The following is a 44,195-nucleotide window of genomic DNA, read 5'->3' on the forward strand; positions in this document are numbered from 1 at the left end:
GGTGTAGTCCACCACCCGGGCCGCGCCGAGCTCCCCGACCCAGCCGACGTTGCGGGTCGAGCACACCGCCGTGACGGTCGCGCCCTGCGCGGCGGCGAGCTGGACCGCGAGGTGGCCGATGCCGCCCGAGGCCCCGTTGACGAGCAGCGTCTGGCCCGGCTCGAGGCGCGCGGCCCGCAGGCCGTGCATGGCGGCGAGGCCCGTCATCACCGCGGCCGCGGCGGTCGCGGCGGGCACCGCCTCCGGCAGCACCGCGACCTTGGCGGCGGGCGCGACGGCGTACTCGGCGAGCGAGCCGCGGGCCTCCCCGAAGATGCGGTCGCCGACGCGGAGGTCCGTCACGCGCTCCCCGACCGCGACGACCGTGCCCGCGACGTCGCTGCCCCGCACGGGGCGGCGCGGCCGGCGCAGGCCGTACGCGAGGCGCAGCACGCGCGGCTCGCCCCGCATGAGGAAGACGTCGGCCGGGTTGAGCGCGGCCGCCTCGACGCGGACGAGCACGTCGGCGGCGCCGGGGCGCGGCACGGGGACGTCCGCGAGGGCGAGCCGCTCGACGCCGCCGTACGCCTCCTGGGCTACGGCGCGCATCGTGGCCGGGACCGCGGCGGTCATGATCGGACCGCCGGTCGGCGCGCCCGGGGCGGCGCGGTCACGTGGGCGTGGACGATGCGCGGCCCGGGTGCCGCGGGCCCGAGGACGGTGACGCCCGCGAGGCGGGCGGGGCTGGTGGTGGATGTCATGGTGACTCCCCGTACGAGAGCGCTCTCTCCGGCATCCGCGAGGCGCCGACGGCGCCCGCGGGAGGGGTCTCCAGCGACGGGGGCTAGGCCGCCTCGTCGGGATACTGGAAGACCGCGTCGAGCGGGACCTCGAGGGCCCGCGCGATCTGGAAGGCCATCTCGAGCGAGGGCGAGTAGCGGCCCTGCTCGATGGCGATGACCGTCTGGCGGGTGACGCCGATGCGCTCCGCCAGCTCGGCCTGGGTCATCTCCCCGTGCGCGAACCGCAGCGCGCGGATCGCGTTGGTGACCTTGGTGGACCGGCCCATCACAGACCCGTCCGGTACGCGTAGGCGCGGCTGCCCGCCGCGATGATGCCGGCGATCAGGCCCGCGAGGAAGAGCGTGTTCGCGGCCCAGAAGCGGTCGAGGTCGAGCATCAGCAGGACGGTCGCGGCGAGGCCGCCGAAGGACGACATGCCGTACGCCCGGGCGTTGCCGAGGCGCTCGATCTGCTTGTCGCGCTCGTCGCCGTCCTCGAACTCCGCCTTCTCCCCGGAGACCTCCGCCTGGATGGCGGTCGCGATCGCCGAGGCGATGGTGCCGAGGATGATGAACACGATGAGCGAGCCCCACGCCCACAGCATGGGCGTGACCCACGAGATCTCCTCGAGGGGACGGTCCGCGGCCTGCGTGAGGATGACGGTGAAGTAGACGATCCCGACGAGCGGGAACACGACGAGCGTGGCCCACACGGTGCGTTCGGTCATGGTCATGGCATCCCCCGATGTCAAAGGTTCTTGACATCTCGAAGGTAAACCCGGCTTGACACGGTGTCAAGAGTTCTTGACATGGCCCGCGGCCCCACTTCTGGTGCCCCCCGGCATGGGGGCACCGCGGGAGTCAGGCGTGCGCGCCCTGGAGCCACGCGCCGCGGCGGGTGATGCGGGCGTACGCGATCCCGAGGAACACCCCTCGCGCGACGTTGAAGAGCAGGAAGGCGCGCCACAGGTCGTGGTTGCGCGCATCGTCGATCCACCACAGCCCGGCGAGCAGCGCAGGCACGAAGACGAGCAGCGCGGACTCGGCCATCGTCACCGCCATCGCGCGGGTGCGCCCCGAGCCGAGGAACACGCCGTCGCACAGGTACGCGAGCGACGAGGCGAGGGGCAGCCACACGACCCAGCCGATGTACTCGTCAGCAGCCGCCGTCACCTCCGGCAGGGACGTGAGCACCGCGATGAACGGCCCCGACGCCACCAGGTAGAGCAGGCTGAAGACGGCGCCGATCGCGACGGCGGGCAGCGCCGAGGCCGCGACCGCGCGATGGAAGGCGGGCACGTCGCGCCTGCCGATCTCGCGCGACACCATCGCCTCGGCGGCGTGCGCGTAGCCGTCCTGGCCGTAGCTCGCGAGCAGCATGAGCTGCATGAGGATCGCGTTGGCCGCGAGGATGTCGGGGCCCAGGCGTGCGCCGTACGCGGTGACGAACGTGAGCACCGCGTAGAGGATCGCCGTACGCACGAAGAGGTCCGTGTTCATGGCCGCCAGGCGTCGCCAGCCGGACCGCAGACCGCGGCCCCGCCAGCGCCGCACCGCGGCACGCACGGGCGACGATGCGGCGCGCCACCACAGCACGACGGCGAGCGCGAGGCCCAGCCACTCGGCGATCGCGGTGGCGGAGGCCGCTCCCGCGGCGCCCCAGCCGAGCCCGCCGACGAATGCGACGTCGAGGCCGAGGTTGACGACGTTGACCGTCGCGACGATCGCGAGCGGTCGTCGGGTGTCCCCCGCGCCCACGAACCAGCCGGAGATGACGAGCGTGAGCAGCGCCGCAGGCACCGACGCCATGCGGATCCACGCGTACTGGATCGCGAGGTCGCGCACCTCGCCCGCCGGCGCGAGGACCGACATGATCCCGGGGATCGCGACCCACTGGAGGATCACGGCGCCCGCGCCGATCGCGACCGCGAGCATCGCCGCGCGCTGCGCGTGGGCGACCGCCGCATCGTCCCTCCCGGCGCCGAGCGCCCGTCCGACGAGCGACGTGGTCCCGGTGCGCAGGAAGCCGGTGAGCCACATGATCGCGCTCAGCACCGTGGCGCCGAGCGCGACGGCGCCGATGTTGGTGGCGTCGGAGTAGTGGCCCAGCATCGCGGTGTCCACCAGCCCGACGAGCGGGACGGTGACGTTGCCCACGATCGCGGGCCAGGCCAGGGAGAACGCGCGCCGATGCGGGAGCTGGGCGAGCGCGGTCACCGGGCAACGCTACACCGCGGCCCGGACACCGCCGCGGGCCGGGTGGCGGGCGCGCGGCGGGCGGTCGGGCGGCACCGCCGGCGCCCGTAGGCTGGGCGCATGCCCCGCCCGCTGCCGCTGCTCGCGCTCGCCGTGCTCGCGGCGCCGCTGGCCGGCTGCGCGAGCCAGTACCCCGTCGATGCGGCACCGTACGCCGCCGACCCCGACTGCGCGCGCGTGATGCTCGCGGTGCCGGACGTGCTGGGCGGGCTCGACTACCGCGAGACCACGTCGCAGGCCACGGCCGCGTGGGGCGACGAGTACCCGATCGTCATGCGCTGCGGCGTCGAGCCGCCCGGCCCCACCACGGACGAGTGCCTGGCCGTCGAGTCCGGCGGCACCACCGTCGACTGGCTCATCCTCGACGAGGACGACGCGTGGCGGACGGTGTCGTTCGGCCGCTCCCCCGCGGTCGAGCTGATCGTCCCGAAGGTGCGCGCCCAGGACGCGGTGGGCGACCTCCTCGCGGAGGTGTCGCGCGCGGTCGCAAAGGCGCCGTCCAACGGCCTCGCCTGCCGCTGAGTCCCTCCCACCCGGGCGCTCCTCCACGCACGCTCGGCTCGACACGGGCCGGTCCGACCGTGTGCCCGTTCACATCGCGGGTCTCGCGTGGAGGAGTGCCTGAGCCGCGTGGAGGAGCTTCCGGGGGAAGGTCAGCGCAGGCCCACGGGGCGCTCGAGCGCGACCGTGAGCAGCGTCTCGACGAGCTCGCCGTACGAGATGCCGGCGGCGGCGGCCATGCGCGGGTACATCGACGTGGGCGTGAAGCCCGGCATCGTGTTGATCTCGTTGACCACCACGTCGCCGGAGTCCGTGACGAAGACGTCGACCCGCGCGAGCGACTCGGCGCCGACCGCGAGGAAGGCGCGCTTGGCGTAGTCCGCGACGGTCGCGGCCACGGCACCCTCGAGCGAGGTCGGGCACAGCAACGTCACCGCGGCCTCGTCGAGGTACTTCGCGTCGAAGTCGTAGAAGTCGTGGTCGCCACCGGTGATGATCTCCCCGGCCGGCGACGTGAGCAGCCCGCCCGCGGTCGCGAGGACCGCGGTCTCGACCTCGCGGCCGACGACGGCGGCCTCGATCAGCACCTTGGGGTCGTGCTTCTGGGCGTCGGCGACGGCCGCGTCGAGCGCGGCCCAGTCGGACACCTTCGAGATGCCCATCGACGAGCCGGCGCGCGCGGGCTTGACGAAGACGGGCAGGCCCAGCGCCTCGATCTCGAGCCGCTGCTCCTCGAGACCGCGATGCGCGGTGATCGTCACGTCGCGCGCGACCGGCAGGCCGGCGTTGCGGAACGCGGTCTTCATGAACTGCTTGTCCATGCCGGCGGCGGACGCGAGCACGCCGGACCCGACGTAGCGCACGTCCACGAGCTCGAGGGCGCCCTGGATGGTGCCGTCCTCGCCGAACGGGCCGTGAAGCAGGGGGAACACGACATCGATCTCGCCGAGCTCCCGGAGCCCGTCGGGCCCCGCGACGCGCCACGCGCGCGAGCCCGCCTCGAACGGCGGCAGCACGACCTCGTCGGAAGGAGGCACGGTGGGCATCGCGCCGGACGCGATCGCCCAGTCGGCGGGATCGGACGAGGCGAGGGTCCAACGACCCTCGCGGGTGATGCCGATCGCGACGACGTCCCAGCGATCGCGGTCGATCGCCCCGAGCACACCGCCCGCGGTCACGCACGAGACGCCGTGCTCGGTCGAGCGGCCGCCGAACACGATCGCGACCGTGGGCCTCGCCATCAGTCGACCTCCGACTTGCGCGGCCGGGACAGCAGCGCGCCGATGACGGACTCGACCGGGGCCTCGCCCGCGAGCATCGTCACCACGCCGTCGCAGATGGGCACGTCGACGCCCGCGCCGCGCGCGAGCTCCTGCACCGCGGACGCGGTCTTCACGCCCTCGGCGGTGCCGCGCGTGAGCGAGATCGCCTCGTCGAGCGTCCGCCCCTGGCCCAGGTGCGAGCCGAGCGTGTGGTTGCGCGACAGCGGCGACGCGCACGTCGCGATGAGGTCGCCCATGCCGGCGAGACCGGAGAACGTCTCGGGACGCGAGCCGAGCGCGAGACCCAGCCGCGTGATCTCCGCGAGGCCGCGCGTGATGACGGTCGCGGTGGTGTTGTTGCCGAAGCCCAGCCCGTCGGTGATGCCCACCCCCACGGCGATGACGTTCTTGTACGCGCCGCACAGCTCGACGCCCACGAGGTCGTCGTTCGTGTACGGACGGAAGTAGGACGATGCGGTCGCGGCAGCGACCAGCTCGGCCGCCTCGGCGTCCACGGACGCGACGACGGTCGCGGTCGGCTGCCGCTGCGCGATCTCCTTCGCGAGGTTCGGCCCGGAGACCGCCGCGACGCGCTCGGCGGGCAGGTCCCAGACCTCCGCGAGCACCTCGGACATGCGGGCATGCGTGCCGAGCTCGATGCCCTTCATGAGCGACACGGCGACCGCGCCGGAGGGCACGAGGCCGGCGAACGGCGCGATGATCTGGCGCGCATGCTGCGCGGGCACGGCGACGGCGACCACGTCGGCGCCCGCGAGCGCCTCCTCGATGTCGGTGGTCGCGCGGATGCCCGCGGGCAGCTCGACACCCGGGATCGCGCCCTCGTGGCGGCGGTCGTCGCGGATGGACCGGACCACCGCATCGTCCCTGCCCCACAGGGTGACGTCGGTGCCGGCATCCGCCATCACGGCGGCGTACGTGGTGCCCCACGCACCCGCGCCGAGGACAGCGGCGCGGGTCATCGGACGGGCCTCCCGCCGTCGCCCTTCTTGCGCACGTCGTACGGCGTCTCGGGCGGCGTCTCCCCACGGATGTCGGCGACCATGCTCGTCAGCGTAGCCATGATGCGGTCCGTGGCGGCGCGCAGGGTGGCGGTGTCGAGGTCGCCGCCGCGCAGGTCGTCGAGGTCGATCGCGGGCCCCGCGACCACGGTGATGGTCTTGCGCGGGATCGGGTGGACCATCTTGCCGTAGCGCGGCAGGAGACGATGCGCGCCCCACTGGGCGACCGGGATGACCGGCACGCCCGTGGACAGCGCCATGCGGGCGACGCCGGTACGGCCGACCATGGGCCACAGGTCGGGGTCGCGCGTGAGCGTGCCCTCGGGGAACATCGCGATCATGTCGCCGCGCTCGAGCACGTCGACCGCCGCGTCGACGGCCTCCGCCGCGCGCGACGTGCCGCGGTGCACCGGGATCTGGTCGAAGCCGCGCAGCAGCCACCCGATGAAGGGCGCGCGGAACAGGCTCTCCTTCGCGAGGATGCGCGGCGGGTGGCCGTTGTTGTAGAGGAAGTGCGCGAGCGTGATGGGGTCCGCGTACGAGACGTGGTTGGACACCGCGATGAAGCCCTGGTCGGCCGGCAGGTGCTCGGCGCCGTGCCAGTCCTTCTTCGTCACGGACGTCATGAGCGCCTGGAGGGGGCGCGCGGCGTTGCGGTAGAAGCGCGAGGCGGGGGTGGGCACGGCCTACTCGACCTCGGCCCCGAGCGCGGCGAGCTTCGCGCGGAAGTTCTCGTACCCGCGGTCGATGATGCCGATGCCGTGCACCGTCGAGGTGCCGTCGGCGGTCAGCGCCGCGATGAGGTGGGAGAAGCCGCCGCGCAGGTCCGGGACCTCGATCTCGGCCGCCTGCAGCGGCGTCGGCCCCGAGATCACCGCGGAGTGCTTGAAGTTGCGCGCGCCGAAGCGGCACGCCACGTCGCCGAGGCACTCGCGGAAGAGCTGCACCTGCGCGCCCATCTGGTTGAGCGCATCGGTGAAGCCGAAGCGGTTCTCGTAGACGGTCTCGTGGACGATGCTGAGGCCCTTGGCCTGCGTGAGCGCGACCACGAGCGGCTGCTGCCAGTCCGTCATGAAGCCGGGGTGCACATCCGTCTGCAGCGCGATCGAGCGCAGGTCGCCGCCCGGGTGGTAGAAGCGGATGCCGTCGCGGACCACCTCGAACTCGCCGCCGACCTTGCGGAAGACGTTGAGGAACATGCCCATCGTGCGCTGCTGCGCGCCGTGGACGAAGATGTCTCCCTTGGTCGCGAGCGCCGCGGACGCCCACGAGCCGACCTCGATGCGGTCGGTCAGAGCGACGTGGTCGTAGCCGTGGAGGCGGTCGACGCCCTCGATGGTGATGGAGCGGTCGGTCGACACCGAGATGATCGCACCCATCTTCTGGAGCGTGTCGATGAGGTCCTTGATCTCCGGCTCGACCGCGGCGCCCTCGAGGTGCGTGATGCCCTCGGCCATGACGGCCGTGAGGAGCAGCTGCTCGGTCGCGCCCACCGACGGGTACGAGAGCTTGTGCTTGATGCCCTTGAGGCCGTTCGGCGCGGTGAGGTAGAGGCCGTCCTCCATCTGCTCGACCTCGGCCCCGAACTTCTGGAGGATCTCGAGGTGGAAGTCGATGGGACGGTCGCCGATGCGGCAGCCGCCGAGGTCGGGGATGACGGCCTCGCCGAGGCGGTGCAGCAGCGGGCCGCACAGCAGGATCGGGATGCGGGAGGAGCCCGCGTGGGCGGCGATCTGGGCCGCGTCCGCGCGCACGAGCGCCGAGGTGTCCATGGAGAGGACGCCGGACTCGACGTCGTAGTCCACATCCGTGCCGTGGAGGCGGAGCAGGGAGGACACGACGGAGACGTCGCGGATGTCGGGAACGTTGCGCAGGGTCGACGGGGTGGAGCCCAGCAGCGCCGCGACCATCGCCTTGGAGACGAAGTTCTTCGCGCCGCGGACGGTGATCTCGCCCGTGAGGGGGCGGCCGCCGGTCACCCGGATGGAGTCGGTCATGCCGACCATCTTCCCCCATCGGCGCCCTCTCGCCCGCATCCGGGGGCGTCGCTACGCTGACGGCGTGACCGCCGCCGCACTGTTCGCCGGGCTCGCCACGCTCGACATCGTCCAGCTGGTCGAGCGGCTGCCCTCGCCCAACGAGAAGGTCGCCGCGCTGGAGTTCTCGGTGTGCGCGGGCGGCCCCGCGGCCAACGCCGCCGTCGCGTTCGCACGATGCGGCGGCTCTCCGACCCTGGTGACGGCGCTGCCCGCGCACGAGCTCACCCCCCTCGTCACCGCGGACCTCGCGCGCTGCGGGGTCGCCGTCCACGAGGCCGCCGCCTACGACGGCCCGCCCGTCACCGCGTCGATCATGGTGACCCGCGCGACGGGGGACCGTGCCGTGGTGTCGCCCTCCGGGGTCGCGACCGGCGGCGGGCTCGCCCCGACCGTCGAGGCGCCGCTCGACGGCGTGGGTGCGGTGCTGGTCGACGGCTACTTCCCCGAGGTCTCGCTGCCGCTCGCCGCACGGGCGCGCGCCGCCGGCATCCCGGTCATCCTGGACGCCGGCTCGCACAAGCCGCACACCGACCGCGTGGTGGCCGCCTGCGATATCGCGGTCGTGTCCGACGACTTCGCCCCGCCCGGCACCGGCGGCGCGCCCGACGCGGTGCTCGCCTACCTGTCCGGCCTCGGCATCGCGGCGGCCGTCATCACGCGCGGCGCGGGCCCCGTGCTCTACCGGACCGCCGCATCGTCCGGCGCGGTCGACGTGCCGCCGGTCGCGTCGGTGGTGGACACGCTGGGCGCGGGCGACTTCTTCCACGGCGCGCTCGCCTGGCGGATCGCCTCCCTGGGGCGGGACGATGCGCGGCTGCCCGAGGACATCGCGTTCGCGGCCGCGGTGGTCGCCGAGTCCCTGGGGTCCTTCGGGACGCGCGCCTGGCTGGGCTGAACCGGCGCCCTGCCCCCGACCCCGCGCCCCTCTCCCCCGCGCCCCGCTCCTCCGCGCCAACCGGCGTACGGATCGCCGCTCGCTCCGCCGCACCAGGGACGATGCGCGCGTGCCGGGCGTCTGTACGCCGACTGCGGCGGGGTGTCGGGGGTGTCGGGGGTGGGCTCAGCCCGGGATGACGAGGTCGGCGGCGCCCCGCGACGCGCCCACGAGCCGCGCGTTGGCCGCGTCGACCGTGTCCACCCAGGCCACCGCATCGTCCCGCAGGCGGCCGGTGGCGACGCGACGCTCGATCAGCCGCTCGCGCGCGACCTCCCACGGCACGTCGAGGAACCACAGCGCGTCGAGCGCCGGCCGCACCGCCTCCCAGCCGCCGCCCACGCCCAGGTAGTTGCCCTCCGTGACGACGATGCGCGCGCCCGCGGGCACGACGAGGCCGCCCGGGACCACGTCGTGGAGGTCGCGGTCGTAGTCGGGCGCGAGGACGTCCTCGCGCGCCGCGCGGACCCGGCGCAGCAGCGCGACGAAGCCGTCGACGTCGAAGGTCTCGGGCGCGCCCTTGCGGTCCGCCAGTGCGCGGCGCGCGAGCTCGGCCGCGGACAGGTGGAAGCCGTCCATGGGGAGGTACGCCGCGGCGGCGCCCGCCGCCCGCAGCCCGGCGACGAGCTCCCGCGCGAGGGTGGACTTGCCCGCGCCGGGGATGCCCGCGATGCCCAGGATCGCGCGGTCCTCCGCGGCGAGCGCCGCCGCGCGCGCGACCAGCGCGTCCGTCATGGCACGGTCACGAAGACGTCGAACAGCTCGGGATGGTGCGCGTGGACGAGCACCGCGAACACGATCGCGTCGAACAGCAGGTGCACCGTCACGACGTACGGCAGAGACTTGGTGCGCGCGAAGATCCACCCCTGCACCAGCGCGAACGGGATGGTGAGCAGCGGCCCCCACTCGCGGTACCCGAGCTCCCACAGGAAGCTGACGAACACGACGGACTGGAGCACGTTGGCCAGCGCCATCGGGAAGTGGCTGCGCAGCAGGGCGAAGACGATGCAGATGAAGAACAGCTCGTCCCACAGCCCGACCGCGTTGACGCCGACGAAGAGCCGCGCGATCTCGACTCCGCCGTCGAGGTCGGGCCAGTTGAGGTACGCGCCGGAGCCGATGAAGTAGAACGGCAGCACGAGGTAGCCGACCGCCACCACGACGGCCAGGTAGATCCACTGGGTGCGGCTCCACCGCTGTCCCGTGCCGATGGGGAAGGTGATCGCGCGGTCGCGGAAGACGAGCCGCGAGATCAGCGTGGGCACCACCACCGCGAGGCCGAGCGCGGCGGTGAAGCGCGCCATCCCGGCGTCGGACAGGTCCGCCTCGAGCGAGATGGTCGAGATGATCGCCTGGCCCAGCGCGATCAGCGCGAGGTCGCGGCCCAGGCGCCGGTCGACCGCGAGCCCGAGGAGGACGCCCGCCACGAGCGGCACGTAGCCCCACGGGCGCACGTGCACCGCGAAGAGCAGCACCGCGGCGCCGCAGACGAGCGCCGCCGCCAGGATCCGTGCGGTGGTGCGCGCGTCGGCGCGCAGCGCGGGCACGTCCGGGGCGGTCGCGGTCATGTGCGCGACTATGCCAGACGAACGATTCCCCACGACGACAGTGACAGGTGGGACGCGGCGGTGCGCGCGGCTTTCCACGAGACCTTCCCCGCCGGTGATCCCCCTGCTACGTTCGACGCGCAGCCGACGAAGGGACCCCGGCGCGATGCCCGCTGAGACCGAGACCACCCGCCGCATGACCTGGCCCGGGCTCGTGGGCCTGCTGCTCGCCTTCCTGCTCGTGCCCTCGTTCGTCAGCGTGCTTTTCCTGCATTCGCAGTCCGAGCGGCTGTTCCCCGACGCGCACGCGGGCCTCAAGGTCGCGATCGTGCATGCGGTCGGCACCGCGATCGTCGTGCTTGCCATCACCGCCAAGCGCTGGTGGCCGGCGGTGCTGAGGGACCACATGCCGGCGCGCGGCTGGGTGTGGCTCCCGTCGCTCGCGATCGTCACGGTCGCGATCGGCCTCGCGGACTGGGGCCGGGTCGGGACGGCCGGCGCCGCCGCCGTCGCCGCCCTCGCGCTCGGGACGTTGATGATCGCGACCGGCGAGGAGCTCATGTTTCGCGGCGTCATGGTCGTGTTCCTGCGGACACGCATGGGCGAGCTCGGAGTCGCGCTCGTGACGTCGCTGGTGTTCGGCCTGTCTCATGTCCTCGCCGGGCCGGTCCAGGTGGTCTTCTCGATGCTGCTGGGCTTCGTGCTCTACACGGCGCGACGCGTCTCGGGAGGAATCGCCGTGCCGATCCTCGTGCACCTCGCGTGGGACCTCAGCGTGTTCACGTCGTTCCTCACGGCGGATCCGGCCGACGGTTCCGACGCGTCCGTCGCCCTCGCGCTGGTGAACATCGTCGCGGCGATCGTGCTCGCCGTCCTGTGGCGCAAGGTGACGCCCGCATCGTCCCCTGACCCCGCAGCGTCGCTGCCGACGGCCTAGCCGCCCGAACGCCGCGAGGGCCGCACCCCTCGCGGGATGCGGCCCTCGACGGACGATGCGCGGGTTACGCGTCGACGGGGCGCGCGGCCTCGATGTGGACGCTCGGCAGGTGCTTGGCCGGGAGCGTCTGCGGGCGCCACGCGGCGCGCGTCTTCTCGAACTCGGTGATCTCGCCCTCGTGCTGGAGCGTGAGGCCGATGTCGTCGAGGCCCTCCATGAGGCGCCAGCGGACGTAGTCGTCGATCTCGAACGGGACCGTGAGCTCGCCGCAGGTGACCGTGCGGTCCTCGAGCGAGACGGTGATCTCCTTGCCGGGCTCGGCGTCGAGCAGCTTCCACAGCAGCTCGACGTTCTCCTGGCTCACGACCGCCGCGAGGAGGCCCTGCTTGCCGGAGTTGCCGCGGAAGATGTCCGCGAAGCGCGAGGCGATGACGACCTTGAAGCCGTAGTCCTTGAGCGCCCACACGGCGTGCTCGCGGGACGAGCCGGTGCCGAAGTCGGGGCCCGCGACCAGCACGGAGCCCGCCTTGTACTCGTCCTTGTTGAGGATGAAGTCGGCGTCGCCTCGCCAGGCGGCGAACAGCGCGTCCTCGAAGCCCGTGCGCGTGATGCGCTTGAGGTAGACCGCGGGGATGATCTGGTCGGTGTCGACGTTCGAGCGGCGCAGCGGGACGCCGACGCCGGTGTGCGTGGTGAACTTCTCCATGTCGGGTCTCCTTCTCAGACCAGCGCCGCGGGGGCGTCGACCAGGTCGTCGGGGCTGGACAGGGTGCCGCGGACCGCGGTCGCGGCGGCGACGAGCGGCGACACCAGGTGGGTGCGGCCGCCCTTGCCCTGGCGGCCCTCGAAGTTGCGGTTCGACGTGGACGCCGAGCGCTCCTGGGGCTTGAGCTGGTCCGGGTTCATGCCCAGGCACATCGAGCAGCCGGCGTTGCGCCACTCCGCACCGAAGTCGAGGAAGACCTTGTCGAGGCCCTCGGCCTCCGCCTGCAGGCGCACGCGGGCCGAGCCGGGCACCACGAGCATGCGGGTGTGCGGCGCCTTCTCGCGGCCCTGGATGATCGCGGCGGCGGCACGGAGGTCCTCGATGCGGCCGTTGGTGCACGAGCCGAGGAACACGGTGTCGATCGGGATCTCGCGGAACGGCGTGCCCGGGGTGAGGCCCATGTACTCGAGCGCGTTGACGGCGGCCTCGCGGTCCGCCTCCTCGGCGAAGTCCTCGGGGCTGGGCACGTTGGCCGACAGCGGCAGGCCCTGGCCCGGGTTGGTGCCCCACGTGATGAACGGCTCGAGATCGGCGGCATCGAGGTCCACCTCGGTGTCGAAGACGGCGTCGTCGTCCGTGGTGAGCGTCCGCCAGTAGTCGACGGCGGCGTCCCAGTCCTCGCCCTCCGGGGCGTGCGGGCGTCCCTTGACGTACTCGAAGGTGGTGTCGTCGGGGGCGATGATGCCGGCGCGCGCGCCCGCCTCGATCGACATGTTGCAGATGGTCATGCGCGCCTCCATGGAGAGCGCGCGGATGGCCTCGCCGCGGTACTCGAGCACGTAGCCCTGTCCGCCGCCGGTGCCGATCTTCGCGATGATCGCGAGGATGATGTCCTTGGCGGTCGAGCCCTTGGGCAGCGTGCCGTCGACGTTGATCGCCATGGTCTTGAACGGCTTGAGCGGCAGCGTCTGCGTGGCGAGCACGTGCTCGACCTCCGAGGTGCCGATGCCGAAGGCCAGCGCGCCGAACGCGCCGTGCGTGGAGGTGTGCGAGTCGCCGCAGACGACCGTCATGCCCGGCATGGTGAGGCCGAGCTGCGGGCCGACGACGTGGACGATGCCCTGGTCGGCGTCGCCGAGCGAGTGGATGCGGATGCCGAACTCGGCGGCGTTCTCGCGCAGCTTGTTCACCTGCTTGCGCGAGGTCTCGTCCGCGATCGGCAGGTCGATGTCGAGCGTGGGGGTGTTGTGGTCCTCGGTCGCGATCGTGAGGTCCGGGCGGCGGACCTGGCGGCCGGCGAGCCGGAGGCCCTCGAATGCCTGAGGCGAGGTCACCTCGTGGCACATGTGCAGGTCGATGTAGATGAGGTCCGGCGCGCCGTCCTCACCCTTCCGGACCAGGTGGCTGGTCCACAACTTCTCGGCGAGGGTGGTTCCCATCGCGAACTCCTTCACAGGTCGACATCTCATGATTTGAGACGTTAGTATCGCTCCGTGGACAATCATAGCGGTGTTGGAGTCATTGACAAGGCGGCGGCGATCCTGGGGGCCCTCGAGCAGGGGCCCGCGACGCTCGCCGAGCTCGTGGCCTCCACCCACCTCGCCCGCCCGACCGTGCACCGGCTCGCGCTCGCCCTCGAGCACCACCACCTCGTGGGCCGCGACGCCTCGGGCGCGTTCGTCCTGGGACGACGCTTCGCCTCGCTCGCCGCGTCCGTCAACGAGGACCGCCTCGTGTCCGCCGCGCAGCCCGTCCTCACGGTCCTGCGCGACCGCACCGGGGAATCCTCCCAGCTGTACCGCCCGCACGGCGACGAGCGCATCTGCATCGCGTCCGCGGACCGGCCCGTGGGCCTGCGCGACTCGATCCCGGTGGGCACCACCATGACGATGAAGGCAGGCTCGGCGGCCAAGGTGCTGCTCGCCTGGACAGAGCCCGAGCGCATGCACCGTGGCCTCGCCGACGCGCGCTACAACGCCGCCGAGCTCGACCGCGTGCGCCAGCAGGGCTTCGCCGAGAGCGCGAGCGAGCGCGAGGCGGGCGTCGCCTCGGTGTCCGCGCCCGTGTGGGGCGCCGCCGGCACCGTCATCGCCGCCGTGTCCATCTCCGGCCCGATCGAGCGCCTCACCTCCACCCCGGGGGCCGTGCACTCGGGCGCCGTCATCGACGCGGCACGCCAGCTCACCGAGGTGCTCCAGCGCACCGTCATCGCGTAGGGCGGCGCGGCCCGCGCATCGTCCCGCCGCGAGGGTGACATAGGTCCCTGGCGTGTGCCCGCGCGCCCGCTCACCCTGATGGCATGGACATCGTCGTCTTCGAATCGCTGTACGGCAACACCGCCGCCGTCGCCGCCGCCATCGCGGACGGCCTCGGCGAGGGCGCCCGCGCGCTCACCACGTCCGAGGCGACACCCGAGATCGTCGCCGCCGCCCGCATCGTCGTCGCGGGCGCGCCCGTGCATGCGATGAGCCTGCCGACCACCGCGAGCCGCGAGTCCGCGCGCTCCAAGCCCCAGGGCGCCGACCGCATGCCCGCCGACCTCGGCCACATGCCGATGCGCGAGTGGCTGGCCGCGCTCCCCCGCGGGCCGCGCCTGGGCGCCGCCTTCGACACGCGGGTCCGGGGCCCCCTCGGGCACGGCGCCTCGAAGGCGATCGCCCACACCCTCGAGGCGGACGGCTTCACGCTCCTCGACGGCCCCCGCGGGTTCACCGTCCACATGCACACCTCCGCATCGGAGCCCGCGACGCTGCTCGCCCGCGGCCAGCTCGACCTTGCGCGCGAGTGGGGCACCCACCTGAGGGAGCGCGCCGGCAGCCTCGTGTGACCGTCCCGCTACCGTGGGACGATGCGCGCGATCGTGATCTTCGACGGCGACTGCGGCCTGTGCAACGGCTTCGTCGAGTGGCTCCTGCGCCGCGATCGCGAGGGACGCTTCCTCATCGCGGGGTCGGCGGGCGCGCCCGGCCGCGCCGCGCTCGAGGCCTCCGGCCTGGGGACCGGGATCGCCCGGTCCAGCATCGTCGTGTGGGACGGCGGCGCGGGTCGGGTGAGGACCGATGCGCTGGTGAGGATCGCGCGCGGCCTCCCGTGGCCGTGGCGCGCGGCCGTCGCGCTGCGCATCGTCCCGCGCGTCCTCCGGGATGGCGTCTACGACCAGGTCGCGCGGCGCCGGCCGCGGCGCGCCGCCGAGGATCCGGCATGCGGCATCCCGCCTGCCGACCTGGTCGCGCTGTGGCGGTCGCGGCTCGCGACGACGGCGGACGTCGCTGCGCTCGCATCGGAGCCCGGACACACGCCAGCGCCCCGCACCTGAGGGGGCGTGCGGGGCGCTGGGGTGACGCTCGGGGGCCGGCTGGGAGGTCGGCGCGCCCGAGCGGTGCGACGGCGCCCCCGCTGAGGGGGTCGGGGCGCCGTCGACGTGCTGGGGGCTAGCGCGAGCCGAAGCCCGCGCCGCGTGCGGCCGACGTGCCCGAGCCGCCCGACCACGACGAGCCGCCCGACCACGACGAGCCGCCGTCGCGGTCGGAGCCGCGCTGGTTCCCGTAGCCGTTGCCCTGCTCGCGCTGGGTCGATCCGTTGCCGCGCTCCGTGGCGGCGTCCTCGTCGCGGTCGCGCTGAGGCGAGGTGAGGCGGGGCTTGGTCGTGGTCTCGGGAGCGGAGCCCTCGACCTCGGCACCGGCCTCGACGTCGGACTCGAGCTCGGCCTGAGCCTCGTCCTCGGTGGTCGCTTCGTCGGAGGCGTCCTTGTCCTTCTCGACCTTGTCGCCGTGGCGCTCCTGCCACTTCTCGCTGTCCGCCTGCCACGCGACGTGGAGGCTGCGGTGGCGCTCGGCGACGCCCTGGCCGAAGTCCTTGCCGGTCGCGTCGGTGCTCTCCATCCACTCGAAGATCTCACGGAGGCACTCGTGGACCTTCTCGGAGACCTCCGAGCCGGTGTCGCCCTCGGAGTCCTCGGTGGTCTCCTCGGTGGTCGAGGCCTCGTCCTCGGTCGACTCCTCGGTGGACTCGTCGGTGGACTCGGACTGCTCGTCCTCGAGGGCCTCGTCGCCGAGGACCTCGGCGACCGCCTCGTCGACGAGCGCGATCGCGGACTCGGTGTCGCCCGACTCCTCGGCCTTGCGGGCCTCGTCGATGCGCTCCTGCGCACCCCCGTTGCCGAGGCCGAGGCGCTCGATCGCGCGGTCGAGGCCGTAGAGGGCGTCGCCCGGCGCGGCGGAGTCCGCCGCCGCGGTGCCGCCGACCATGCCGGCGAGCAGCAGGGCCGCGCCGCCGGCGAGGGCGGTGCGGACGCGGGTCTTCGAACGACGGGCCGGGACTGCGGCGGGTGCCTCGTCGGCGGCCGCGGCGGCGACGCTCGCGAGCATCGCACCGGCGCGCTCCGCCTCACTCGCGGACGGCGCCGCGTCGAGGCCGCGCAGCTGCGCGATGGCGTCGGCAGCGTCGCCGAGGTTCTCGGTGGGCTTGCCGGAGAGCAGGCGCTCGATGTCGCGGTCGTCGAAGTCGCGGTTCGTCATGCCCCTGTCATCGCCGGGGCGGACGGATCGGTTACACCGGATCGAGAATTCCTCGATCGAGGTCGCGACGAAGGGCGGCGACGGCTCGGTGCTGCGCCACCTTGACGGCCGACTCCGAGGCGCCGACGACCTCCGCGGTCTCCTTCACCGAGAGTCCCGCGACCACGCGCAGCAGGAGAACCTCGCGCTGGCGGGCGTTGAGCCGGCACAGGAGGCGGTCGACGGTCTCGGCCTGGCCCCGCAGGAGCGCGTGCTGCTCGGCGCTCGGAGCGGCCTCGCGCACCAGCAGCGCCAGCGTCTCGTCCGCGACCGGCGCCTCGGGCCGGCGACCGGACCGGCGGTGCGCGTCGACCATGCGGCGGTGCGCGATCGAGAACACCCACGACCGGAAGTCGCCCTCGCCGCCGGTGAACGATGCGATGCCGCGCGCGACGTTCAGGAAGGTGTCCGCGGCCTCGTCCTCGGGCGAGGGCGAGCCCTTGCCGGCGAGGTAGCCGCGCACCGGTCCGGCGAGGTCGCGGTAGATCTCTGCCCAGGCCCAGTCCTCGCCCACACGGGCGGCGGAGAGGATGGATTCGAAGGCGGGGCCGAGGGTCATGCGCGGGTCGACGCGCACTGCGGCGCGAGCGCTCGAGGGCTGGGCATGGTGGGCGACGCTAGCACGAAGCGGGGCCTTCGCCGCACATCGGACAACGACGACCAACGGGGCGCAGCGCCCGGGAACGACGAAACCCCCTCGCCCGCTTGGACGAGGGGGTTTCAGTGGTAGCCCCGACGGGATTCGAACCCGCGCTACCGCCTTGAGAGGGCGGCGTGCTAGGCCGCTACACAACGGGGCCCTAGCTGCTTTCGCCACCCTGACCGGGCGGCTGGCGCGAGATAAGACTTTACAGCATGTCCGGCGCGGATTCCAAATCCGCCCCCGCGACCGCGCTCCTGGCCGCCCCCATGGTGACATATCCAGGGGATTCGCCCCGCGTGCGGGCCCGCCGCAGCCGACCCGGGGCCCTCGACGTGACCGAGGTCACATGCGGACCGGGAGGCCCCCACCCCGGCACCACCGGCACCGCGCAGCTCGGCCTCGCGTCCGATTGGTACCAATCCGGACGACATCGGCCTCGAACGTGCGGATTGGTACCACTGCGGCGGCGGGCGGCAGGCGGCGGGCGGCAGTCCCACCTCGCGGGGCGCCGGACGCGCCAGGGCCACCCCTCCCCCGCATCGTCCCGCCCCCTTGCCGCCCCACGATGCGTTATGTAAAGTTGAGCGAAGGCGACTCAACTCTTGAGCCGCATCGCATGATCACAGGAGGTTCGCATGACCGCTCAGCCCATGGCTCCCGGCTCGGAGGAGCAGCAGAGCGCCCTGGAGCAGTTCGGGCAGGACTTCACCGCCCTGGCCGAGCAGGGGGCGCTCGACCCCGTCATCGGACGCGACGAGGAGATCCGTCGCGTCATGCAGGTGCTCACGCGCCGCACCAAGAACAACGCCGTGCTCATCGGGGAGCCCGGCGTCGGCAAGACGGCCATCGTCGAGGGCCTCGCCCAGCGCATCGTCGCCGGCGACGTCCCGTCCAGCCTCAAGGACCGCCGCGTCATCGAGATCGCGATGAGCTCGATCGTCGCCGGCGCCGCCTTCCGCGGCCAGTTCGAGGAGCGCCTCAAGGCCGTCCTCAAGGAGGTCGAGGAGTCCGAGGGCCGGATCATCCTCTTCGTCGACGAGCTCCACACGATCGTGGGCGCCGGCCGTGCCGAGGGCTCCGTCGACGCGGGCAACATCCTCAAGCCGATGCTCGCGCGCGGCAAGCTCCGCATGATCGGCGCGACCACGCTCAACGAGTACCGCGAGCACGTCGAGACGGACAGCGCCCTCGAGCGCCGCTTCCAGCCCGTCTACGTGGGCGAGCCGAGCATCGAGGACACCGTCGCGATCCTGCGCGGCCTCCAGGAGAAGTACGAGGTCCACCACGGCGTGAAGATCACGGACGAGGCGATCGTCCAGTCCGCGCGCCTGTCCGACCGGTACATCACCGAGCGTTTCCTGCCGGACAAGGCCGTCGACCTCATCGACGAGGCCACGTCCGCGCTCAAGATGCAGCTCGACTCCATGCCGATCGAGCTCGACCGCGCCCGCCGGCGCATCATGCAGCTCGAGATCGAGCGCACGCAGGTCGCGAAGGACAAGTCCGAGCACGCCAAGCAGCGCCGCGAGGAGATCGACGCCGACATCGCGCGCCTGCGCGAGGAGTCCGACAGCCTCAACATGCGCTGGGCGCGCGAGAAGGACCTCATCGTGCGCGTGTCGACCGCGACCGAGCGGCTCGAGTCGCTGCGCGGCGACCTCGAGCGCGCCGAGCGCTACGGCGAGCTCGAGAGGGCCGGCCGCATCCGCTACGGCGAGATGCCCGCCGCGGAGGCGGACATCGCCAAGGCCCGGGCGGAGCTCGACGCCATCCCCGCCGACGAGCGCATGCTGCGCGAAGAGGTCACGGGCGAGGACATCGCCGCGGTGGTCGCGCGGTGGACGGGCGTGCCCGTCGAGAAGCTGCTCACCGACGAGTCGGGCAAGCTGACGCACCTCGAGGACCGTCTCCACGAGCGCGTGGTCGGCCAGCACCGGGCCATCACCTCGGTCGCTGACGCGATCCGCCGCGCCCGCGCCGGCATCTCGGACGCCAACCGGCCCATCGGCTCGTTCCTCTTCCTCGGCCCCACCGGCGTGGGCAAGACCGAGCTGGCCCGCGCCCTCGCCGAGCAGCTGTTCGACGACGAGCGCGCCATGATCCGCATCGACATGTCCGAGTACATGGAGTCCCACGCGGTCAGCCGCCTCATCGGCTCTCCCCCGGGCTACGTCGGATACGACCAGGGCGGCCAGCTCACGGAGGCCGTGCGTCGGCGCCCGTACAGCATCGTCCTGTTCGACGAGGTCGAGAAGGCCCACCCGGACGTGTGGAACGTGCTGCTGCAGGTGCTCGACGACGGCCGCCTCACCGACGGCCGCGGCCGCACCGTCAACTTCACCAACACGATCATCGTGATGACGTCCAACCTGGGCTCGGACATCGTGCTGGCGTGGGACGGCGAGGACCGGGCGGCGCTGGAGGCGTCGCTGCACGAGGTGCTGCGCCGCGCGTTCCGGCCCGAGTTCCTCAACCGCCTGGACGACGTGGTGGTCTTCGACCGCATCGACCCCGCCGCGATGGAGGGCATCGTCGGGACCGAGCTCGCGAAGAACGTCGCGCGGCTGGCGGACGCCAAGGACATCGTCCTCACGGTGGACGATGCGCTGCGGTCCTCGCTCGCGAGGGACGGCTTCGATCCGGCGTTCGGCGCGCGGCCGCTCAAGCGGCTCATCCAGACGCGGCTGCTCAACGAGCTCGCGAAGGAGATCGTCGACGGACGCGTCCGCGAGGGCGACGAGGTGACGGCCGGCTGGGACGGCCAGCGGGTGACGCTCACCGTCGGATAGGACGATGCGCGGGGCCCGGGGGCGCGACGCTCCCGGGCCTCGACGCGTCAGGCTCCGGCGCGGTCGCGTCAGGCTCCGGAGCCGTCCCAGCCGTCGAGGCCGCCGTCGTCCTGCGCGAGGGCGTCGAGATCGCGCTGCGGGAGCGTCTCGGTGATGCCGTCGATGCGCTTCCAGTCGGGGATCGCCGTCCTGCTCCCCCGCCGCGGCACGAAGCGCGCGCGCTCGCCGGTGCGATGGACGTAGCGGCCGCAGTTGGGGAACACCCGCCCGACCGCCACCTCGACCACCGCCTGCGCGCCGTAGTGGGATGCGACGCGCTCCGGCTCGGTGACGACCGAGGCCGTGCCGTGGACCCGCAGCCGCCACGGCCGGTCCTCGTCGACGAACAGCAGCGCCACGCGTCCGTCGTCCTCGATGTTGCCGAGCGTGCGCCACATGCCGTTGCCGTCGTAGCTCGGCAGCTCGATCGAGGCGGGACCGGTCACCCGGACGAAGCCCGGATCCCCGCCCTTGTACGACACGTCGGGCCAGCCGTCCGCGTCGGTGGTCGCGATCCACAGCTTGGACTGCTGCGCGATGAGCGCGGCGTCGCCCTCGTCGAGCTCCTCGCGCACCACGCCGCCGGCGATCGCGTCCGCCAGCCGGCGGGTGTCGAAGCGGTCCTGGAGTCGCCGCGCGCCGTCTCCGTAGAGCCGTCCTGCCCGCGCATCGTCGCCCATCGTCGTCCCCCGCAGCCGCCGGTGCCCCCACGATGGCACACCCCCGGACAACGCGAAAGGGCCCGCCATCAGGCGGGCCCTCTCGTCGAACAGCTGGGCTACAAGGATTCGAACCTCAACTAACGGAACCAGAAACCGTCGTGCTGCCAGTTACACCATAGCCCACTGCGTTCCAGCGGAACGGAGAACCACTTTACCCGACTCCGGCGCAGAACCCAAATCGCCTCATCCCGCCGCGTGTCGGATCGAGTCCAGCACCACGACCCCCGCGGCGTCGCCGTCGCAGTAGTGACCGAGCGTCCCGTAGTAGCTGTCGGTGCGGTTGCCGCCCGGCAGGTCCGCGAGCACCGCGACCGTGCCCGTCGCCGTCACGGCGTCCCCCGCAAGGTACACCTCCGTGCCCAGCTGAGCGCCGCCCGCCGGCCCCGGGACCGCGCCCGGCGGCCACACGATCCACGGCTGCTTGCCGTTGTCGCGCTCCAGCATGAGGCAGCCGTTCGCGAGCACGCGGACGGTGCCGCTGAGCTCGAGCCGCGCACCGGGCAGGTCGCCCACCGTCTCCTGCGTCGCGAGGTAGCCGCCCACCGCATCGTCCTCCGGCGCGTCCGTGCAGGCCGCGAGCAGGGACGATGCGGCCACGAGCGCCACGACGAGCCTCACCATGGGCTCACCGTACGCCGCGAACGCGGCTACAGCCCCAGCGCCGCCGGCAGGTCCGCGAGCGAGCCGATCCGCACGAGCCCGTCGCGGGGCGCGCCGTCGCCGCAGAGCCCGTCGACGTCGCGCGAGTGCGCGCCGGGCCGCTCGATCCACACGCCGAGCCCCAGCCCGGCCTGGACCGCGCCGAACGGGTCGACGTCGAACTCGTCGCCCACGTACGCGACCTCGGACGGATCGAGCCCGAGCCGTTCGCACGCGAGCGCGTAGACCCGCGGGTCGGGCTTGCCGACGCCGAGCGAGTCGACCCCGACGAGCATGGGCATCCGCGCCAGCCCGCAGGCGGCGAGCTTGATCTCCTGGTAGCCGTGATCGGCGTTGGACAGCCCGCCGTACGGCAGGCCCGCCGCGTCGAGCGCGTCGAGCGCGGGCGCCGCGTCCTCGTGAGCGGCCCAGCCCTCACGGAAGTACCGCTCGAACGCGGTGTCCCACACCTCGTACGCCTCGGGGTCCAGGTACGGCCCGTCGAAGATCTCGTGGAGGTCGTTGGCCCGGCGGTGGCGCTGCTCGCGGTGGGTCATCTCGCCGCGGGTGTGCGCGCGGTACCAGCCGTTGGCGTCCTCGCGCCACACCCGCACCAGCTCGTCGTGGTCGACGTCGCCGAGGTAGTCGACCGCGACGGAGGCGAGCGCGTGCCGGAACGCCCCGCGGGTGTCGACGAGCGTGTCGTCGACGTCGAACAGGACGCCCCGGATCACACGCGTCCTCAGAGCGACGCGCGCAGGCTGCGCAGGCGGGTCAGCGCGTGGTCCTTGCCCAGGATCTCCATGGACTCGAACAGCGGCGGCGACACGAGACGGCCGGTGACCGCGACGCGCAGCGGCCCGAACGCGAAGCGCGGCTTGATGCCCATCTCCTCGACGAGCGTCGCGCGCAGCGCCTCCTGCTGCGCCTCGGGCGAGAAGTCCTCGAGCGCCTCGAGCACCGCGATCGACGCGTCGAGGATCTCCGCGGCGTTCTCCGGCAGCTTCGCGCGGGCCGCGTCCTCCACCACGATCTCGTGGTCCTCGAGGAACAGGAACCCGAGCATGCCGGGCGCCTCGCCCAGGAGCGTCATGCGCGTCTGGACCAGCGGGATCGCCTCGGCGAGGGTCTGCTCCTCGTGCGGGGTGAGCTCCTGGATCTCCGCGGTCGACAGCAGGCCGGCGGCGTGGAGGTAGGGCACCACGCGCTTCGCGAACTCGCCCGGGGGCAGCATGCGCATGTGCTCGGCGTTGATCGCCTCGGCCTTCTTGAGGTCGAAGCGCGCGGGGTTGGGCGTGCAGTCCGCGATGTCGAAGGCCTCGACGAGCTCCGCGGGCGTGAAGACGTCGCGGTCGGGGCCGATGCTCCAGCCCAGCAGCGCGAGGTAGTTGAGCAGGCCCTCGGGCAGGAAGCCACGGTCACGGTGGTGGAAGAGGTTGGACTCGGGGTCGCGCTTGGACAGCTTCTTGGTGCCCTCGCCCAGCACCATCGGCATGTGCGCGTACGCCGGGACCGCGTCCGCGACCCCGAGCTCGACCATCGCGCGCCACAGCACGATCTGGCGCGGGGTGGAGGACAGCAGGTCCTCGCCGCGCAGCACGTGCGTGATCTTCATGAGCGCGTCGTCGACCGGGTTGACGAGCGTGTACAGCGGGATGCCGTTCGCGCGGACGATCACGTAGTCCGGCACGGTGCCGGCCGGGAACGTGACGGTGCCGCGGATGAGGTCCTCGACCACGATGTCCTCGTCGGGCATCCGCATGCGCAGCACGGGCTCGCGACCCTCGGCGCGGAACGCGGCCTTCTGCTCGTCGGTGAGGTCGCGGTCGAAGCCGTCGTAGCCGAGCTTGGGGTCGCGGCCCGCGGCCTTGTGGCGCGCCTCGATCTCCTCGGGCGTCGAGAAGGACTCGTACGCGTAGCCGCCCTCGACCAGCTTCGCGACCACCTCGGCGTGGAGGTCGTGGCGCTCGGACTGGCGGTACGGGCCGTACGGGCCGCCGATGCCGGGGCCCTCGTCGTAGTCGATGCCCAGCCAGCTCATCGCGTCGAGCAGCATCTCGTAGCTCTCCTGCGAGTCGCGCTCGGCGTCGGTGTCCTCGATGCGGAAGACCATGTCGCCGCCGGTGTGGCGGGCGTAGGCCCAGTTGAACAGCGCGGTGCGGACCATGCCCACGTGGGGCAGGCCGGTGGGCGACGGGCAGAAGCGGACGCGGACCTTGCTCATAGTTCTTCCTTCTTCACGCCCGGGTGGGGGCGCACGATGCGGGGGTGGGCCGGGGTGGGGCCCGTTACTGGCGGCGGAGGACGGGGTTGCGCAGCACACCGAGGTCCTCGACCTCGACCTCGACCACGTCGCCGTGGTTGATCGTGGTGACGCCCGCCGGGGTGCCGGTGAGGATGACGTCGCCGGGCAGCAGCGTGGTGACCTCGGACACGAGCGACACCACGGTCGCGACGTCGGTCACCATGTCGGCGGTGTGGCCCTTCTGGACCTCCTCGCCGTTGATGCGGCCCACCACGTGGACGTCGTCGTGCGCGAGCTCGGTCTCGATCCACGGCCCGAGAGGGAGCGACGTGTCGAACGCCTTGCCGCGGAACCACTGGTTCTCCTGGCGCTGCACGTCGCGCGCGGTGACGTCGTTGGCGCACGTGAAGCCGTAGATGTACTGCTCCGCGTTCTCGGGTGAGACGTCCTTGCACACGCGGGAGATCACGATCGCGAGCTCGGCCTCGAGCTGGACGTCCTCGGCGTAGTGCGGCAGCACGATCGGGTCGTCCGGCCCCACCACGGCGGTGTTGGGCTTGAGGAACAGCAGCGGCATGTCGGGGACCTCGCCGCCCATCTCCTTGGCGTGCTCGGCGTAGTTCTTGCCGAGGCACACGATCTTCGAGCGCGGGATGACGGGGGCGAGCAGGCGGACGTCCTCGGTGAGCTTGATCCGCTCGCCGGTGACGGTGCCCGGCGTGTACATCGGGTCGCCGGTGAGCACGACGAGCTCCTCGGCGCCCGGCTCTCCATCGACGATCGCGTACTGGGGCTCGGCTCCGGTGGTGAAACGGGCGATACGCATGGGCTCCAGCCTAGTCGCTCGCGTGCGCCCCGCCCGATGCCGGGGAGCCGCCTCGCCCCGTGCCTACGATGGGCCGCATGGGAGAGGCAGCCGACCGCATCGTCGCGACCGCGGACGAGGGGCTGGCCCGGCTGCTCGCCCGCACCGACGCCCACCGGGACGCCGACCTCGGCGCCGTCTACCGGGACCGACGCGTCGCGGACATCCTCACCCACCTCCACACGTGGCACCTCCTGCTCGAGCGCTGGCTCGCGGACCACGCGGCGGGCCGGACCCCCGCGTATCCGGCCGACGGGTACACGTGGGCCACGCTCGGCGACCTCAACGACGCGCTGCACTCCGCGCATCGTCACCTCGCGTACGACGAGGCGCGGGCAGCCACGGTCGCGTCGCACGCCCGCGCGATCGCGGCCGTCGCCGCGCGGGACGATGCGACCCTGACCTCGCCCGACGCGCATCCGTGGCTCGACGGCGACCGTCTCTCCGCCGTCGCGCACGAGTGCCTGGGCGGGCACTACCGGTGGGCCGGCGAGCTGCTCGACCGGGCCGGGGTGCCCGCATGAGCGGGAGCCGCATCGTCGGGCTCGACGTCGCGCGCGGACTCGCGGTGCTCGGCATGGTCGCGGCGCACGTGGGCGCGGACGGCTCGCGCGGCGACGGCGAGCCGTGGCCGTGGCTGGTCGCGTCGCACGGACGCCCGTCCGCCCTGTTCGCGGTGCTCGCGGGCGTCACCATCGCGCTCATGCTCGCCCGCGCGGGCGGACGGGACGATGCGCGGGCCGTCCGGCACACGCGTGCCCGGGTCGCGACGCGGGCGGGTCTGCTCGTCGTGCTCGGTCTCGTGCTCGCCGAGCTCTCCACCGGCGTCGACATCATCCTGGTGAACCTGGGCCTCATGATGCTGCTCGCGATCCCGCTGCTGCGCGTCCCGTCGTGGGCGCTGCTCGGGATCGCGGGCGTCGCCTTCGCCTTCGGCCGGATCGCCGTCGAGGCCGTGCGACCCGGGGGCTGGTGGGAGGCGGCACCCGTCGTGGGGCGGCTGTGGAGCCTCCACTACCCCGCTCTCGCGTGGATCGGCTACGTGCTGCTCGGCGTCGTGGTCGGACGCCTCGCGCTGAGGACCGCTCGCACGCAGGCGCTGCTGGTGGGGCTGGGCCTCATGGCCGCGGCCGGGGCGGCGCTCGTGCGCATCGTCGCGGGCGACGGCGCCGTCACGGGCCTGGTCGCGCACTCGTACACGCCCGTGGAGATGGCCCACAACGCGGGCGTCGCGGTGGCCGTGATCGGCGCCTCGTGCTGGGCGGCGCCGCGGGCGCGGGCGCTGCTGAGCCCGGTCGAGGCGGTCGGCGCGATGGCGCTGTCGGCGTACGTGCTGCAGGTGCTCGTCATCTGGGTGGTGGGCACCGAGATGGTCTACGAGCCCTCGAACGTCGCGCTCGTCGCGCTCGAGCTCGTGCTGCTCGCGACAGCCTGGGGCTGGCGACGCGCGGGCATGGGCCAGGGGCCGCTCGAGCGGGTGCTCACCGCCGCGTCCAACGCGGCGGGCGACGTCGCCGTACGGGCCCTGCCCGCGCCGCGCGACCCCGAGGAGGTGTCCGCGTGAGCGTCGCCGACTGGCTCATGGCCGGGGACCCGGCGATCCGCTGGCAGACGATGCGCGACCTCCTCGACGCCGACCCGATCGAGGTGGTCGACGAACGCGCGCGGGTGGCGCGCGAGGGCTGGGGCGCCCGCCTGCTGTCCCTGCAGCTCGAGGACGGCAGCTGGGACCACGGCGCATGGTGGCCGTCGGGCCGCCGGGACACGGACGACGGCCAGCCGTGGACGTCCACCGCGCACGTGCTGCTGCTGCTCACGCACCTCGGCGTCGACCCCGACGCGCACCAGGTCCGCGAGGCGGTCGGCCGGGCATTCGCGAGCGTCCGCTGGGAGGACGGCGACCAGCCCTTCCTCGAGGGCGAGAGCGAGGCGTGCTCGCTGTCGACGGCCATCTCGATCGGGGCGTACTTCGGCCAGGACATGGCGACCCCGGTGAGGCGGCTGGTCAAGGACCGGCGCTCCGACGGCGGCTGGAACTGCGACCCGCCGTGGCGTTCGTCGCGGTCGAGCTTCCACTCGACCATCGGCGCGCTCGAGTCGCTGGTCGCGCATCGTCGTGCGACGGGGGCGCTGGCGCCGGAGGCGGGCGAGGCCTTCCTCGACGGCCAGGACTACCTGCTGGACCGGCACCTCATGCGGCGCCGCTCCACGGGCGAGATCGTGGACCCCGCCTACCAGCGCTTCTCCTTCCCCACCTACTGGCACTACGACGTGCTGCGCGCGCTCGAGCACCTCCGCGAGTCCGGCGCCGAGCCCGACGAGCGTGCGGGCGAGGCCATCGACATGCTGCGCGCGCGTCGCTCGGCGGTGGGCACGTGGCCTCTCGAGAACACCCACCGCGGCAGGGTGCCGTTCGTGATGGAGGACGGCGACGGCCGGCCGAGCCGCTGGAACACGCTGCGGGCGCTCCGCGTGCTGCGCTGGTGGGAGGAGCGGGCGTAGCGGCCCGCGGCGCGGTTCGCCTCAGGCGGGCGACGGCGGCATCGGCGCATCGTCCGGACCCTCGACCCGCGCCGGGCCGGGCGCGGTCCTCACCGCGCCGATGCCCGCGATCGTGACGAGCACGATGCCCGCCGCGACGCTCACGGTGAGCGTCTGCCCGAGCAGCACCAGGCCGGTGACGGCCGCGAGCGCGGGGGCGAGCGCCATCAGGATGCCGAACGTCTCCGCACGCAGGTGCCGCAGCGCCGTGATCTCGATGCCGTACGGGATCGCCGAGGAAAGCACCGCGACCGCGAGGCCCAGCGCGAGGATCCGGGGGTCGAGCAGCGCCGTGCCGACCACCGCGAACGCGGCCGGCAGCGTGACGAGGGCGCCCACGCTCATCGCCAGCGCGATCCCCGTGAGCCCCGGCATCGCCGCCCCCGCCGCGCGCGCCATGAGGATGTAGACCGCCCAGAGCGCGGCCGCGCCCGCCGCGAACGCCACGCCCACGAGGTCGAGGTCATGGGCCGTGCCGCCGAGCAGCAGCACGCCCGCCGCGGCCGTCCCCGCCCACAGGAGGCCGCGCATGCTGCGGCTCGCGACCACGCTCAGCGTGAGGGGGCCGAGCACCTCGATGGTGACCGCGATCCCCAGGGGGATGCGTGCGATGGCGAGGTAGAAGAGCACGTTCATCACCGCGAGCGCGAGCCCGTACCCGAGCACGATGCGCCAGTGGCCGCGCGCCGCGCCGCGCAGGGTGCGCCGCGCGACGAGGACGAGCACCAGCGCCGAGAACGTGAGACGCAGCGCGACCATGCCGACGGGGCCCGCCTGCGGGAAGACCATGACCGCGACGGCGGCGCCGGCCTCCTGGCACAGCAGCCCGAGGATGACCAGGAAGGGCGCGACGGTCGCGGCGCGGGAGTCGGTGGGCACGGCACAAGAGTGGCAGGTCGCGGTCGACCCGCCGCCTGCGACACCGGCTGACCCGTCCACAGATCGATGACAAGGCTTGCCAAGCCGCGTAGCGTGAAGTCATGGCCACGATGAACGTCTCCCTTCCCGACGCCCTGAAGGACTTCGTCGAGTCGCAGGTCGCGGAAGGCGGCTACGGCACCAGCAGCGAGTTCGTGCGGGAGCTGATCCGCCGCGAGCAGGAACGGCTCCGCCTCCGCGCGCTCGTGCTCGACGGCATGACCTCCGGAGAGGGGTCGGTGCTCGACGCGGCCTACTTCGAGTCCCTGCGTGGTCACGCGCGAAGGCTCGCCGACGGCGCCGCATGAGTCCGATCCGCCTCGTCACCACGCATCGAGCGGACGAGGACATCGCCACGGCGTCGGCGCACTACGTGGCACATGCGGGCATCGAACCGGCGGTGGCCTTCATCGACGCGCTCGAGACGGCGATCCGGTCGCTCGCCGAGAATCCGGCGATCGGATCGACCCGGTTCGCCATCGCCACCGCGATCCCCGACCTTCGCGGCCTCGCCCTGCCGCGCCTCCCCTTCGTCGTCCTCTACACCGCAGATGCCGACGCCCTGCGCATCCATCGGGTCCTGCACACCGCGCGAGACCTCCCCCAGGAACTCGACGACCGGTCGTGACTGGGCGCCGGCCACCGCGCAAAACCGGAGCCCGGGTGACAATGGACGTCATGACCATCCTCGGCTCCCCCACGCTCGCGCGCGCCGAGTGGGAGCCGCTCGCCACCGCTCACGCCGCCGACGCCGACGCGCTCACCGCGGGTCACCGCGAGCGCAAGGGCCGCGGCGAGCGCCACGCGATCGAGGACTTCCTCTTCGAGTACTACTCGACCCGGCCCTCGCACCTGCGCCGCTGGCACCCGGGCCCCGGGGTGGTGCTCGAGGACGCGCCCGAGCATGCGGCATGGCGCTTCTACCGGACCTCCGCGGGGCGGACCGAGGTGGACGTCGTCGCGTTCCTGGAGGCGCGCGGCGCCACCGTCGACCACATCGAGCGCCTCCTGCGGGCGACCGCGAGCAGGCCCGCGCGGCTGGGCTGCTTCGGGCTCCACGAATGGGCGATGGCCTACCGCGCGGGCGACGGCATCCGCCACCCGCTTCCTCTTCGCCTGGGTCAGGACGGGACCGATGCGGTGGTCGAGTCCCACCCCATCGCGTGCTCGCACTTCGACGCGTTCCGCTTCTTCACCCCGGACGCGCGGCCCCTCAACACGCTGCAGCCCACGCGCGAGTCGCAGGTGGCGCTCGAGCAGCCCGGGTGCCTCCACGCGACGATGGACCTGTACAAGTGGGCGTCCAAGCTCGCCCCGGCCGTGCCGTCGAGCCTCCAGCTCGAGGCGTTCGCCCTCGCGCTCGAGGTGCGGCGGGTCGACATGCAGGCGTCCCCCTACGACGTGTCGTCGTACGGCCTCGACCCGATCGCGGTCGAGACCCCGCACGGCAAGCGCGAGTACGCGGACCGGCAGCGGGACTTCGCGACGCGCGGCGCGAAGCTGCGCGCCCGCATCGTCGCCTCGATCGAGACCCTGCGGGAGCTCGCCGACGCCTGAGCGGCACCCTTGTCGCCCCGGCGGCCCCTCACTAGGGTCGACGGTCATGAACGAGGCGACAGGACGGGACATCACCTTCGGCGAGCTGATCGCCTTCTTCGTGCTCGCGTTCGCGATCTCGTGGGCGGCGTGGCTGCCCTCGGTGCTCGACTCCACGGGTCTCCTCGACCTGCCCGATGCGGTGGGCATCCTCGGCATCGTCGGGCCGTTCGGCCCCTTCATCGCCGCCCTCGTCCTCACCCGCCGGGCGGGTGGCGGCGCCGCGGTACGCGCGCTGCTGCGCCGCGGCTGGAGCCGCGACTTCGACCGGCGATGGCTCGTGCCGACGCTGCTGCTCGCCCCCGCGATGGCGCTGGTCACCGTCGGTGTCATGGCGGCGACCGGCCAGGAGGTGTCCTGGGACGACGGGCTGCCGCTCGTCGCGATCGTGCCGACCTTCCTCATCATCCTTCTGCTCAACGCCGCCCCCGAGGAGTACGGCTGGCGCGGCTTCGCGCTCGGCCCGATGCTGCGCTTCCACGGCCCGCTCTCCGCGAGCCTGATGCTCGGCGCCGCGTGGGGCATCTGGCACCTGCCGCTGCACTTCATCGACGGCACCGTGCAGGCGGCGATCCCGGTCCACGAGTTCGTGCTCCAGCAGATCGTGCTGGCGGTCCTCTACACGTGGCTGTTCGTCAACACGGGCGGCGCGGTGTCGATCGCGATCCTCTTCCACGCGGTCGCGAACATCGTGGGCGCCGCCGTGCCGTACTGGACCACCGCCGAAGGCCGCTGGACCGGGTTCGCCGTGCAGGTCGCCTTCGCGGCAGTCATCGTGGTGGTGTGGGGCCCGCGACGCCTGACCCGGCGGCCCGAGCCCGTGGACGCGGAGGCCTGACATGAGCACGTGGGACCGGATCGACCGCTTCGAGGGTGATCCTCTCGACACGAGCCTCTGGGTCCCCGACTATCTCCCGCACTGGACCACCCCCGAGCGCTCGGGCGCGCGCTACCGCTTCGTCGGCGGTGGGATCGAGCTGCTCATCGAGCACGACCAGCACGCCTGGCGTCCCGAGGACGGCGACTTCCGCGTCTCGCACCTGCAGACCGGCGAGTTCGCCGGCCCGCTCGGGTCCGCGGTGGGCCAGCACCGCATCGGGCGCGACCTGCGGGTGGTGACGGAGAGGACGATGCGGCGGCTGTGGGCGCCGCCCCGCGCGGGCGCCGTCGAGGTGGTCGCGTCCGCGAGCGCCGACCCCACGTGCATGCTCGGCATCTGGCTCGTGGGGCACGAGTCGACCGGGCCCGACGACTCCGGCGAGATCTGCGTGGCCGAGGTCTTCGGCGACAAGGTGACCGCCGCATCGTCCGTGATCCGTGCCGGGATCAAGGCGCACCACGACCCGCGGCTCGTCTCCGACCTGCGCGACGTCGTGCTGGCCATGGACGCCACGGAGCCGCACACCTACGGCGCGGCGTGGGACTCCGAGGGCGTGCGCATCTCGGTCGACGGCGTCGAGATCTACGGCACCGACCAGGTGCTCGGCTACCCCCTCCAGCTCATGCTCGACCTGTGGGAGTTCCCGCACGGGCGCCGCGACCCCGCGGGCTACCCCAAGTCCGCGGTGATCCGCGAGGTGCGGCTGCGCACCGACGACTAGATGAACAGCGTCTGAGCCCCCTCGGACAGGTCCATGAAGTCGGCGGCGGTGATGATGTCCTCGACGTCGTCCCGGAGGTCCTCCATCGTGAGCTTCTGCATGTCGGCGCTCATCTTGCACGCCCACAGGCGTCCGCCCGACGCGACGATCTGATCGAGGAACTCGTCGACCGGGGGCACCCCGAGGTCGTCGATCTGCTTCCTCATCATCTTGGTCGCGACCCACGTCATGCCCGGGAACGGCGACAGCCACTGCGGCATGCGGCCGCCGAACGGCAGGTGCATCGCGGTGTTCCCGACCGGGGTGAACGTGAGCTTCTGCTGCCGCGACTTCGTGATCATGTCGAAACCCCAGAACGTGAAGAACAGGTCCACCGCGATGCCCTCACCCAGCGCCGAGTTGGCGAGGACGAGGCCCGGGTAGGCCATGTCGAGGTTGCCCTTCGAGCAGATGATGACGAGCTTGCGGTCGGTCTCGTCGTCGTCGCCGAAGTCGGGGACGACGCCCGGCTGGGTCTGCATGTCGGTCATGGCGCGCCTCCTCAGACGCATCCCGCGGGCTTGGGCAGGCCCGCGATGTAGGACATCTTCTTGCCCGGCTTCTTGGGGAACAGCGCGAACTGCTTCTTGACCGGGAAGCCGCCCACGGCGTTGACGCGGCGGGTGGTGGCGGTCTGGCCGGTCTCGGCGTAGTCGGCGCGCAGGAACCGGACGACGTCCCAGTGCTCGGGGGTCATCTCGATCCCGATCTGGTCCGCGAGCTGCTGGGCAAGGTCCTCGTCCCATTCGTCGTACTCGGTGAGGAAGCCCTCCGCGTCGACGTGGATCTCGCGGCCGGCGAGGGTGGTGGTGCTCATGTCTCCTCCTAGGCGGGGACGCGCTTGCCGCGCATCGACATCTGAGCGGGTAGGGGAAGCGGTCGGCCGGGAAGCAGCATCGACCAGTAGACGGGCTCGAACGCGAGCTTGCCCCAGTGGTTGAACCGGGACTCCTTGAGCAGCGGCAGCGGGCCCACCGCCGGCACCGGGAACATCCCCGGCAGCGGCTCGGTGTCGTAGTTGAAGTCGATGAGCATGGCCTTGCCCGCCCCCGACTCGATGAAGCACGTGGCGTGGCCGTCGAAGCTCTCGACCGGCTCCTCGCCGTTGATGATGCGGACGAAGTTCTCGGGGAACACGTCGAGCTCGAAGTGCGCGACGGCGCCTGCCTTGGATGTGGGGACCGCGGCCGCGTCGCCGACCGCGAAGATCTCCGGGTGCTCGGCGTGCCGGAGGGTGTGGTGGTCGACGGGCACGAAGTCGAGCTCGTCGCCGAGGCCGGACCTGCCGACGAACGCGGCGCCCTTGTTCACCGGGACCGTCACGAGCAGGTCGTAGGGGACCTCGCGCTCGTCGAAGGACACGACCTTGCGCGCCTCCGCATCGACGCTCTCGATCATGAAGTCCGGCTCGACCGCGATCCCCCGCGTCTCGAGCATGTCGCCGAAGGCAGCCGCCGCGACGGGCTTGGTGAACGCCCCCGACAGCGGCGTGACGAACGTGATGTCGACCTTGTCGCGGATGCCGCGGCGCTTGAAGTAGTCGTCCGCCAGCAGCGTGAACTCGAGCGGCGCCACCGGGCACTTGATCGGCATCTCGGAGATGTGGACCACCAGCCGGCCCCCGGTGAAGCCGGCGAGGGCCTTCCGCAGCGCCACCGCATCGTCGAACGTGTAGAAGGAGTGGACGGCGCCGTGCCAGTCGTCCTCCATGCCGGGCGTCTCCTCGGGATGCGGGGAGGTGCCCGTCGCGACGATGAGGTAGTCGTACGGGAGGACGGTGCCGTCCTCGAGCGCGACCGTGCGGGCGTCCGCGTCGACGCGGTCGATCTGCGCCTGGATGCGGGTGACGCCGTCCGGGATGAGCGGCGCGGCCTTCCGGCGCGCCTTGTGCGGCCGGTATCTGCCGAAGGGGATGAAGAGGAAGGCCGGCTGATAGTAGTGCGTGCCGCGCTGGTCGACGATCGTGATCTGCCAGTCGTCCGCGCCGAGCAGCCGCCGCAGCTTGTTCGCCGCGATCGTGCCCGCCGTGCCGGCTCCGAGGATGAGCAGCCTGCGCATGACGCGCCCCCTCCATTGGGTCCGGGGACGTCCGGGAGGCGGCCCCGATACTCCCGACGGTATTTCCGTGGGGTGGGCTCGGAAAGGGACCATCGTCCCTGCCAGAGCGGCGCGTCGGCCGCGCGGGCCTCGCGTTCCGCGGCCCCAGGGTGTACGAATGCCCTGGCAGAGGCACCGCTCTCGAGGCGAGCGAGAACCCGGGGGGGACGTATGCGGGAACGGGTCGCGGCGGCGGTCATGGCGGTGCTCTGCGCGACTGTGGTGGCGGGATGCTCCGGCACGCCTGCCGGCGCGGAGGAGGCGGTCGCGCGCCTCGCGGCCCTCGACATCGTCACGACCGTCCCGCCCGAGGGGACGCTCGTCGCGTACGCCGAGGACCTCGGCAGCGACAGCAGCATCACCGCACGCAACGCCGGCGTGGTCGCCGTGTACGCGACCTCGGCGGACCTCGACGCGATCGCCGAGCACTACCTCGCGACCTTCCCGGAGTACGACCTGGGCGAGGAGTGCTGCACGAGCGCGGACTCGATGGTGCTCAAGGGCTGGTCCGATGACACCTACGCCGACGTCACGATCAACCGCGGCAGCCCGCGCTACCGCGGCTTGAGCACCCCCGAGCCGAGCTTCGCGGCATCGAACGCGGACCTGTACGTGGTGGTCGACGTAGCGCCGCGCCCGGATCTCAACGCCGGCGCGTAGCCCGGCGCCCCCGTCGCGCTACCGGGCCGCATCGACCCCGCGGTTGGCGAGCTCGTCGGCCTTCTCGTTGCCGGGGTCCCCCGCGTGGCCCTTGACCCACACCCACGTGATGTCGTGGCGGCCGAGCTGCTCGTCCAGCGCCTGCCACAGCTCGACGTTCTTCACCGGCTTCTTGTCCGCGGTCTTCCAGCCGTTGCGCTTCCAGCCCTTCATCCAGGACTGGGCGCCGTTCTTCACGTACTGCGAGTCGACGTGGAGCGTGACCTTGCACGGCCGGTTGAGCGCCTTGAGACCCTCGATGACCGCGGTGAGCTCCATGCGGTTGTTGGTGGTGACCTTCTCGCCGCCGAAGAGCTCGCGCTCATGGCCGCCGGCCTTCATCCAGACGCCCCAGCCTCCCAGCCCGGGGTTGCCCTTGCAGGCGCCGTCGGTCCACATGTGCACATCGGTCAGGGTCTCGGTCACCCGGAAACCGTACCCGGGCGCGGGCCATCGGGAGCGCCACCCGCCGCATCGGCCACAATGAAGCCATGTCCCGCAAGCACGCCGCCGGCGGCTCCACGCCCGCCGTCCACGCCCTCATCGAGGCGGGCGTGCCGCACACCCTGCACCCGTACGAGCACGATCCCGCCTCCGACCTCAGCTACGGTCTCGAGGCCGCGGCGGCCCTCGGCGTCGACGCGGACCAGGTGTTCAAGACGCTGTGCGCGTACGTCGACGGACGCCTGTCCGTGGGCATCGTGCCCGTGTCGGGGATGCTCGACCTCAAGGCGCTCGCGCACGCGCTCGGCGGCAAGAAGGCCGAGATGGCGCCACCCGCGGATGCCGAGCGCGCCACCGGCTACGTCGTGGGCGGCATCTCGCCCCTCGGCCAGCGCAAGGCCCTGCCCACGGCCGTCGACGAGACCGTCGAGCTGTGGGACACCGTGTACGTCTCGGGGGGCCGACGGGGCCTCGACATCGGGCTCGCCCCCGCCGACCTCCTCGCCGTGACCCGTGCGGTCGCGGCACCGATCGCGAAGGAGTCCTGATGGACCTCTCCCCCACCCCCACCGGCTGGGACTACGCCGCCGCGCTCGAGGAGGTCAAGGCGCGCGTCCACATCGCCGAGGCCGCCGCCGGACGCGCCGGATCCGGGGTTCGCGTCCTCGTCGCGACCAAGACCTGGGACGCCGATGCGGCGGCCGCGGTGGTGCGCGCGGGCGGCACGCTCGTGGGAGAGTCCCGCATGCAGGAGCTCGATGAGAAGGGCGAGGCGCTCGCCGCGGCCGGGGCGCGCGTGCACGTGATCGGTCAGCTGCAGCGCAACAAGGCGGCCACGGCCGTGCGCTTCGCCGAGTGCGTCCAGACCGTCGACCACGCGCGCCTCGCCGAGCGCCTGTCGCGCCTGTGCCTGGAGGCCGAGCGCGAGCTCGACGTCATGATCCAGGTCAACGTGTCCGGCGAGGAGTCCAAGGCGGGGGTCCACCCCGACGAGGCCCTCGCGATCGCGTCCGCGGTGCAGGCGCTGCCCGCGCTCACGGTCACCGGCTTCATGACGATCGGGCTGAACTCGCCCGACGAGGCCGCGGTGCGCGAGGGCTACGCGCGGCTGCGCGAGATCCGCGACCAGGCGCTCATCCGCTCCGAGCGCGGTTCGGTGGGCCTCGGATCCGCGTGGGAGCTGTCGATGGGCATGTCCCAGGACCTCGAGTGGGCGATCGCCGAGGGCGCGACCATGGTGCGGATCGGCACGGCGGTGATGGGCGAGCGCTCGTACGCCTGATCGGCCGCCTGCGCGCCGGGTGGCGTGCCGGCTCGCGCGCCGGCGTCCGCGGTGTGAGACTGGCGGGGACGCCAGGCAGAGTGCCGCCGAGGGGGGCGTGCACAAGGAGGGTCCATGCCCCACTACCACCTCGCGATGTACTACGACACGGCCGGCCCCGTCCCCGACGACCTCCCCCAGATCATGGCGGAGGTCGAGACGCTCAACGAGGAGATGCGCGACAACGGCGCGTGGGTGACGGCCGGCGGCTTCGCCCCCGCGACCGAGGCGCGCGTGGTCGCCGCCGACGCGGAGGGCGCCGAGACCACTCCCGGCACCTACCTCGACGGGCACGAGCAGCAGGGCGGCTTCTGGGTCATCGACGCGACGAACATGGGCGACGCGATCGTGTGGGCCGAGCGGGCGAGCCGCGCGCTCCGCCTCCCCGTCGAGGTGCGCGAGCTGCGCGAGGACTAGCGACGGGCGGGCCGGGCGCCCCCGCACGGCCCGCCCGAAAAGTTAGGGAAGGTTTCGCTTGCTGGCGAGACCAGCACCGATGTTCCTACGCTTGACAGGTGACCCAGTCGGAAACCCACCCCACCGCATCGTTCCCGGACGAGGAGGCCGTCTCCGGACGGCTCAACGCGCTCCGGGCCGGCGTGCTGGGCGCGAACGACGGCATCGTGTCGATCGCGGCGCTCCTCGTGGGCGTGGTCGCGGCCACCGACAACGCGAGCATCATCCTCACCACCGCCGTCGCGGGCATCGCCGCGGGCGCGCTGTCGATGGGCGTGGGCGAGTACGTCTCCGTCTCCAGCCAGCGCGACGCCGAGGCGGCGCAGCTCGAGCGCGAGCGGCAGTGGCACGACCACCGGCCCGAGTGGGAGCTCGAGCAGCTGACGCTGCTGCACATGGAGACCGGCATGTCCGAGGCGACGGCCCGTCAGGCGGCGATCGAGCAGACCGCCCACGACCCGCTCGCCGCGCATGCGCGCGCGCACCTCGGCATCGACCCCGAGGAGCTCGTCAACCCGTGGCACGCGGCGTTCGCGTCGCTCGGCGCGTTCACGCTCGGCGGCATCTTCCCGCTGCTGGCCGCGGTGCTCGCGCCGCACGACCTCAAGGCCCCGCTCACGTTCGCCGTGGTGATCGTCGCGCTGGCGATCTCGGGCACGGTCTCCGCGCGGCTGGGCCACGCCCCGCGGACGCGGGCGATCGTGCGCAACGTCGTGGGCGGATCGCTCGCGATGGCGATCACGTACGGGATCGGCTCGTTCTTCGGCGTGCACCTCTGACGGTGCGACGCGCTACGGCACCAGGTTGAGCCACTCCTCGGTCGCGAACTTCGACCCGACGCGGGCCTCCGCCTCGGCCACCTCCGCCTCCGTCACCCCGCCCGGCCGCGTCGCGTAGCGCGACCGGAAGTGGTCGAGGAATGCCGTGATGACGTCCGCCCGCTCCATCCCGGTCTGGCTGCGCAGCGGGTCGACGCGCTTGTTCGCGCTCTTGGTGCCCTTGTCGGACAGCTTCTCGCGGCCGATGCGGAGCACCTCGAGCATCGCGTCGGCGTCGATGTCGTACGCCATGGTGACGTGGTGGAGCACCGCGCCCGAGACGTACCGCTTCTGCGCGGCGCCCGCGATCTTGCCGGCGGGCGAGGCGATGTCGTTGATCGGCACGTAGGTGGCCTCGATCCCCAGCGACCGCAGCGCACCCAGAACCCAGTCGTCGAGGAACGCGTACGACTGCTCGAAGCTCAACCCCTCGACCAGCGACGTCGGCACGTGCAGCGAGTAGGTGATGGTGTTGCCGGGCTGGATGAACATCGCGCCGCCGCCGGAGACGCGCCGCACCACGGTCATGTCGTGCTTCGCGGCGCCCTCGTCGTCGATCTCGTTGCGCCACGACTGGAAGGAGCCGATCACCACGGCGTTGCTCGCCCACTCCCACACGCGCAGCGTCGGGCCGCGGCGGCCGGCGGCGACCTCCTCGGACAGCACCTCGTCGAGCGACATCTGCAGGTACGGCTCGCGCGGCACGTCGTGGATGACGTCGAAGGTGTGGTCGTGCCAGCTGGTCGCGTGGCCGAGCGCGCGGCGCACCGCGATCGCGACCGCCTCCGGCGTGAAGCCGATGAACTGCGCGCCCTCCGACACCCGCGCCACCGCCGCCGCCATCTGCGACACGGTCGCGGTCGCGGACAGGCCGGACAACGCGCGCGTGATGTCGAGGATCGCCTCGGCGGGCTCGAGGAAGAAGTCGCCCGAGATCACCACCCGGTCGATCGTGCCGCCCGCGGAGTCGAGCTCGACGTCCGCGACCACGAGCTTGCCGCCAGGAACCTTGTACTCGCCATGCATGGGGTCAATTCTCCCCCGTGCGGACGGGTGCCCCTGACGGCGGGACGATGCGCGGCCTACGGGTGGGGCGCGACGCCCGCCTTCAGCAGGCCGTAGAACAGCGAGTCGGTCAGCGCCTCCCACGACGCCTCGATCACGTTGGGGCCCACGCCGACGGTGCGCCACTGCGTGCCCGTCTCGGTGTCGACGGTCGTGATGAGCACGCGGGTGATCGCGTCCGTGCCGTGCGCGGCGTCCATGATGCGGACCTTGAAGTCGGTGAGGTCGAAGCGCTCGATCTCGGGGTACGCCCCCGCCAGGGCGCTGCGCAGCGCGTGGTCGAGCGCGTTGACCGGGCCGTTCCCCTCGCCGACCGTGACGAAGCGCTGGCCGCCGCCCGCGCGCAGCTTGATGACGGCCTCGGCGTCCGCGTCGCGCGGGTTGCCCGGCGCGGAGGAGACGCGCACGCGCCACGTCTCGGTGTCCCAGTACTTGGGCGCCTCGCCCAGCTCCCACCGCAGCAACAGCTCGAAGGACGCGTCGGCGGCGTCGAAGGTGTAGCCCTGCGCCTCGGCGTGCTTGACCCGGTCGGTGACGCGGCCGAGCAGCTCGGGCCGACCGGTGAGGTCGAAGCCCAGCTCCTTGCCCTTGAGCTCGATCGACGCGCGTCCGGCCATCTCGGACACGAGCATGCGCATGTCGTTGCCCACGTGCTCGGGCTGGGTGTGCTGGTAGAGGTCGGGGTCGACCTTGATCGCAGACGCGTGCAGGCCCGCCTTGTGCGCGAAGGCCGACGCGCCCACGTACGGCTGGCGCGCGAACGGCGCGATGTTGGTGATCTCGGAGATGGTGTGCGCGATGCGGGTCGACTCGCGCAGCCCGTCGCCCTTGAGCGCGCGCACGCCACGCTTGATCTCGAGGTTCGCCGCGACCGCGACGAGGTCGGCGTTGCCGGTGCGCTCGCCGTAGCCGTTCACGCAGCCCTGCACGTGGGTCGCGCCGGCGGCCACCGCGGCCATCGAGTTCGCGACCGCGCAGCCCGAGTCGTTGTGCGCGTGCATGCCCAGCTGCGCGGAGGTCCGCGCGCCCACCTCGGTGACGATGCGGGTGACGTCGTCGGGCAGCATGCCGCCGTTCGTGTCGCACAGCACGAGGGACGATGCGCCGCCCGCCTCGCCGGCGAGCAGCGCCCGGAGCGAGTACTCGGGGTCGAAGCGGTAGCCGTCGAAGAAGTGCTCGGCGTCGAGGACCACGCGGCGGCCCTCGCCCACGAGGAACGCGACGGTCTCCTCGATCATCGCGAGGTTCTCGTCGCCCGAGACGCGCAGCGCCCGCTCGGCGTGACGGATGTCAGACTTCGCGACCAGCGTGATGATGGGCGCCTCGGAGTCGAGCAGCGCCCGCACCTGCGGGTCCGAGGCCGCCGAGGTCCCGGCGCGTCGCGTCATGCCGAAGGCCGCGAACTGCGCGTTCCTGAAGGACAGCTCCTTGGCGACCAGCCCGAAGAACTCGGTGTCCTTGGGCACCGCGCCCGGCCAGCCGCCCTCGATCACGCCCACGCCGAGCTCGTCGAGCAGCGGGGCGATCGCCATCTTGTCCGCGACGGACAGGTTCATGCCCTCCTGCTGCGCGCCGTCGCGCAGGGTGGTGTCGTAGATCTCGACCGTGAGATCCGTCATGGTGGTCAGCTCCTCGAGTTCCGGCGTGGTCCGCGTCCCCAACAAAAAAGCCTCCCAGGGGTGCGGGAGGCTGCGCGTCGGGGGTGGCCCGACGCGCTACAGAATGATGATCGCGGTACGCATCGGGGCCATTGTGGCACACCACGGGGACGACGCGGCAGAGGCGCCTCACCGCGCCCGGCCTGCCATGGACGAGCAGGGGACGATGCGGCGGTCGCGCGACCGCCGCATCGTCCCGTGCCGCGTGCGGCCCTACGGCGCGACGAGCATCTTCATCTCGGTGTTGCGGCCCTCGCCCAGGAGGTGCTTGATGCCGCCCTCGACGATGTCGTCGAGCTCGATCACCGAGCTGATGAGCGGACGCGGGTCGATCGCGCCGGAGCGCATCGCCTCGATGGTCTCGGCATAGTCCTCGTCGGTGTAGCCGAACGAGCCCGTGAACGACTTCTCGGACATCACGAACGCGTTGACGTCGACGGGGAACTCGCCGTGCGCCACCGCGACGTACACCGCGGTGCCGCCGGTGCGGAGGCCGCCGACCGCGGTCTCGAAGGTGATGCGGCCCACGCCGGAGGCGTCGAAGGACACGTCGGCGCCCACGCCGCCCGTGAGCTCCTTGATGAGCGCGACCGGGTCCGTCTCGCGCGGGTCGACGGCGGTGGCGCCGAGCTGCTCGGCGAGCCCGCGGCGCGCCTCGCCGGGCTCGGAGACCACGATCGTCTCGGCGCCGCGCGCCTTGAGCGACATGACGACCGCGAGGCCCACGGGGCCCGCGCCGACGACCAGCGCGTGCCTGCCGGCGACGTCGCCGACACGCTTGGTGGCGTGCCACGCGACCGCGGTCGACTCGACCATGGCGGCGACCTGCGAGCCGAGCTCCTCGGGGAACGCGAAGACCTGGTCGGCGTCGAGCACCACGTGCGAGCTGAACCCGCCGCCACCGCCGTTGATGCCGGTGAAGCCCCAGGCGACGCAGCGGTTGCCCGCTCCCGCCTGGCAGGCCTCGCACTCGCCGCACCAGCGGTTCGCGCGGACGGCGACGAGGGTGCCGACGGCCGGGCCGTCGACGCCCTCCCCGAGCTCGACGACGCGGCCGCCGAACTCGTGGCCGAGCACGTGCGGGCCGGAGCAGCCGAACAGCGGGTGGACGAACTCGTGCGGGAACATGAACTGCTCGAAGAGGGCGAGGTCGCTGCCGCAGATGCCGGCGTGCTCGACCTCGATCTTCACGGTGCCGGGGCGGACCTCGGGCTCGGCGATCTCCTCGACGACGGCCTCGCGGGGACCGTGCAGGCGCAGAGCTTTCATGGGGGGACTCCTGTACTGCTTCTTGCCGCGCCGACGCATGCGCGGAGGGGACTTGAGGACGCGTCGGATGCGTGCCACGGCGACCTTGCCGCGGCTGCAACGCGAGCACGCTAGCCGATTTCGTCACTCAATGCCACCCGGGGCATGCGAAGGCGGGGACGATGCGGCTCCGGGGTGCCGCATCGTCCCCGCCGGGTCGACGCTCGCGACGGACGGGCGTGACGTCGCCTCTCGGCGAGATCGTGCCTCGCGCGTCGTGCCCGAGTCGAACGGGTGGACCGGATGTCGCCTCCCGGCGAGGTCCGTCCCCTCCCCCACGACTCAGGCGATGATGAACGGCCTGATGCCGCCCGAATCGAGGGTGTGGCGTGCCCGCCAGTCCCTCGGGTCGTGCTGGAGCTCCCGCTCATGGAGCACGACCATCTCGTGGTGGTGCTCCTGGCGAGCGTGCCTGCGCTCCTCCGCTGCCATGCCCCGGTGCCGTCCTGCGCCTGTCCTGCGGTGCAGGTGCGGCAGGTCGGTGAGCAGGCCCTGTCGGTACGGGCGCTCTGCGGCGATGGTCATGATCCCTCTCCCTGGATGTCGCGCCGGCGCATGCTCAGAGCAGTCGAGCGTGCAGCGGCAGGCTGAACGAGTCGCCGAGGTTGCGCATCACCACGTCGGCGGGCGGGAGCGCGGTCTCGTGACGGTAGCGGGAACGCTCGCGGCGGCGGGCGTTCGCAGCGGCGAAGCGGTCGGACACGGCTCGCAGGGAGTCGCGTGCACGGCCGACGAGGTCGCTCGGCGCGGGGGCGACGACCCCTTCGCCGCCGAACGGACGGACGGTGTGTGCGGACATTGCTGATCCTCTTCCTGAAGAACGGTTGACGTGTGCGCCGTGTGACCGGCTATGCGATGAGGCGGAAGGCGCCTCGCCCGGTGGCGGCGGCCTGTGCCTGGGCCTGCGCGTCGGCGATGCGCTCCATGAGGGCGGACCGGGCGACGGCCCACGCCCGCAGGCGCGAGATCTCGGTGCCGGCCCAGTCGACGAGCGCAGCGGCCGCGCCGGGCGCGAACCCGCGGACGGCGTCGGCGAGGCGCTCCATCTCCTCGCGGTGCGCCGCGGTGCCCTCCTCGGCAAGCGTGGGCCCGAGGTCTGCTGCGGTGATCTGGATGGACATGACACCCTCCTCTCTCTGCGTTCGTTCGGTGTCGATGCCAGAGTGCGCGCGGCGCGTGTGAAGGGCCGTGTGACGCAGCACACATTCGCAAAGTTCCTGAGAAGTCACCGCTCTAGCAGGAGCGATGCCGGCACGACCGGGGTTGCGCTCGTCGCTAGGCGGGCTGCGGAACCTTGCCGCGGAGCGCGTCGAGAACGGTCTCGGCACGGGCGAGGAGCAGCGGCATGTCGCCGCGCGCGGCCACCTGCAGGGCCAGCTCGGCATGCGCGCGGGCCCGCTCGCCGTCTCCTACCTTGAGGGCGACCTCCGCGTCGGTCACCTGGACCTCCGCCTCGAGCCACTTGTAGGAGTCGTTGATGCGCCGGCATGCGGTCCCGGCGTGCTCGAGCCACGGCATCGCGGCCGCGGTGTCGCCCTCGGCGACGAAGGTGAGGCCCATCACCTTGGCGGTCACGCCCTCCCAGCAGGGGTCCTCGAGCTGTCGCGCGAGCGCGTACGAGGACTCGATGTCCGCCCGCACCGCCGCAGGCGCCTCACCCTTGGCGAGCCGCACGTGCGCGTGCCATGCCTCGGGCCACGGCCGGATGGCGGTCCACCCCTCGCTCTGCGCCTGACGCTGGGCCTCCTTGGCCCACCTCTCCGCGGCCGCGAGCCAGCCCGACAGATAGGCCGCTCGCGCGGCGTGGGACATCGCCCAGATGCCCCTCTTGACGCTGCCGGTCTCGCGGCAGAGGTCGATCGCCTCGTCGAAGCGCTCCAGGGACGCGTCCAGCCGCCCCCAGTCGGCCAGGTGGACGGCGTCGTAGGCGGCCACGGCGGCCCGCACACGCGGGTACGGGTTCGCGACCTCCCACGCAAGGGACAGCCCCTCGACGGCGCACTCGCGGCGCGCCGCGAGCACATCGACGTACGCGAGCTCCGCGAGGGCCTTCGCGGCGATCTCCTGCTCGCCCGCGGAGGTGGCCGCCTCGCGGGCGGCATCGAGCACGATCGCCCCCTCGTCGTCGTAGCCCCGCGCGGCGTGCACGAGCGCGCTGCCGAGCTCGAAGAGGCACGTCGCGCTCAGCAGCGAGTCGCCGGCGCCTTCCGCGGCGGCGACGGCGCCACGCAGCGTGGCGATCCCGCTCCCGGCCGCGCCGGCGCCCACCGCGGCCCTGCCCGCGGTGAGCAGGGACTCGGCGGTGGCGATCGAGGACACGCCCGCGGTGTTGGGCGTGACGGGCGGGCGCGCGGCGGCGCTCAACGCCGGGCTCGGCGGGGCTCCGAGCTCGCGCATGAAGGCCGCCTCGGTCGCGGCCACGTGCCGGTGCGCGGAGATCCGGTCGCCCGCCGCGATGAAGGCCTTGACGAGCAGCACGTGCGGCCCCTCCTCGAGCGGGGCGGTATCCACCATCGCGGACGCCAAGGTGAGGGCACGCGGGTGGTCGTGCGCCGACATCGCGCGCAACGCCTCCTTGCGCAGCGCTCCGATGACGTCGCCGGCCACCCGCTGGCGCTCGACGAGCAGCCAGGTGTCGAAGGCCGGCGAGGCCTGCACGTCGATGCCCTCGAGGAACTCCCCGCGAGGGACGGGGGTCGGCAGGTTGCCCCCGGCGACCAACTCCACGTCGAGCTCGGTGCCGTCCTCCAGCCCCGCCACGATGGGGTTGCCCAGCAGCGCCTCGGGCATGCCGAGGCGACGGCGCAGCTCTGCCAGCGACCACCGCAGCGCGGCCATCGGGTCGTCCGCCTCGGAGAAGAGCTCGTTGACGAGCTGCTGCCGTGAGATCAGGTCGGGCGACCGCACGATGCGGGCGAGAAGCGCCCAGCACTTCGCGCCGCGCGGGCCCTGAAGCGTCAGGCCGTCACGCACGAGCCGGGGCTGACCGATCAGGCGAACCGAGAGCATCGATCCCTCTCTGCATGCACGGCCCCAGACTACGTCCGGTTCGTCCGTTTCGAAAGGGTCCGCCGCCTGCACCTCTCCGTGCCGGTCCGCGCGAGGCGGGCCGCGATTCCCCTGGTAGCAGCGGATCAACAATGCCCGGGTACGACGAAAGCCCCCCAACGGTGTT

Annotated in this window: 51 protein-coding genes and 2 tRNA genes (1 of these 53 only partly in view); 20 read left to right on the top strand and 33 right to left on the bottom strand. The window is 72.6% G+C overall.

The genetic code is table 11. From position 1 onward, the window contains the following. From QQX09_RS12885 to QQX09_RS12900, 4 genes are all read right to left on the bottom strand, one after another. Positions 1-612, bottom strand: partial view of an NAD(P)-dependent alcohol dehydrogenase gene (locus QQX09_RS12885; RefSeq protein WP_301135427.1) — the 5' portion only. Its footprint begins 375 nt before the window's first position; the window shows 612 of its 987 coding nt (coding positions 1-612); its start codon is at positions 610-612; the stop codon falls past the left edge of the window. Positions 613-823: 211 nt separating this feature from the next. Beyond that, a complete protein-coding gene (locus tag QQX09_RS12890; protein ID WP_062314647.1) occupies positions 824-1,048 on the bottom strand; it encodes a helix-turn-helix transcriptional regulator in 225 nt (74 codons plus the stop codon). Further along, positions 1,048-1,488, bottom strand: a complete 441-nt coding sequence (locus QQX09_RS12895) for a hypothetical protein (protein ID WP_301135432.1) — start codon at positions 1,486-1,488, stop codon at positions 1,048-1,050. The genes QQX09_RS12890 and QQX09_RS12895 overlap by 1 nt, the downstream gene beginning before the upstream one ends. A gap of 133 nt (positions 1,489-1,621) precedes the next feature. Continuing rightward, positions 1,622-2,977 carry an MATE family efflux transporter gene (locus QQX09_RS12900; RefSeq protein ID WP_301135433.1) on the bottom strand — a complete coding sequence of 452 codons (1,356 nt, stop codon included), beginning with the start codon at positions 2,975-2,977 and terminating at the stop codon, positions 1,622-1,624. Positions 2,978-3,076: 99 nt separating this feature from the next. On the opposite strand from QQX09_RS12900, the gene QQX09_RS12905 reads away from it, so the two are divergent. Then, entirely contained in the window at positions 3,077-3,538 is a 462-nt protein-coding gene (locus QQX09_RS12905; RefSeq protein WP_301135435.1) for a DUF3515 family protein, read from the top strand. Positions 3,539-3,669: 131 nt separating this feature from the next. On the opposite strand, the gene QQX09_RS12910 is transcribed toward QQX09_RS12905, so the two are convergent. The 4 genes from QQX09_RS12910 to murA are packed head-to-tail and all read right to left on the bottom strand — an operon-like array spanning position 3,670 to position 7,795. Continuing rightward, complete coding sequence (locus QQX09_RS12910; RefSeq protein WP_301135438.1) at positions 3,670-4,758, bottom strand: D-alanine--D-alanine ligase family protein; 1,089 nt, start codon at positions 4,756-4,758, stop codon at positions 3,670-3,672. Continuing rightward, positions 4,758-5,759 (bottom strand): NAD(P)H-dependent glycerol-3-phosphate dehydrogenase, encoded by a 1,002-nt coding sequence (locus QQX09_RS12915; protein ID WP_301135441.1) that lies wholly within the window; start codon positions 5,757-5,759, stop codon positions 4,758-4,760. The genes QQX09_RS12910 and QQX09_RS12915 overlap by 1 nt, the downstream gene beginning before the upstream one ends. Further along, entirely contained in the window at positions 5,756-6,481 is a 726-nt protein-coding gene (locus QQX09_RS12920) for a lysophospholipid acyltransferase family protein (protein ID WP_301135444.1), read from the bottom strand. The genes QQX09_RS12915 and QQX09_RS12920 overlap by 4 nt, the downstream gene beginning before the upstream one ends. A 3-nt stretch (positions 6,482-6,484) precedes the next feature. Continuing rightward, positions 6,485-7,795: a UDP-N-acetylglucosamine 1-carboxyvinyltransferase gene (murA, locus tag QQX09_RS12925; protein WP_301135446.1), complete on the bottom strand. Its 1,311-nt coding sequence runs from the start codon at positions 7,793-7,795 to the stop codon at positions 6,485-6,487. Positions 7,796-7,859: 64 nt separating this feature from the next. On the opposite strand from murA, the gene QQX09_RS12930 reads away from it, so the two are divergent. After that, entirely contained in the window at positions 7,860-8,732 is an 873-nt protein-coding gene (locus QQX09_RS12930) for a PfkB family carbohydrate kinase (RefSeq protein WP_301135448.1), read from the top strand. Positions 8,733-8,897: 165 nt separating this feature from the next. On the opposite strand, the gene QQX09_RS12935 is transcribed toward QQX09_RS12930, so the two are convergent. Further along, a complete protein-coding gene (locus QQX09_RS12935; protein ID WP_301135450.1) occupies positions 8,898-9,506 on the bottom strand; it encodes a nucleoside/nucleotide kinase family protein in 609 nt (202 codons plus the stop codon). Next, entirely contained in the window at positions 9,503-10,339 is an 837-nt protein-coding gene (locus tag QQX09_RS12940) for a CPBP family intramembrane glutamic endopeptidase (protein ID WP_301135452.1), read from the bottom strand. Before QQX09_RS12940 ends, QQX09_RS12935 begins: the two co-directional genes overlap by 4 nt. A 145-nt stretch (positions 10,340-10,484) precedes the next feature. Between QQX09_RS12940 and QQX09_RS12945 the strand changes: the two genes are divergently transcribed. Next, a complete protein-coding gene (locus QQX09_RS12945; RefSeq protein WP_301135454.1) occupies positions 10,485-11,255 on the top strand; it encodes a CPBP family intramembrane glutamic endopeptidase in 771 nt (256 codons plus the stop codon). Positions 11,256-11,319: 64 nt separating this feature from the next. Here QQX09_RS12945 and leuD read toward each other — a convergent pair whose 3' ends face one another. Together leuD and leuC are read right to left on the bottom strand one after the other, a co-directional pair. Then, entirely contained in the window at positions 11,320-11,961 is a 642-nt protein-coding gene (gene leuD / locus QQX09_RS12950; RefSeq protein WP_301135456.1) for a 3-isopropylmalate dehydratase small subunit, read from the bottom strand. Between the two features lie 14 nt (positions 11,962-11,975). Further along, positions 11,976-13,400, bottom strand: coding sequence for a 3-isopropylmalate dehydratase large subunit (gene leuC, locus QQX09_RS12955; RefSeq protein ID WP_301135458.1), 1,425 nt, complete (start codon positions 13,398-13,400; stop codon positions 11,976-11,978). A gap of 54 nt (positions 13,401-13,454) precedes the next feature. Between leuC and QQX09_RS12960 the strand changes: the two genes are divergently transcribed. The 3 genes from QQX09_RS12960 to QQX09_RS12970 all read left to right on the top strand — a co-directional run bounded on the left by QQX09_RS12960 (position 13,455) and on the right by QQX09_RS12970 (position 15,277). After that, the gene (locus tag QQX09_RS12960) at positions 13,455-14,177 is read left to right on the top strand and encodes an IclR family transcriptional regulator (protein ID WP_301135460.1); all 723 of its coding nucleotides are present in this window, start codon (positions 13,455-13,457) and stop codon (positions 14,175-14,177) included. A gap of 83 nt (positions 14,178-14,260) precedes the next feature. Next, positions 14,261-14,788: a hypothetical protein gene (locus QQX09_RS12965; protein WP_301135462.1), complete on the top strand. Its 528-nt coding sequence runs from the start codon at positions 14,261-14,263 to the stop codon at positions 14,786-14,788. A gap of 21 nt (positions 14,789-14,809) precedes the next feature. Next, positions 14,810-15,277, top strand: a complete 468-nt coding sequence (locus QQX09_RS12970; RefSeq protein ID WP_301135464.1) for a thiol-disulfide oxidoreductase DCC family protein — start codon at positions 14,810-14,812, stop codon at positions 15,275-15,277. A 115-nt stretch (positions 15,278-15,392) separates the two neighbouring features. Here the strand turns inward: QQX09_RS12970 and QQX09_RS12975 are convergent, their stop codons facing one another. From QQX09_RS12975 to QQX09_RS12985, 3 genes are all read right to left on the bottom strand, one after another. Further along, positions 15,393-16,478, bottom strand: a complete 1,086-nt coding sequence (locus QQX09_RS12975) for a hypothetical protein (RefSeq protein ID WP_301135466.1) — start codon at positions 16,476-16,478, stop codon at positions 15,393-15,395. A gap of 31 nt (positions 16,479-16,509) precedes the next feature. Then, positions 16,510-17,076 carry an RNA polymerase sigma factor gene (locus QQX09_RS12980; RefSeq protein WP_301135468.1) on the bottom strand — a complete coding sequence of 189 codons (567 nt, stop codon included), beginning with the start codon at positions 17,074-17,076 and terminating at the stop codon, positions 16,510-16,512. A 165-nt stretch (positions 17,077-17,241) separates the two neighbouring features. Then, positions 17,242-17,317 (bottom strand) — tRNA-Glu (locus QQX09_RS12985). Between the two features lie 478 nt (positions 17,318-17,795). On the opposite strand from QQX09_RS12985, the gene QQX09_RS12990 reads away from it, so the two are divergent. Beyond that, positions 17,796-19,949, top strand: coding sequence for an ATP-dependent Clp protease ATP-binding subunit (locus QQX09_RS12990; protein ID WP_301135470.1), 2,154 nt, complete (start codon positions 17,796-17,798; stop codon positions 19,947-19,949). 68 nt (positions 19,950-20,017) lie between these two features. Here the strand turns inward: QQX09_RS12990 and QQX09_RS12995 are convergent, their stop codons facing one another. From QQX09_RS12995 to QQX09_RS13020, 6 genes are all read right to left on the bottom strand, one after another. Beyond that, positions 20,018-20,668 carry a pyridoxamine 5'-phosphate oxidase family protein gene (locus QQX09_RS12995; RefSeq protein ID WP_301135472.1) on the bottom strand — a complete coding sequence of 217 codons (651 nt, stop codon included), beginning with the start codon at positions 20,666-20,668 and terminating at the stop codon, positions 20,018-20,020. Positions 20,669-20,761: 93 nt separating this feature from the next. Further along, positions 20,762-20,833, bottom strand: a tRNA-Gln gene (locus tag QQX09_RS13000). A gap of 60 nt (positions 20,834-20,893) precedes the next feature. Further along, positions 20,894-21,331 carry a hypothetical protein gene (locus QQX09_RS13005; protein ID WP_301135474.1) on the bottom strand — a complete coding sequence of 146 codons (438 nt, stop codon included), beginning with the start codon at positions 21,329-21,331 and terminating at the stop codon, positions 20,894-20,896. 26 nt (positions 21,332-21,357) lie between these two features. Continuing rightward, on the bottom strand, positions 21,358-22,083 hold the full coding sequence (locus QQX09_RS13010; RefSeq protein WP_301135475.1) for an HAD family hydrolase: 726 nt from the start codon (positions 22,081-22,083) through the stop codon (positions 21,358-21,360). A gap of 8 nt (positions 22,084-22,091) precedes the next feature. Continuing rightward, on the bottom strand, positions 22,092-23,573 hold the full coding sequence (gltX, locus tag QQX09_RS13015) for a glutamate--tRNA ligase (protein ID WP_301135477.1): 1,482 nt from the start codon (positions 23,571-23,573) through the stop codon (positions 22,092-22,094). A 64-nt stretch (positions 23,574-23,637) separates the two neighbouring features. Beyond that, entirely contained in the window at positions 23,638-24,420 is a 783-nt protein-coding gene (locus QQX09_RS13020) for a fumarylacetoacetate hydrolase family protein (protein WP_301135479.1), read from the bottom strand. Positions 24,421-24,497: 77 nt separating this feature from the next. Here QQX09_RS13020 and QQX09_RS13025 point away from each other — a divergent pair, with 77 nt between their 5' ends. Genes QQX09_RS13025 through QQX09_RS13035 form a run of 3 tightly spaced genes read left to right on the top strand, consistent with a single transcriptional unit; the run spans position 24,498 to position 26,961 of the window. After that, positions 24,498-24,983 carry a ClbS/DfsB family four-helix bundle protein gene (locus QQX09_RS13025; protein ID WP_301135482.1) on the top strand — a complete coding sequence of 162 codons (486 nt, stop codon included), beginning with the start codon at positions 24,498-24,500 and terminating at the stop codon, positions 24,981-24,983. Next, complete coding sequence (locus tag QQX09_RS13030; protein ID WP_301135484.1) at positions 24,980-26,023, top strand: heparan-alpha-glucosaminide N-acetyltransferase domain-containing protein; 1,044 nt, start codon at positions 24,980-24,982, stop codon at positions 26,021-26,023. The genes QQX09_RS13025 and QQX09_RS13030 overlap by 4 nt, the downstream gene beginning before the upstream one ends. Further along, positions 26,020-26,961 carry a prenyltransferase/squalene oxidase repeat-containing protein gene (locus QQX09_RS13035; RefSeq protein ID WP_301135487.1) on the top strand — a complete coding sequence of 314 codons (942 nt, stop codon included), beginning with the start codon at positions 26,020-26,022 and terminating at the stop codon, positions 26,959-26,961. Before QQX09_RS13030 ends, QQX09_RS13035 begins: the two co-directional genes overlap by 4 nt. A 21-nt stretch (positions 26,962-26,982) precedes the next feature. On the opposite strand, the gene QQX09_RS13040 is transcribed toward QQX09_RS13035, so the two are convergent. Continuing rightward, entirely contained in the window at positions 26,983-27,879 is an 897-nt protein-coding gene (locus QQX09_RS13040) for an EamA family transporter (RefSeq protein WP_301135488.1), read from the bottom strand. Between the two features lie 101 nt (positions 27,880-27,980). On the opposite strand from QQX09_RS13040, the gene QQX09_RS13045 reads away from it, so the two are divergent. From QQX09_RS13045 to QQX09_RS13065, 5 genes are read left to right on the top strand one after another with little or no spacing between them, the layout of a single operon-like run. After that, on the top strand, positions 27,981-28,226 hold the full coding sequence (locus QQX09_RS13045; RefSeq protein WP_301135491.1) for a type II toxin-antitoxin system ParD family antitoxin: 246 nt from the start codon (positions 27,981-27,983) through the stop codon (positions 28,224-28,226). After that, positions 28,223-28,546, top strand: a complete 324-nt coding sequence (locus QQX09_RS13050; RefSeq protein ID WP_301135494.1) for a type II toxin-antitoxin system RelE/ParE family toxin — start codon at positions 28,223-28,225, stop codon at positions 28,544-28,546. The genes QQX09_RS13045 and QQX09_RS13050 overlap by 4 nt, the downstream gene beginning before the upstream one ends. A gap of 50 nt (positions 28,547-28,596) precedes the next feature. Further along, a complete protein-coding gene (locus tag QQX09_RS13055; RefSeq protein ID WP_301135497.1) occupies positions 28,597-29,475 on the top strand; it encodes a 3-methyladenine DNA glycosylase in 879 nt (292 codons plus the stop codon). Positions 29,476-29,521: 46 nt separating this feature from the next. Beyond that, positions 29,522-30,352 carry a CPBP family intramembrane glutamic endopeptidase gene (locus QQX09_RS13060; RefSeq protein ID WP_301135500.1) on the top strand — a complete coding sequence of 277 codons (831 nt, stop codon included), beginning with the start codon at positions 29,522-29,524 and terminating at the stop codon, positions 30,350-30,352. Between the two features lies 1 nt (position 30,353). Then, a complete protein-coding gene (locus QQX09_RS13065; protein ID WP_301135502.1) occupies positions 30,354-31,115 on the top strand; it encodes a glycoside hydrolase family 16 protein in 762 nt (253 codons plus the stop codon). Here QQX09_RS13065 and QQX09_RS13070 read toward each other — a convergent pair. From QQX09_RS13070 to sqr, 3 genes are read right to left on the bottom strand one after another with little or no spacing between them, the layout of a single operon-like run. Next, entirely contained in the window at positions 31,112-31,645 is a 534-nt protein-coding gene (locus tag QQX09_RS13070) for a DsrE/DsrF/DrsH-like family protein (RefSeq protein ID WP_301135505.1), read from the bottom strand. The two genes, QQX09_RS13065 and QQX09_RS13070, sit on opposite strands and share 4 nt — an antisense overlap. 11 nt (positions 31,646-31,656) lie before the next feature. Next, positions 31,657-31,971 carry a TusE/DsrC/DsvC family sulfur relay protein gene (locus QQX09_RS13075; protein ID WP_301135508.1) on the bottom strand — a complete coding sequence of 105 codons (315 nt, stop codon included), beginning with the start codon at positions 31,969-31,971 and terminating at the stop codon, positions 31,657-31,659. Between the two features lie 8 nt (positions 31,972-31,979). Continuing rightward, positions 31,980-33,212, bottom strand: a complete 1,233-nt coding sequence (gene sqr / locus QQX09_RS13080) for a type III sulfide quinone reductase, selenoprotein subtype (RefSeq protein WP_301135511.1) — start codon at positions 33,210-33,212, stop codon at positions 31,980-31,982. Positions 33,213-33,422: 210 nt separating this feature from the next. Here sqr and QQX09_RS13085 point away from each other — a divergent pair, with 210 nt between their 5' ends. Continuing rightward, positions 33,423-33,911 (top strand): hypothetical protein, encoded by a 489-nt coding sequence (locus QQX09_RS13085; RefSeq protein ID WP_301135514.1) that lies wholly within the window; start codon positions 33,423-33,425, stop codon positions 33,909-33,911. Between the two features lie 18 nt (positions 33,912-33,929). Here QQX09_RS13085 and rnhA read toward each other — a convergent pair whose 3' ends face one another. After that, positions 33,930-34,376 (bottom strand): ribonuclease HI, encoded by a 447-nt coding sequence (gene rnhA / locus QQX09_RS13090; protein WP_436969074.1) that lies wholly within the window; start codon positions 34,374-34,376, stop codon positions 33,930-33,932. Positions 34,377-34,441: 65 nt separating this feature from the next. Here rnhA and ybaK point away from each other — a divergent pair, with 65 nt between their 5' ends. From ybaK to QQX09_RS13110, 4 genes are all read left to right on the top strand, one after another. After that, positions 34,442-34,942 (top strand): Cys-tRNA(Pro) deacylase, encoded by a 501-nt coding sequence (gene ybaK, locus QQX09_RS13095; protein ID WP_301135516.1) that lies wholly within the window; start codon positions 34,442-34,444, stop codon positions 34,940-34,942. Continuing rightward, on the top strand, positions 34,942-35,676 hold the full coding sequence (locus QQX09_RS13100) for a YggS family pyridoxal phosphate-dependent enzyme (RefSeq protein ID WP_301135518.1): 735 nt from the start codon (positions 34,942-34,944) through the stop codon (positions 35,674-35,676). Before ybaK ends, QQX09_RS13100 begins: the two co-directional genes overlap by 1 nt. Before the next feature lie 114 nt (positions 35,677-35,790). Continuing rightward, the gene (locus tag QQX09_RS13105; protein ID WP_301135521.1) at positions 35,791-36,132 is read left to right on the top strand and encodes a YciI family protein; all 342 of its coding nucleotides are present in this window, start codon (positions 35,791-35,793) and stop codon (positions 36,130-36,132) included. A 98-nt stretch (positions 36,133-36,230) separates the two neighbouring features. Then, positions 36,231-36,950 carry a VIT1/CCC1 transporter family protein gene (locus tag QQX09_RS13110; protein ID WP_301135524.1) on the top strand — a complete coding sequence of 240 codons (720 nt, stop codon included), beginning with the start codon at positions 36,231-36,233 and terminating at the stop codon, positions 36,948-36,950. Positions 36,951-36,962: 12 nt separating this feature from the next. Here the strand turns inward: QQX09_RS13110 and lplAB are convergent, their stop codons facing one another. From lplAB to QQX09_RS13145, 7 genes are all read right to left on the bottom strand, one after another. Beyond that, on the bottom strand, positions 36,963-38,015 hold the full coding sequence (lplAB, locus tag QQX09_RS13115; protein WP_301135527.1) for a lipoate-protein ligase LplAB: 1,053 nt from the start codon (positions 38,013-38,015) through the stop codon (positions 36,963-36,965). Between the two features lie 56 nt (positions 38,016-38,071). Next, a complete protein-coding gene (gene cimA / locus QQX09_RS13120; protein WP_301135529.1) occupies positions 38,072-39,673 on the bottom strand; it encodes a citramalate synthase in 1,602 nt (533 codons plus the stop codon). A gap of 252 nt (positions 39,674-39,925) precedes the next feature. After that, positions 39,926-40,981, bottom strand: coding sequence for a zinc-binding dehydrogenase (locus QQX09_RS13125; protein ID WP_301135531.1), 1,056 nt, complete (start codon positions 40,979-40,981; stop codon positions 39,926-39,928). 321 nt (positions 40,982-41,302) lie between these two features. Beyond that, a complete protein-coding gene (locus QQX09_RS13130) occupies positions 41,303-41,545 on the bottom strand; it encodes a hypothetical protein (RefSeq protein WP_301135532.1) in 243 nt (80 codons plus the stop codon). 34 nt (positions 41,546-41,579) lie between these two features. Continuing rightward, a complete protein-coding gene (locus QQX09_RS13135; protein ID WP_301135535.1) occupies positions 41,580-41,819 on the bottom strand; it encodes a hypothetical protein in 240 nt (79 codons plus the stop codon). Between the two features lie 49 nt (positions 41,820-41,868). Next, on the bottom strand, positions 41,869-42,141 hold the full coding sequence (locus tag QQX09_RS13140) for a hypothetical protein (RefSeq protein WP_301135538.1): 273 nt from the start codon (positions 42,139-42,141) through the stop codon (positions 41,869-41,871). Positions 42,142-42,295: 154 nt separating this feature from the next. Continuing rightward, the gene (locus QQX09_RS13145; protein ID WP_301135541.1) at positions 42,296-44,029 is read right to left on the bottom strand and encodes an AfsR/SARP family transcriptional regulator; all 1,734 of its coding nucleotides are present in this window, start codon (positions 44,027-44,029) and stop codon (positions 42,296-42,298) included. Between the last annotated feature and the right edge of the window lie 166 nt (positions 44,030-44,195).

Source organism: Demequina litoralis (assembly GCF_030418455.1).
Classification (GTDB): Bacteria; Actinomycetota; Actinomycetes; order Actinomycetales; family Demequinaceae; genus Demequina; species Demequina litoralis.

Coding starts and splice junctions, on each gene's coding strand:
- QQX09_RS12995 (WP_301135472.1), bottom strand. CDS start 20,668: ATGGGCGACGATGCGCGGGCAGGACGGCTCTACGGAGACGGCGCGCGG.
- QQX09_RS12935 (WP_301135450.1), bottom strand. CDS start 9,506: ATGACGGACGCGCTGGTCGCGCGCGCGGCGGCGCTCGCCGCGGAGGAC.
- QQX09_RS13130 (WP_301135532.1), bottom strand. CDS start 41,545: ATGACCATCGCCGCAGAGCGCCCGTACCGACAGGGCCTGCTCACCGAC.
- QQX09_RS13125 (WP_301135531.1), bottom strand. CDS start 40,981: ATGAAAGCTCTGCGCCTGCACGGTCCCCGCGAGGCCGTCGTCGAGGAG.
- QQX09_RS12890 (WP_062314647.1), bottom strand. CDS start 1,048: ATGGGCCGGTCCACCAAGGTCACCAACGCGATCCGCGCGCTGCGGTTC.
- ybaK (WP_301135516.1), top strand. CDS start 34,442: ATGTCCCGCAAGCACGCCGCCGGCGGCTCCACGCCCGCCGTCCACGCC.
- cimA (WP_301135529.1), bottom strand. CDS start 39,673: ATGACGGATCTCACGGTCGAGATCTACGACACCACCCTGCGCGACGGC.
- QQX09_RS13050 (WP_301135494.1), top strand. CDS start 28,223: ATGAGTCCGATCCGCCTCGTCACCACGCATCGAGCGGACGAGGACATC.
- QQX09_RS13140 (WP_301135538.1), bottom strand. CDS start 42,141: ATGTCCATCCAGATCACCGCAGCAGACCTCGGGCCCACGCTTGCCGAG.
- QQX09_RS13045 (WP_301135491.1), top strand. CDS start 27,981: ATGGCCACGATGAACGTCTCCCTTCCCGACGCCCTGAAGGACTTCGTC.
- murA (WP_301135446.1), bottom strand. CDS start 7,795: ATGACCGACTCCATCCGGGTGACCGGCGGCCGCCCCCTCACGGGCGAG.
- QQX09_RS13075 (WP_301135508.1), bottom strand. CDS start 31,971: ATGAGCACCACCACCCTCGCCGGCCGCGAGATCCACGTCGACGCGGAG.
- QQX09_RS13070 (WP_301135505.1), bottom strand. CDS start 31,645: ATGACCGACATGCAGACCCAGCCGGGCGTCGTCCCCGACTTCGGCGAC.
- QQX09_RS13055 (WP_301135497.1), top strand. CDS start 28,597: ATGACCATCCTCGGCTCCCCCACGCTCGCGCGCGCCGAGTGGGAGCCG.
- QQX09_RS12905 (WP_301135435.1), top strand. CDS start 3,077: ATGCCCCGCCCGCTGCCGCTGCTCGCGCTCGCCGTGCTCGCGGCGCCG.
- QQX09_RS12975 (WP_301135466.1), bottom strand. CDS start 16,478: ATGACGAACCGCGACTTCGACGACCGCGACATCGAGCGCCTGCTCTCC.
- sqr (WP_301135511.1), bottom strand. CDS start 33,212: ATGCGCAGGCTGCTCATCCTCGGAGCCGGCACGGCGGGCACGATCGCG.
- QQX09_RS12945 (WP_301135454.1), top strand. CDS start 10,485: ATGCCCGCTGAGACCGAGACCACCCGCCGCATGACCTGGCCCGGGCTC.
- lplAB (WP_301135527.1), bottom strand. CDS start 38,015: ATGCATGGCGAGTACAAGGTTCCTGGCGGCAAGCTCGTGGTCGCGGAC.
- QQX09_RS13005 (WP_301135474.1), bottom strand. CDS start 21,331: ATGGTGAGGCTCGTCGTGGCGCTCGTGGCCGCATCGTCCCTGCTCGCG.
- gltX (WP_301135477.1), bottom strand. CDS start 23,573: ATGAGCAAGGTCCGCGTCCGCTTCTGCCCGTCGCCCACCGGCCTGCCC.
- QQX09_RS13020 (WP_301135479.1), bottom strand. CDS start 24,420: ATGCGTATCGCCCGTTTCACCACCGGAGCCGAGCCCCAGTACGCGATC.
- QQX09_RS12915 (WP_301135441.1), bottom strand. CDS start 5,759: ATGACCCGCGCCGCTGTCCTCGGCGCGGGTGCGTGGGGCACCACGTAC.
- QQX09_RS12970 (WP_301135464.1), top strand. CDS start 14,810: ATGCGCGCGATCGTGATCTTCGACGGCGACTGCGGCCTGTGCAACGGC.
- QQX09_RS13085 (WP_301135514.1), top strand. CDS start 33,423: ATGCGGGAACGGGTCGCGGCGGCGGTCATGGCGGTGCTCTGCGCGACT.
- QQX09_RS12965 (WP_301135462.1), top strand. CDS start 14,261: ATGGACATCGTCGTCTTCGAATCGCTGTACGGCAACACCGCCGCCGTC.
- QQX09_RS12940 (WP_301135452.1), bottom strand. CDS start 10,339: ATGACCGCGACCGCCCCGGACGTGCCCGCGCTGCGCGCCGACGCGCGC.
- leuC (WP_301135458.1), bottom strand. CDS start 13,400: ATGGGAACCACCCTCGCCGAGAAGTTGTGGACCAGCCACCTGGTCCGG.
- QQX09_RS13145 (WP_301135541.1), bottom strand. CDS start 44,029: ATGCTCTCGGTTCGCCTGATCGGTCAGCCCCGGCTCGTGCGTGACGGC.
- QQX09_RS13065 (WP_301135502.1), top strand. CDS start 30,354: ATGAGCACGTGGGACCGGATCGACCGCTTCGAGGGTGATCCTCTCGAC.
- QQX09_RS13025 (WP_301135482.1), top strand. CDS start 24,498: ATGGGAGAGGCAGCCGACCGCATCGTCGCGACCGCGGACGAGGGGCTG.
- QQX09_RS13100 (WP_301135518.1), top strand. CDS start 34,942: ATGGACCTCTCCCCCACCCCCACCGGCTGGGACTACGCCGCCGCGCTC.
- QQX09_RS12980 (WP_301135468.1), bottom strand. CDS start 17,076: ATGACCCTCGGCCCCGCCTTCGAATCCATCCTCTCCGCCGCCCGTGTG.
- QQX09_RS13105 (WP_301135521.1), top strand. CDS start 35,791: ATGCCCCACTACCACCTCGCGATGTACTACGACACGGCCGGCCCCGTC.
- QQX09_RS12990 (WP_301135470.1), top strand. CDS start 17,796: ATGACCGCTCAGCCCATGGCTCCCGGCTCGGAGGAGCAGCAGAGCGCC.
- QQX09_RS13135 (WP_301135535.1), bottom strand. CDS start 41,819: ATGTCCGCACACACCGTCCGTCCGTTCGGCGGCGAAGGGGTCGTCGCC.
- leuD (WP_301135456.1), bottom strand. CDS start 11,961: ATGGAGAAGTTCACCACGCACACCGGCGTCGGCGTCCCGCTGCGCCGC.
- QQX09_RS13030 (WP_301135484.1), top strand. CDS start 24,980: ATGAGCGGGAGCCGCATCGTCGGGCTCGACGTCGCGCGCGGACTCGCG.
- QQX09_RS13060 (WP_301135500.1), top strand. CDS start 29,522: ATGAACGAGGCGACAGGACGGGACATCACCTTCGGCGAGCTGATCGCC.
- QQX09_RS12895 (WP_301135432.1), bottom strand. CDS start 1,488: ATGACCGAACGCACCGTGTGGGCCACGCTCGTCGTGTTCCCGCTCGTC.
- QQX09_RS12910 (WP_301135438.1), bottom strand. CDS start 4,758: ATGGCGAGGCCCACGGTCGCGATCGTGTTCGGCGGCCGCTCGACCGAG.